The sequence below is a fragment of the Prosthecochloris sp. genome (assembly GCA_015482705.2).
Classification (GTDB): Bacteria; Bacteroidota; Chlorobiia; order Chlorobiales; family Chlorobiaceae; genus Prosthecochloris.
Map to the genome: position 1 here is coordinate 1 of JADMLA020000020.1, position 54221 is coordinate 54221.

The 54221-nt window shown below is 47.1% G+C and carries 51 protein-coding genes and 1 tRNA gene; 18 read left to right on the top strand and 34 right to left on the bottom strand.

Annotated elements, in window-relative coordinates:
* Positions 1 to 2 precede the first annotated feature (2 nt).
* The 3 genes from QZ209_RS04005 to QZ209_RS04015 all read right to left on the bottom strand — a co-directional run bounded on the left by QZ209_RS04005 (position 3) and on the right by QZ209_RS04015 (position 2648).
* A complete protein-coding gene (locus QZ209_RS04005; RefSeq protein ID WP_294344899.1) occupies positions 3 to 512 on the bottom strand; it encodes a GNAT family N-acetyltransferase in 510 nt (169 codons plus the stop codon).
* Positions 513 to 551: 39 nt separating this feature from the next.
* Complete coding sequence (locus tag QZ209_RS04010) at positions 552 to 1328, bottom strand: class I SAM-dependent methyltransferase (RefSeq protein ID WP_294344901.1); 777 nt, start codon at positions 1326 to 1328, stop codon at positions 552 to 554.
* A 594-nt stretch (positions 1329 to 1922) separates the two neighbouring features.
* Positions 1923 to 2648 carry a segregation/condensation protein A gene (locus tag QZ209_RS04015; protein WP_294344902.1) on the bottom strand — a complete coding sequence of 242 codons (726 nt, stop codon included), beginning with the start codon at positions 2646 to 2648 and terminating at the stop codon, positions 1923 to 1925.
* 78 nt (positions 2649 to 2726) lie between these two features.
* Between QZ209_RS04015 and QZ209_RS04020 the strand changes: the two genes are divergently transcribed.
* Positions 2727 to 3272 carry a tetratricopeptide repeat protein gene (locus QZ209_RS04020; protein WP_294344903.1) on the top strand — a complete coding sequence of 182 codons (546 nt, stop codon included), beginning with the start codon at positions 2727 to 2729 and terminating at the stop codon, positions 3270 to 3272.
* Between the two features lie 133 nt (positions 3273 to 3405).
* Here QZ209_RS04020 and QZ209_RS04025 read toward each other — a convergent pair whose 3' ends face one another.
* From QZ209_RS04025 to QZ209_RS04035, 3 genes are all read right to left on the bottom strand, one after another.
* The gene (locus tag QZ209_RS04025) at positions 3406 to 4329 is read right to left on the bottom strand and encodes a C1 family peptidase (RefSeq protein WP_294344905.1); all 924 of its coding nucleotides are present in this window, start codon (positions 4327 to 4329) and stop codon (positions 3406 to 3408) included.
* Between the two features lie 326 nt (positions 4330 to 4655).
* On the bottom strand, positions 4656 to 4997 hold the full coding sequence (locus tag QZ209_RS04030; protein ID WP_294344907.1) for a P-II family nitrogen regulator: 342 nt from the start codon (positions 4995 to 4997) through the stop codon (positions 4656 to 4658).
* A gap of 12 nt (positions 4998 to 5009) precedes the next feature.
* Positions 5010 to 6338, bottom strand: a complete 1329-nt coding sequence (locus QZ209_RS04035; RefSeq protein ID WP_294344909.1) for an ammonium transporter — start codon at positions 6336 to 6338, stop codon at positions 5010 to 5012.
* A gap of 362 nt (positions 6339 to 6700) precedes the next feature.
* Here QZ209_RS04035 and QZ209_RS04040 point away from each other — a divergent pair, with 362 nt between their 5' ends.
* Complete coding sequence (locus tag QZ209_RS04040) at positions 6701 to 6973, top strand: RNA-binding protein (protein WP_294344911.1); 273 nt, start codon at positions 6701 to 6703, stop codon at positions 6971 to 6973.
* A 121-nt stretch (positions 6974 to 7094) separates the two neighbouring features.
* Here QZ209_RS04040 and QZ209_RS04045 read toward each other — a convergent pair whose 3' ends face one another.
* From QZ209_RS04045 to pyrF, 5 genes are all read right to left on the bottom strand, one after another.
* Positions 7095 to 7607, bottom strand: coding sequence for a mechanosensitive ion channel domain-containing protein (locus tag QZ209_RS04045; protein WP_294344913.1), 513 nt, complete (start codon positions 7605 to 7607; stop codon positions 7095 to 7097).
* Positions 7608 to 7700: 93 nt separating this feature from the next.
* Positions 7701 to 8195 (bottom strand): ferritin-like domain-containing protein, encoded by a 495-nt coding sequence (locus QZ209_RS04050; protein ID WP_294344915.1) that lies wholly within the window; start codon positions 8193 to 8195, stop codon positions 7701 to 7703.
* A 97-nt stretch (positions 8196 to 8292) separates the two neighbouring features.
* Positions 8293 to 9231 (bottom strand): TIGR01777 family oxidoreductase, encoded by a 939-nt coding sequence (locus QZ209_RS04055; RefSeq protein WP_294344916.1) that lies wholly within the window; start codon positions 9229 to 9231, stop codon positions 8293 to 8295.
* A gap of 200 nt (positions 9232 to 9431) precedes the next feature.
* A complete protein-coding gene (gene glmS / locus QZ209_RS04060) occupies positions 9432 to 11276 on the bottom strand; it encodes a glutamine--fructose-6-phosphate transaminase (isomerizing) (RefSeq protein ID WP_294344918.1) in 1845 nt (614 codons plus the stop codon).
* Between the two features lie 79 nt (positions 11277 to 11355).
* Positions 11356 to 12180, bottom strand: a complete 825-nt coding sequence (pyrF, locus tag QZ209_RS04065; protein ID WP_294344980.1) for an orotidine-5'-phosphate decarboxylase — start codon at positions 12178 to 12180, stop codon at positions 11356 to 11358.
* A gap of 247 nt (positions 12181 to 12427) precedes the next feature.
* Between pyrF and ftsH the strand changes: the two genes are divergently transcribed.
* Together ftsH and QZ209_RS04075 are read left to right on the top strand one after the other, a co-directional pair.
* Positions 12428 to 14515: an ATP-dependent zinc metalloprotease FtsH gene (gene ftsH / locus QZ209_RS04070; RefSeq protein WP_294344920.1), complete on the top strand. Its 2088-nt coding sequence runs from the start codon at positions 12428 to 12430 to the stop codon at positions 14513 to 14515.
* Positions 14516 to 14618: 103 nt separating this feature from the next.
* Entirely contained in the window at positions 14619 to 14894 is a 276-nt protein-coding gene (locus tag QZ209_RS04075; protein WP_294344922.1) for an acylphosphatase, read from the top strand.
* A 295-nt stretch (positions 14895 to 15189) separates the two neighbouring features.
* Here QZ209_RS04075 and QZ209_RS04080 read toward each other — a convergent pair.
* Positions 15190 to 15263 (bottom strand) — tRNA-Val (locus QZ209_RS04080).
* Positions 15264 to 15418: 155 nt separating this feature from the next.
* Between QZ209_RS04080 and QZ209_RS04085 the strand changes: the two genes are divergently transcribed.
* The 11 genes from QZ209_RS04085 to QZ209_RS04135 all read left to right on the top strand — a co-directional run bounded on the left by QZ209_RS04085 (position 15419) and on the right by QZ209_RS04135 (position 27175).
* Positions 15419 to 16567: a 1-deoxy-D-xylulose-5-phosphate reductoisomerase gene (locus tag QZ209_RS04085; protein WP_294344924.1), complete on the top strand. Its 1149-nt coding sequence runs from the start codon at positions 15419 to 15421 to the stop codon at positions 16565 to 16567.
* A gap of 100 nt (positions 16568 to 16667) precedes the next feature.
* The gene (rseP, locus tag QZ209_RS04090; protein ID WP_294344925.1) at positions 16668 to 18032 is read left to right on the top strand and encodes an RIP metalloprotease RseP; all 1365 of its coding nucleotides are present in this window, start codon (positions 16668 to 16670) and stop codon (positions 18030 to 18032) included.
* A gap of 30 nt (positions 18033 to 18062) precedes the next feature.
* The gene (gene prfA, locus QZ209_RS04095; protein ID WP_294344927.1) at positions 18063 to 19136 is read left to right on the top strand and encodes a peptide chain release factor 1; all 1074 of its coding nucleotides are present in this window, start codon (positions 18063 to 18065) and stop codon (positions 19134 to 19136) included.
* Positions 19137 to 19181: 45 nt separating this feature from the next.
* Entirely contained in the window at positions 19182 to 19784 is a 603-nt protein-coding gene (locus QZ209_RS04100) for a DUF1997 domain-containing protein (protein ID WP_294344929.1), read from the top strand.
* Between the two features lie 28 nt (positions 19785 to 19812).
* Positions 19813 to 20841, top strand: a complete 1029-nt coding sequence (locus QZ209_RS04105; protein ID WP_294344930.1) for a TrkA family potassium uptake protein — start codon at positions 19813 to 19815, stop codon at positions 20839 to 20841.
* The gene (locus QZ209_RS04110) at positions 20838 to 21356 is read left to right on the top strand and encodes a nitroreductase family protein (RefSeq protein ID WP_366515742.1); all 519 of its coding nucleotides are present in this window, start codon (positions 20838 to 20840) and stop codon (positions 21354 to 21356) included. Before QZ209_RS04105 ends, QZ209_RS04110 begins: the two co-directional genes overlap by 4 nt.
* A 164-nt stretch (positions 21357 to 21520) precedes the next feature.
* The gene (locus QZ209_RS04115; RefSeq protein ID WP_294344932.1) at positions 21521 to 22714 is read left to right on the top strand and encodes an ArsA family ATPase; all 1194 of its coding nucleotides are present in this window, start codon (positions 21521 to 21523) and stop codon (positions 22712 to 22714) included.
* Between the two features lie 204 nt (positions 22715 to 22918).
* Positions 22919 to 23053: an entericidin A/B family lipoprotein gene (locus QZ209_RS04120; RefSeq protein ID WP_294344934.1), complete on the top strand. Its 135-nt coding sequence runs from the start codon at positions 22919 to 22921 to the stop codon at positions 23051 to 23053.
* A 330-nt stretch (positions 23054 to 23383) separates the two neighbouring features.
* Positions 23384 to 24154: a hypothetical protein gene (locus QZ209_RS04125; protein ID WP_294344936.1), complete on the top strand. Its 771-nt coding sequence runs from the start codon at positions 23384 to 23386 to the stop codon at positions 24152 to 24154.
* A 147-nt stretch (positions 24155 to 24301) separates the two neighbouring features.
* Positions 24302 to 25690: a Trk system potassium transporter TrkA gene (gene trkA, locus QZ209_RS04130; protein WP_294344937.1), complete on the top strand. Its 1389-nt coding sequence runs from the start codon at positions 24302 to 24304 to the stop codon at positions 25688 to 25690.
* A 27-nt stretch (positions 25691 to 25717) separates the two neighbouring features.
* Positions 25718 to 27175, top strand: coding sequence for a TrkH family potassium uptake protein (locus QZ209_RS04135; protein WP_294344939.1), 1458 nt, complete (start codon positions 25718 to 25720; stop codon positions 27173 to 27175).
* A 130-nt stretch (positions 27176 to 27305) separates the two neighbouring features.
* Here the strand turns inward: QZ209_RS04135 and QZ209_RS04140 are convergent, their stop codons facing one another.
* Positions 27306 to 29213, bottom strand: coding sequence for a monovalent cation:proton antiporter-2 (CPA2) family protein (locus QZ209_RS04140; RefSeq protein WP_294344941.1), 1908 nt, complete (start codon positions 29211 to 29213; stop codon positions 27306 to 27308).
* 15 nt (positions 29214 to 29228) lie between these two features.
* Positions 29229 to 29822 carry an NAD(P)H-dependent oxidoreductase gene (locus QZ209_RS04145; RefSeq protein WP_294344943.1) on the bottom strand — a complete coding sequence of 198 codons (594 nt, stop codon included), beginning with the start codon at positions 29820 to 29822 and terminating at the stop codon, positions 29229 to 29231.
* Between the two features lie 189 nt (positions 29823 to 30011).
* Here QZ209_RS04145 and QZ209_RS04150 point away from each other — a divergent pair, with 189 nt between their 5' ends.
* A complete protein-coding gene (locus tag QZ209_RS04150) occupies positions 30012 to 30365 on the top strand; it encodes a hypothetical protein (RefSeq protein ID WP_294344945.1) in 354 nt (117 codons plus the stop codon).
* 6 nt (positions 30366 to 30371) lie between these two features.
* The gene (locus QZ209_RS04155) at positions 30372 to 30593 is read left to right on the top strand and encodes a Nif11-like leader peptide family natural product precursor (RefSeq protein WP_294344947.1); all 222 of its coding nucleotides are present in this window, start codon (positions 30372 to 30374) and stop codon (positions 30591 to 30593) included.
* On the opposite strand, the gene QZ209_RS04160 is transcribed toward QZ209_RS04155, so the two are convergent.
* The 11 genes from QZ209_RS04160 to QZ209_RS04210 form a co-directional block, all read right to left on the bottom strand.
* Positions 30547 to 32301: a TRAP transporter fused permease subunit gene (locus QZ209_RS04160; protein ID WP_294344948.1), complete on the bottom strand. Its 1755-nt coding sequence runs from the start codon at positions 32299 to 32301 to the stop codon at positions 30547 to 30549. The two genes, QZ209_RS04155 and QZ209_RS04160, sit on opposite strands and share 47 nt — an antisense overlap.
* 1 nt (position 32302) lies before the next feature.
* A complete protein-coding gene (locus tag QZ209_RS04165; protein ID WP_294344949.1) occupies positions 32303 to 33277 on the bottom strand; it encodes a TAXI family TRAP transporter solute-binding subunit in 975 nt (324 codons plus the stop codon).
* Positions 33278 to 33401: 124 nt separating this feature from the next.
* Complete coding sequence (locus QZ209_RS04170; protein WP_294344950.1) at positions 33402 to 33875, bottom strand: hypothetical protein; 474 nt, start codon at positions 33873 to 33875, stop codon at positions 33402 to 33404.
* Positions 33876 to 33959: 84 nt separating this feature from the next.
* Positions 33960 to 34298 carry a monovalent cation/H(+) antiporter subunit G gene (mnhG, locus tag QZ209_RS04175; protein WP_294344952.1) on the bottom strand — a complete coding sequence of 113 codons (339 nt, stop codon included), beginning with the start codon at positions 34296 to 34298 and terminating at the stop codon, positions 33960 to 33962.
* Positions 34295 to 34567 (bottom strand): monovalent cation/H+ antiporter complex subunit F, encoded by a 273-nt coding sequence (locus QZ209_RS04180; RefSeq protein WP_110024252.1) that lies wholly within the window; start codon positions 34565 to 34567, stop codon positions 34295 to 34297. Before QZ209_RS04180 ends, mnhG begins: the two co-directional genes overlap by 4 nt.
* Complete coding sequence (locus QZ209_RS04185) at positions 34564 to 35037, bottom strand: Na+/H+ antiporter subunit E (RefSeq protein ID WP_294344956.1); 474 nt, start codon at positions 35035 to 35037, stop codon at positions 34564 to 34566. Before QZ209_RS04185 ends, QZ209_RS04180 begins: the two co-directional genes overlap by 4 nt.
* Positions 35034 to 36551, bottom strand: coding sequence for a Na+/H+ antiporter subunit D (locus QZ209_RS04190; RefSeq protein WP_294344958.1), 1518 nt, complete (start codon positions 36549 to 36551; stop codon positions 35034 to 35036). The genes QZ209_RS04185 and QZ209_RS04190 overlap by 4 nt, the downstream gene beginning before the upstream one ends.
* On the bottom strand, positions 36548 to 36913 hold the full coding sequence (locus tag QZ209_RS04195) for a Na+/H+ antiporter subunit C (protein ID WP_294344960.1): 366 nt from the start codon (positions 36911 to 36913) through the stop codon (positions 36548 to 36550). The genes QZ209_RS04190 and QZ209_RS04195 overlap by 4 nt, the downstream gene beginning before the upstream one ends.
* Positions 36910 to 37326 carry a Na+/H+ antiporter subunit B gene (locus QZ209_RS04200; RefSeq protein ID WP_294344962.1) on the bottom strand — a complete coding sequence of 139 codons (417 nt, stop codon included), beginning with the start codon at positions 37324 to 37326 and terminating at the stop codon, positions 36910 to 36912. Before QZ209_RS04200 ends, QZ209_RS04195 begins: the two co-directional genes overlap by 4 nt.
* Position 37327: 1 nt before the next feature.
* A complete protein-coding gene (locus QZ209_RS04205; protein WP_294344963.1) occupies positions 37328 to 39625 on the bottom strand; it encodes a putative monovalent cation/H+ antiporter subunit A in 2298 nt (765 codons plus the stop codon).
* 155 nt (positions 39626 to 39780) lie between these two features.
* The gene (locus tag QZ209_RS04210; RefSeq protein WP_294344984.1) at positions 39781 to 41088 is read right to left on the bottom strand and encodes an MFS transporter; all 1308 of its coding nucleotides are present in this window, start codon (positions 41086 to 41088) and stop codon (positions 39781 to 39783) included.
* A 171-nt stretch (positions 41089 to 41259) separates the two neighbouring features.
* Between QZ209_RS04210 and recQ the strand changes: the two genes are divergently transcribed.
* Positions 41260 to 43128, top strand: a complete 1869-nt coding sequence (gene recQ, locus QZ209_RS04215; RefSeq protein WP_294344965.1) for a DNA helicase RecQ — start codon at positions 41260 to 41262, stop codon at positions 43126 to 43128.
* Between the two features lie 33 nt (positions 43129 to 43161).
* On the opposite strand, the gene QZ209_RS04220 is transcribed toward recQ, so the two are convergent.
* The 9 genes from QZ209_RS04220 to QZ209_RS04260 all read right to left on the bottom strand — a co-directional run.
* Positions 43162 to 44385, bottom strand: coding sequence for an OmpA family protein (locus QZ209_RS04220; RefSeq protein ID WP_294344968.1), 1224 nt, complete (start codon positions 44383 to 44385; stop codon positions 43162 to 43164).
* Positions 44386 to 44814: 429 nt separating this feature from the next.
* Positions 44815 to 45549: a methyltransferase domain-containing protein gene (locus tag QZ209_RS04225; RefSeq protein ID WP_294344970.1), complete on the bottom strand. Its 735-nt coding sequence runs from the start codon at positions 45547 to 45549 to the stop codon at positions 44815 to 44817.
* A 59-nt stretch (positions 45550 to 45608) separates the two neighbouring features.
* Positions 45609 to 47033 carry a hypothetical protein gene (locus QZ209_RS04230; RefSeq protein ID WP_294344972.1) on the bottom strand — a complete coding sequence of 475 codons (1425 nt, stop codon included), beginning with the start codon at positions 47031 to 47033 and terminating at the stop codon, positions 45609 to 45611.
* A 2-nt stretch (positions 47034 to 47035) separates the two neighbouring features.
* The gene (locus tag QZ209_RS04235; RefSeq protein ID WP_294344974.1) at positions 47036 to 47512 is read right to left on the bottom strand and encodes a YbaK/EbsC family protein; all 477 of its coding nucleotides are present in this window, start codon (positions 47510 to 47512) and stop codon (positions 47036 to 47038) included.
* Between the two features lie 5 nt (positions 47513 to 47517).
* A complete protein-coding gene (locus tag QZ209_RS04240) occupies positions 47518 to 49065 on the bottom strand; it encodes a cobalamin-dependent protein (RefSeq protein WP_294344975.1) in 1548 nt (515 codons plus the stop codon).
* 520 nt (positions 49066 to 49585) lie between these two features.
* Positions 49586 to 50647 (bottom strand): radical SAM protein, encoded by a 1062-nt coding sequence (locus QZ209_RS04245; protein WP_294344976.1) that lies wholly within the window; start codon positions 50645 to 50647, stop codon positions 49586 to 49588.
* Positions 50648 to 51273: 626 nt separating this feature from the next.
* Positions 51274 to 52797, bottom strand: a complete 1524-nt coding sequence (locus tag QZ209_RS04250; protein ID WP_294344978.1) for a sodium-dependent transporter — start codon at positions 52795 to 52797, stop codon at positions 51274 to 51276.
* 117 nt (positions 52798 to 52914) lie between these two features.
* On the bottom strand, positions 52915 to 53532 hold the full coding sequence (locus QZ209_RS04255; protein WP_294344979.1) for a class I SAM-dependent methyltransferase: 618 nt from the start codon (positions 53530 to 53532) through the stop codon (positions 52915 to 52917).
* 527 nt (positions 53533 to 54059) lie between these two features.
* Positions 54060 to 54221 (bottom strand): DsrE/DsrF/DrsH-like family protein (locus tag QZ209_RS04260; protein ID WP_294344987.1); only part of this gene is annotated, 162 nt, incomplete at its 5' end.

Consider the following 54221-nt stretch of genomic DNA (forward strand, 5'->3'; position numbering starts at 1 on the left):
CTTCATCTCAACCACTCCTCATCCAAAAGCCCAAAGAGAATAACGTCATCATACGTACCATCAAGTTTCCTGGCCTTTCGTTTTCGTCCCTCTTCCAAAAAACCGAAATAACGGTAAAGCCTGACAGCCACGATATTCGAAGCGAAAACTTCGAGCTCGATACGTTCAAGTCCGTTTCTGAAGGCCAGCGGCAATGCTTCGGCAAGGAGCTTTTTTCCTATACCCCGTCCTCGATACTCAGACAATAATCCCATGCCCAGACGTCCGCAGTGAGTAAGTCCTTCAAAGGAATACGGCGTTATATCACACCAGCCGACAACCGAATCCCTGTTTACAGCCACAAGGTGCGCGCCACCTGCATTCCTGACGAACCGAATGAACTCGAGGGTCTCTTCTACGGAAAAACCTTTGGTATCTGCGAGAAACAGTCGTTCACGTGCGACGCTATCGACGCAGACAGAAACCTGCGAGGCATCGTTTTCATCAGTGAGACGGATTACAATGTCAGTCATTCCCGACATAACGTTGCGGTTTTCTCGAGCAGTAAGATTTCACTTTTCAGCCACCAGATTGATCCGCCTGAACGTCTCGAAACACGTTCCATCACCCTGCAGGGTTTCTTCTACCATACGCCCCACGACATAATCACGGAACGAAGCCCGCTCTTCTTCCGCAAGATAAGGCAGGAAAGGTACGAGGCTTGGCTGGTCAACCCATTTGATCATGATCTCCTTATCGGGAAAGTAACGGTCTGCATTCTCTCCCCATACATTCACCTTGAGTAATCCGCTGGATTCACAAAGAGTGATGTACTCGTCAACCGAAGGCATGTACCACGGCCACTCGAAATCAGTGAAATATACCATGTAGCGTTCATGTGCAATCGCTTCCTGAACGACCTTGAAGAAGTTTCGGCAGTTACCTTCACCTGCGAAGTTGAAGCGGATCCTGCCGCCGGGGCGAAGTGCACGGAACACGTTCTGCAACAGTTTTTCGTGATCTTTTATCCAATGAAGTGCCGCATTTGAAAAAACAACGTCAAACTCCTCGCAGTAGTCAAGATAGTTGATATCCTTCAATAGGAACTGAAGGTTTTTCTTCGCTTTAGGAATTGCAGCATCGATCATTCCCTTCGACGCATCGATACCGATAACGTTTCCCCTTGGCAGAAGCCCGGCAATCTGTAAAGAGAGAACACCATCGCCGCACCCCAGATCGAGAACACGCTCATCACCCTTTACATGAAGCTCCTCGATCAATCCAGCCACCCATTCCTTCTGATGAGAAGACGCTTGCTCATACTTCTTCCCGTCGAACTCATATACCATTGCCGCACCCAGCCTATTGAACGATAATTACATGGTTAGATATATCATTAATAGTAATCATAATAACACCACTATCCACGTTTTCCCTATCATCCATCCATCCTGTTTGCGCCTTGAGAAATTCATAGAGAATCCTTCGAAGAGGGAACATTGAAAAGCCTGTTGCAATTGGATCGAGAGCAATAGAAAAGGCACTGTCATCCGTCCCCTGCAACTGCCCGGTTGTTCTTGACAAGGGGTGGATGACGGATGCGTCGTTTGTTCCGGCTTCACCTGTTTTTTTCAGAAAATGGACAACGTGGATACCGACAGTGCTATGCTAGGGGGATCCGCCATCAACTCTTTCCCTCTTCGCAAACAGTCGCGACGAGAAGAATCAACCGGTGGAATGGCATCGACATTATCTCGATGTCTCCGTGACTCTTTCACAAAAACACGGTATACCCCTGTTGCGCACCGATGTCATGGACACCGAATCCTGTACCGAGAAGCTTGTAATATGGGCTGGAACTGTCCTTGAAAGACCCTCCGTCACACTACGCTGAACGCATCCTCTGCATAAGGAGTGTCTTCATGGCCCAACCCGGGGAATACTTACAAGCACTGCTTTCTCGACATCCAGAAATCGTCACACCCCTCCTTGACGATTACAGCAATTTTCTGGCCGCGGCAGAGTTCGAGCACGGCAAGAAAGGTGACAACAAGCACGAGAGGCTCCTTGACTCCTTCGAGCACCGTTCTGAAAGAGATTTGTATTGTTTCCTGCAACTTCGTGAGAATCATCCCGCACTGCTCGTCGACGGTTACCGGAGCTTCATCGACATTCTGTACACGAACCCGCGGCATTTTCTCGAGCACCGATTTGTAAGTCATAATCAAATGATAGAGCGTCGGCCGGTTAACCGGCTCATCGAGTTCATCGATAACTTCAGGCTCGAACAATTCATAATACCCCCGGGAAAACATGGTGCTCCTTGTCTCTTCGAGTGAGCGCATTTTTTCTGCGCCTTCCTTGATTCTTTTATATTCTATCAATCGTTCTACCAGTTCTGTTCTGGGATCGAACTCGGAAGCGTCACCTTCTTGCGGAATTTCATTTGGCAGAAGCATCCTGGCCTTTATACTCATCAAGAGCGAAGCCATGTAAATGAATTCAGCAGCCACTTCGAGATTGAGACTCTGCATGGCATCGAGGTAATCGATAAAATCTTTGGTTATTTTAGAAATAGGAATATTATAAATATCAAGCTCGTCCCGCTTGATAAAGAAAAGCAGCAGGTCAAGCGGTCCCTCAAATTCTTCAAGGCTTATTCGAAACATGCAGGCTTATGCTTTGGACAGGTTTGGTGTAGAAATAAAATAGGAAATACCGTCGAAATAGTTTTAGCTCCTATGTATATGATGCGTAGTCTTACTCCATATATTCTAGCCACGCTTTTAAGCGGCTTTATTGCATGGACACCGCTCCTTGCCGACTCTCCGAAACAGTCTTTCGACAAGGGATACCGGCAACATCTCAAAGGAAACCATGCTGATGCCGTAAAATATTATACAAAAGCGATAAAGCGTAAACCCTCATACGCCCAGGCCTACCTCATGCGAGCCGCTGCCCATCATTCCATGAAAGAATACGAATCGGCGATGAAGGACTATACCAGGGTCGTCGAATCGGGCGATAACTATTTCAAGGCTGTCGGTCACTTCAACCGTGGCGTGGTCCAGTACGATATCGGAAATTTCAATGCCGCCATTACGGATTTCACCTGGGCGCTATCCTATGATCACAAGATGGCTGCAGCCTACCTGCACCGCGGCATTGCCAAGAGACGAACCGGCGACACAAAAGGACAGGTTCAGGACTTTGTCTACGCTGCCCGTTCTGGAGATTCCGAAGTAAGAGGGTGGCTCGAAAAGCATGCTCCTCATGTTCTCGGAAGAAAATAAACCCTGTTATTGTTGAATTGTTGATCTGTTTAACTGTTGAGTTGTTGCAACAGTTAAAAAACTGTCTTTTCGTCTTTATTAAATAACAACTCAACAATCCCGACTTGTCGGGCAAAACAAATCAACAACTCTTTTACAGTCCGAACTGCTTTGTATCGACCATCTCCATGCTCAAAATCGACCAGAAATCAACGGCCAGTCCTTGTAAGACATACTCGTAAGGCAACCAGCCATACCCCTTATCACCCCAGCTCGTTCCCCAGGAGTTCCTTATGAGCAGCGCACCTTTTGTTTTCTTGTTGCAACGAGGATTCTTTATTTCTTTTTTATCATCGAAGCCAACGGCCACGATTGCATGCCCCCATTCCGCCTTTTCATTAACACAGGGAAAGGGGATACACCCATCTTCATCAGTTTCATCAAACGATGGAAACCCATAGAATCCAAACATCGAGGGAATACCCGCAGCCAAATACTTTTTTATGCTTTCGAGTACATCCTTAAAATCGATATTTGAACCGAGAGGATCGTGACAAAAATATTTCAGCGCCTCAAAATTATCTGCGACAGCATAGACAAACCCGGTAGGCTCCTTGTCAAAGTCCGGATCGATATCGGTATACTCCCAGTAGCTTTCATGGGGAACACCGCACAGGACAAGAGCTCCCATGGTATTTCTCAACCATGCACCTGTATCACCGTCAGCTTTCATCAGGTTTCGGGTTGTTTTATACACAAAGAGCCTTGAACCGTCAATATGATCGTCAAAAGCTCTGCGCTGCAGGTATTCGATCACTCCCATAGCTGCATGTGCCGTACATGACCCAATGCTGCCCTGATTTTCGACTTTCGAGCACCACTCCCTCAGATCAATCACATCAGGGACGGCTGTTTTCATCGCCTTGGCACTCTGTTTCAGTTTCAGCTTTTTTGACATTTCGGCAATTTCAGGAGTTTCTACCGTATAATCCCTCAAATCAGGCATGGGGGGAAGCCATCCTGTCCCCAATGTTACCGGGGAACCACCGATATGCAGATTCACCTGTTTGGATACCACAACAACCTCCTTTATTTCGAATGTTGATGAACTAATCCCGCACAAAAAGCCGCGGTGTCGAAAACAGCTTCTTTGAAAGCAGGGGACAGCAAGCGTATTGTAAATAATACGAAAAATTTTCAACCGGCTGAACCATCATGCAGCTGTTACAAAGAAAAGAGGTTACCTCAAAAACGTCTCATCGATGATAACGACATGAGAAAAAAGAATGGCAGAAAAAGAGGCGGCTTACACGAGGCGGCCACTACCGGAGACGTATGCATGGAGACCGATCGTCATGAAGCAGTCCTTTTGAGACTGCCTCTTGACAATTTACTGTGGAAACTCTATATGGCTGTTCCACCGCGTTCTCCGGTCCTTATCCGTACGCACTCTTCGAGAGGGCTGACGAATATTTTTCCGTCACCTACCTTTCCACTTCCATGCCTGGCCGACTCTACGATAGTATCGATCGTTGCATCGACAAACGCTTCATTGACGGCAATTTCGATACGAATCTTGGGAATCAGATTGGGAACAATTTTCCTGCCACGATAAATATCGATATCCTCCTGTCGTCCGTGACCGGAAATTCTGCTGACTGATATTCTCGTAATATCCGCCTGTATCAGGGCCTCCCGAACAGAATCCAGCTTGTCTTCCTGAATTATGGCTGTTATCAGCTTCATAGTGATTGAGACTTAGTTAAGATTGATAAGACCATAACCGTGCTCCCCATGAAGACTCTGATCGAGACCAGTCATTTCGCCGGTCTCATTCAAACGGAATCCAACGGTTTTTTCTATTGCAAACACCAGTATAATCGTTACGACTGCGGCGTACACGATGGTTATGCCAACGGCAGCTGCCTGGACTCCCAGTTGATCCCAGATACTCCAAGCACCACCTGCAGCGATTGCGGCTTCGGTCATCCAGCTGTCTCGAATAAAAAAGGTCAAAGTAAGCGCTCCGACAATTCCACCGATACCATGAATACCGAAAGCATCGAGACTGTCGTCATAACCAGCTCGGTTTTTCACCTGAATGGCAAGGAAACAGAAAAGCGAGGCTGCCGCACCGATCACTATTGCTCCACCAGGCTGCACGACGCCGGCTGCAGGAGTTATGGCAACCAGACCGGCGAGAATCCCGGAAACCAAACCAAGGCTAGTCGCTTTTTTGTAGAGAACGGCTTCGATAATGATCCAGGCAAACGCTCCGGCTGCCGCTGCGACCTGGGTTACGGTAAGCGCTCTGCCTGTATCGAGATCGCTAGCAACAGCACTGCCGGCATTGAACCCGAACCACCCGACCCAAAGGAGACCAGCTCCAATCAGAGTCATAACAAGATTGTTGGGATGCATGACGTTTTTCGGATATCCCCGCCTTGCCCCCAAAAACAAAGCGGCAACAAGAGCACTGACTCCCGAAGAGATATGGACGACAGTACCTCCAGCAAAATCAATCGCCCCTGCTGGCCCCATATTGAAAAGGAAACCGTCTTCAGCCCAAACCCAATGACAGATTGGACTATAGACCATGATACTCCACAATGCGATAAAAAGTACATAACCTCTGAAACTTACCCTTTCTGCAAAAGCACCGGCAATCAGAGCAGGCGCGATAATTGCAAATTTTCCCTGAAACATCGCAAAAACGTATTCAGGAATTCCCGAATCGAGGATAGACTCGTCGATACCTCTCAAGAGAACATAATCAGGGTTCCACCCCACAAGCCCACCCAGGACACCCTGACCGAAACTGAGAGCATAACCTATCGTCGGCCATAGTACACCGATAATCACCATAGCGGCAAAACTATGCATCATGGTACCCAAGACGTTTTTTGTTCTCACCAACCCGCCGTAAAACATCGCAAGCCCCGGAACCATCAACAACACAAGCGTCGTTGCCGTAAGCATCCATGCCGTTGTCCCCGAGTCAGTAACTTCTCCCGATGCCCAAACCGTATCGGCAGAAGAAATAACCAGAAGCAGCAGAAATCCTGCCGCCGTCAGCTTTTTAACCATAACTGAAATATTTAGAAAAAATAAATTGCCTTATTTTTTAAACCCGAAGCGATAAATTTAAAAAAATATTAAAGCAAGGCAAATACAAAACAAAAATTAGTTACCACTATGTCGATAAAAACACAAAAACGTAACCATCATACATCCGATCATGAAAAAAATCACAACCGAACCGGTCACCAAAAAGACGCAACGCTGTTTTTTACAAAAGCGAAACTTTTTCTTTTTGAAATCCGCAAATCTGAAGAGTAAATTAAGGTATCAGCCAATGGTTGGCTGATCGCTGCCGGATAACTTGTGCTTTGGCTATTCGAGAGTGGCTCTCATTCTATCAAAGCACGTGTTACTTCGATATCAAAAAAATGAATATTTACATTGGCAATCTGCCTTACAGCATAACTGAAGATGAGCTTCGTGATAAGTTCACTGAATTCGGTCAAGTAGACAGAGCGAATATTATCAAAGACAAGTTTTCAGGCCGCTCGAAGGGCTTTGGATTCGTTGAAATGCCAAACGATGGAGAGGCACAAAGTGCTATCGATTCACTCAATGATACTGACTTTAACGGCCGTTCGATCAAGGTGAACCAAGCAAGACCTCGTGAAGAACGCCCCCCTCGCAGGGATAATTACTGATCTCGATTATCAAGCCACAATACTGGTATAGTTGCCGGTGAAGCGCCGGCAGCTTATATACGGCGAGCTTTTTCCCTCGGTCAAATAGCCTGCAAATGGTCTATGCCTCTAAATCTTGTTTTTACTCCGAGGCGACGATGATGGTAGGTTTTTGCATGACCAGATTATTTGGGTAAGAAATAATCTGTCCATTTGAATTCCTGATTTTGAGGTAAAACATCTTTATATCCTCAATACGACCTTCGGTACCATTTTCGCCCTCGACGATTCTGATCGTATCTCCGATCTTGTAAGGGGCTGTGAAAAATATGATAAATGATGCCGTTATGTTACTGAGGATAGACCAGTTCGCAAACAGCCCGACACCAACAACTGCAAATAGCGATGATAAAATCACAAGAGCCGCCTGCAGATCGATTCCCCATATTAGTACGATAGAGGTCAGTAATGTTGTTACATAAAAAACTTTGAAAAACTTTTTGATGTACAGCAGCCGCTGATCGGGAAATCGCAGCTCTTGACCATAACGTTTAAGGCTCTTCGCCGTTGCAATCTGTAAAACCGCATAAATGATGAAGGCAATGACGGTAGCGACGATATTGATAGATATCTCGGTATCAAATATAGTTTTCATAGCAGCATAAAAAAGCAACTGAGAACACCTTCATCAACAGGCCCTCAGTTGCTGCAAGTTTCGTAATCAAGGCATGGGAAATCTTCCTGCCTTTCACTTTTTCAGTATTACCCCTAGATCCACCAGAAGGGCCTGCAAATCTTCTTCATGCTCGACCTCATCTTCAAGAATCTGTACCGCGATATTGTATGTCACAGGATCTTTCATTCCAATTTCCGCTATAATACTGTTGTAGATTGAAATGGCACATTGTTCACCGGATATGTTCTGCTCGAGAACCATCTCTACAAAAGGATTTTCCGGCGCTTCGTACCCGCAATTTGTCCACTCAAACCATTGTTTTGGAGATATCAGCGGCGTACCACCAAGCTGTATGATACGATTACTGACCATATCGGCATGGCGCAGTTCATCGGCCGCATGCTGCATGAGCTCGGCAATGACAGCATCCTTCATCGGGCCTTCGACAACCTTGGCTCCTATCCAATACTGATAGTAGGCTAGCCATTCATCGGCAAACGCCTTGTTGAGAAGCTCAAGCACACGGTCAAGATGTTCACCGACAATTTCACGGCCTTTGGTTCCCATGTAATCCTCCTTTTATTTGTTTACACAGTTAAGAAAAAACATTTAATCCACCGTCATTTTTCACCGGGCACAAACCAGAATACATTGCATTGAAACATCACTTGTTATGCTCTATTAAATCCGCCAACGCCTCTTGGAGTGAAGGGTGCGCAAAACGGTAACCATGATCATGAAGAAACGAGGGGCTCACCTTCTGCCCCTTGGTTGCATATTCGGCCCCCTCACCCATAAGAATCTGCAATGCAAATTTTGGAACCTGAAGCAGTGAAGGCCTGGATAAAACAGTCCCCAACGTCTCCGCAAAAGTCCTCATCGAAACAGACCGAGGACCCACGAGGTTTACCGGTCCGTTATATGAAGCATCCTCCATGGCTTTGCGTATGATTGCAACTTCATCATCGACATGAATCCAGGCAATACACTGATCACCTGAACCGACCGGACCACCAAGAAAGAGGTTGAAAGGCAGAAGCATCTGCTGGAGCATCCCCCCTCTGGTCGAGAGCACAATTCCTGTTCTCAGCAACACCAATCGCACGGTATCGGAAATGTTACTGGCCGCTTTTTCCCAGTCAATACAGATTTTTGCCAGAAAATCATCACCTGCTGCTGCACTTTCATCCAGATCATCCGTATCATTGCAGCTTTCGAATGCTCCGTAGTATCCTACTGCAGAAGCAGAGAGAAAAACACCTGGTTTTATTTCGGCAGCCTTGATAGCCGTGACGAGGTTCTTTGTACCAACGACCCTCGAGTTATAGCATTCAACCTTGTGCTCTTCTGTCCATCGACCCTCGAGGAGCGGCTTACCCGCCAGATGCACAATAGCCTTGGCACCACTGATGTACTCTGTCCACGCCCCTTGTGTTGTATTATAATTCCATGCGGCATAGGCCGCAGCACCCGGGACTTTTGAAGAAGCGGTTTCAGAAGAGCGCGAAAAAACAACGACCTTTTCACCTTCGGCAATCAACTGATGAGCAAGCTCTGAGCCGATTACTCCTGTTGCACCGGTGATGACAACATGACCTTCCATGGTGAACCTCGTTTTTTGAGTGGTTTGAATGCTTAAGGCGTGTATCTATCTGTACTTGTTCACCAACCGCCGTGCCAGGATAATAATTCCCCGAGAGCACAAACGACCGATTGCCAGCAGCCATCAACCGGATCCATCGGGCTCAACGAAGCAGTATAAGGTTTGCGACAACCGGTCTTACCACTCGTTTCTCGCGATAGCTATTCCACCGTTACCGATTTGGCAAGATTTCTCGGCCGATCGACGTTACAGCCTCTCAAGGTTGCAATATGGTAGGCCAGAAGCTGCAATGGAATAACGGAAAGCAGTGGAGTCACGGGTCCTGATGCAGCCGGAATATAAATAACGTGATCCGCGAGCCTTGTTATCTCGTGATCTCCTTCGTTGGCGATAGCGATGACCTTCCCTTTACGGCTCCTGACTTCTTCGATGTTGCTCAGCACTTTGGCATAGGAGTTATCACGGGTTGCGATAAAAATAACCGGCATATCCTCGTCAATGAGAGCTATGGGACCATGTTTCATTTCCGCAGCTGGATACCCCTCGGCATGAATGTAGGAGATTTCCTTTAGCTTTAGCGCTCCTTCGAGCGCGACAGGGAAATTGTAGCCCCGTCCAAGGTAGAGGAAGTTCCGTGCCTCCTTGTAGCTGTTTGCAATCTCGAGAATAAGATCATTGTGCTCGAGAATTCTCGCCACTTTTTGAGGTACTTTTCCAAGATCTTTCAGATACAACTTGATCTCGTCACGGGACATGGTACGCCCCTTGCTCAGTGTCAATGCAAGAAGATAAAGCACGGTGACCTGGGCGGTAAACGCTTTGGTCGAGGCCACACCGACCTCGGGACCAGCATGAGTGTAAATGCCGCAAAGCGTTTCACGAGCGATTGTCGAGCCGACAACATTGCAGATCCCCATGACCAGAGCACCTTTTTCTCTTGCAAGACGTAAAGCTGCAAGGGTATCTGCCGTTTCACCGGACTGTGAAATGACAATCACGACATCGTCCTTGGTTATCACCGGATTACGGTAACGAAACTCTGAAGCGTAATCAACCTCGACAGGAATCCTTGCAAATTCCTCGATAAGGTATTCCCCGATCAAACCGGCATGCCAACTTGTTCCGCATGCACAGATAATAACCCTGCTCGAAAGCTTGAGGCGATCGAGATAATCCTCGATGCCGCCAAGGTGGACTTGGCCCTCTTCAATCCTGACACGTCCCCGCATAACATCCTGAAGAACCGTAGGCTGCTCGAAAATTTCTTTGAGCATGAAGTGTTCGAACCCCCCTTTTTCTATCTCGGCAAGTTCGAAATCAAGCTCACTGACATGCTTTTCCCGAGCAATATTCTCGATGGTTTTGATGATGTAGCCGTCTTTTGAAACAACCGCCATTTCACCATCTGAAAGATAGATCACCTTTTTGGTATGCTCCACGATCGGAGCGGCATCGGATGCAATAAAATATTCTCCATCGCCTATACCGATCACCAGCGGGCTTCCTTTGCGGGCAACAACAATTTTATCGGGCTCTCTCTCTGAAATAATGCATAAACCGTAAGCGCCCTCTACATGATAGAGCGCTGAACGAACAGCTGCTTCCAGCCCCATGTCCGGATTTCCAGTCCATATGTTATCGATAAGATGAACAAGCACTTCGGAATCGGTATCACTGCCAAACTGATACCCTTTAGAAATCAATTCTTTTTTGATAGAAGAATAGTTTTCGATAATGCCGTTATGAATCAACGCCATACTGCCATCGGAGCTCAAATGGGGATGAGCATTGCGATCACTCGGATCACCGTGGGTTGCCCAGCGTGTATGACCTATACCGAGGGTCGCCCCCTGCAGGGAATGATTCGAATCGGAGAGCGCCTCTTTGAGCTTACTGACGCTCCCTTTTTGTTTATGAACCCAAAGGCCGCCGTTAAGAACAGCAACCCCCGCAGAATCGTATCCGCGGTACTCGAGACGCTGCAGACCGTTCACCAGAAGTTCCGCAGCATCTTTTGAACCAATGTAACCAACTATTCCACACATAAATCCAGGGTTTGTAGAGACCTCGAGTCTCGGTTGGGGGAGGATTATATCCGATACCGGTTAGTATACAAAAACCTGCTCAAAAAATACTCTGCATTTCATTATGCAATCGTGCGGCTTTCATGCTCACCGCATTTTCAAACGATTCGATTGAATCAAAGTTACCTTCAGGGTAAATAACCCCCCTGCTGACGTTAATAAGCGCTGCCTGGCTGTTTTCATCCACCCCGAATGCAGCAGACTCCTGTAACGACCCGCCCTGGGCACCAACACCGGGAATCAGGAAAAACAGCCCCGGCGCAGTTTTACGAATCTCTCTGAGCTGACTGCTTTTCGTAGCACCCACCACGACACCCGCATTACCGTTCCGTTCCCATCCCTGGACTTTCGAAAGAACAGCCTGGTAGAGTGAGGCTCCCGACTGCAACTGCTGCTCTTCAAAATCAGCAGAACCGGGATTCGAGGTCAGGCAAAGCACGAAAATCAGTTTCTGGTCATATTCAAAAAAAGGGTCGAGTGAATCCTCCCCCATATAGGGAGCGACCGTTAACGAATCGAAACCCCAGTGGTCGAAAAAAGCTTCGGCATATTTCCTGCTGGTATTGCCGATATCAGCGCGTTTTGCATCGGCAATGGAAAGGCTCTCGGGAGGTAGATTTTCCAATGTACTCTGCATATCGAGAATACCGTCGATTCCTCTCGACTCATAAAAAGCCATATTGACTTTATACGCTACAGCGTGCTCCCTGGTAGCCCTTATGACAGCGCGGTTGAACTCGAGGACAGGCCGTTGCATTCTATGGAATAATTCCGGAATTTTGCCGGGATCGCTGTCAAGGCCGACACACAGCAAAGATTTCTTCGACGAAATCTGTTCATTAACCTTGCTTCTCGCTGCATTCATGGATATATTCATAGCTTTTACTTATTGGACATGATGTATTGGAAACCTTTCCCGTTTCGCTGATCTATCTAAGCAATAGAGAGCAAAAATACAAACAGGCAAAACCCTCGCCAAAGGAGGGGATGTTTCAGGGCTCAGAAACTTATTAAGCTTCTGAAGCATTGAAGCTATGTTTGATAATCCGGGTTCAATACTGTTTTTCTTACTGTTAGCAATTGAACATACTTGTAACTTCTTTAAAGAATAGATGCCAAACAATCTTTTTAAACCGCAGAATCCTTATAAAAACGATCCTGAGAACAACGAAAAAAAACCGAAATTCTCGCTGGTTTACTATATCGTTATCGTACTTATCCTTATCGGACTGCAACTTGCGTTCTTCTGGTCCGGCACCAGTGAGGAAATCACTTACAGTACGTTCCGCAAGTATATAGAAGAAAATAAGATAGAATCGGTTAAAATTGCTCCTGAACGCATTTATGTAAATCTGAAACCGGGAGTAACCTCAACAACCGGTACGAATGGGAACAATAATGATCCAGGCTCCATTTTTCCCGGCACATCGTCCGAATCCAGAGAGGTATATGTTGTTCCTGTAAGAGACGAAGAACTCATCCAGCTCCTCGAGACGAAAGGAATCCGCTACCAGGGTATACCGGGCAACACATGGATCGGGGAATTGCTGCAATGGGTTCTGCCATTTGCATTGCTCATCGGAATCTACTTTTTCGTTTTTCGCCGTCTTGGCGGACCGGGATCGCAGTTCATGAATATCAGCAAAAACAAGGCGGCTCTCTACGAAAACCTTGATGAACATACACGAATCACCTTCAAAGACGTTGCAGGGCTTGACGAAGCAAAAGCCGAAGTTATGGAGGTGGTGGATTTTCTCAAAGACCCAAAAAAATATACCAAACTTGGAGGCAAACTACCCAAAGGGGTTCTGCTCGTAGGCCCTCCAGGTACAGGTAAAACGCTTCTCGCAAAAGCCGTTGCCGGTGAAGCTGACGTTCCGTTTTTCAGCATCAGCGGTTCGGATTTTGTGGAAATGTTTGTCGGCGTTGGCGCTGCTCGTGTCCGCGATCTTTTCCGCCAGGCAAAGGAAAAAGCGCCCTGTATCATCTTTATCGATGAAATTGATGCCGTAGGACGAAGCCGGGGTAAAGGCATGATGATGGGGGCCAACGATGAACGAGAGAATACCCTGAACCAGTTACTGGTTGAAATGGATGGTTTCGCAACCGACAAGGGCGTCATCCTCATGGCAGCGACCAACCGGCCGGATGTATTGGATAACGCTCTACTCCGTCCGGGAAGATTCGATCGCCAGATCATGGTAGACAAACCGGATCAGAAAGGCCGTATCGACACGTTCAGGGTCCACACAAAACAACTCTCTCTTTCGCCTGACGTCAATCTCAAGGTGCTGGCCTCGCAGACTCCGGGATTTGCGGGAGCAGAAATAGCCAATGCTGCCAACGAAGCTGCCCTGCTTGCATCGAGGAGAGGAAAACAAAGCATCGAGATGAAAGATTTCGAAGATGCTATCGAACGTGTCGTTGCCGGACTGGAAAAAAAGAACAAGGTTATCAACCCGCAAGAAAAGAAGGTCGTGGCCTATCACGAGTCTGGTCATGCGATCATCAGCTGGATGATGGCGGAAAACGATGCAGTCCAGAAAATATCCATCGTCCCCCGAGGTATGAGTGCTCTGGGGTATACGATGAATCTGCCTCTTGAAGACCGCTACCTCATGACAAAGAACGAGCTTTTTTCGCGAATCTGTGGCCTGCTCGGTGGAAGAATCGCAGAAGAAATCATCTTTGAAGAAATTTCAACCGGCGCTCAGAACGATTTGGAAAAAGTCACCGAAATAGCCTATAACATGGTTGTCGTTTACGGCATGAGTGAAAAGCTGGGCAACATATCCTATTTCGAAAGCAACAATCCCTATTACGGTGGGCCTGGTGTTGACAAGAAATATAGTGAACACACCGCTCGCCTTATCGACGAAGAGGTTCACTCGATCATCGATAATGCACAGCAGCGGGTTCGTGAGATACTGACCGAAAACCGCGATAAGCTTGAACTTCTTGCAAAGGAACTGCTTGACAAGGAAGTGCTCCATTACTGCAAAATCGAAGAGATTCTTGGCAAGAGACCGGCAGGTAACTCGTTCCACGACTTGACCCATGAGTGTGGAGACAAGGCCGTGCAGGAGAAAGAGGAAAAGAACACCAACAACGGCAAACAAGTTGTCGACGCAGACGAGCTCCGCACCCTTGAAGAAGCTGTTGAAAAAATAAGGCAAAACAAAAGCTCAGGGGAAAACTGATCGATATCTTTTCTGTCATTTACCGTGCCTCCCGTGAGAAGCCTCGATTTCTCAGGGCAGCATGGGCTCAATACCGCATGACAGACACGGAGTAACAGTAACAATGGAAAAACGCGTTCTCATAAGGGTATATGGTCTGGTGCAGGGAGTAGGTTTCAGAATGTTTGTAGAGCGTTCAGCCTCTCGCCTGGGATTGAGCGGATGGGTAAGGAATATGCCAGACGGAACTGTTCAAATTGACGTACAAGGCCCTGTTGGGCTGGTCGAAGAACTCCTCGATGATGCGAAGATCGGACCACCAGCATCAAAAGTATCCTCGCTGGATGTGGTTGAAAAGCAACCAGATTGTACTCGGAACAGTTTCGATGTTTTGATATAAATGGGCCTGTTTATCGACAATCTCCTTTGTTGCAAAACCCGATCACCTCGTCAGACAGATAGCCAATGCCTATCCACCACACACTCAGCTTGCCGATAGCGTCTATGACTGTTTCTTGCTGAACCGCCGTAACAAAAAAGACAAACCGCGCAGAAAACCCTATGCCACCGAAAAAGGCAATGTTAACCGATAGGAATAGTTAGAGAACAACCCGGGGCATGAAAGAGACACAGTGTAGTCCTCAGATATTCGGATACTGTTGGAATATATACTGGCCCGAGCTGGGGAAGAAGAGTGGGTCCCGAGGGAGTCGAACCCCCGACCTACTGGGTGTAAACCAGTCGCTCTAACCAACTGAGCTAGAGACCCATACCAAAGGGACGATAGTATACGACTTTTTTATTCAAGGTCAAAACATTTTTATAAAACAAAGGCTTCGCGCAAACCTGAAAATTTGTAACCCGTCTTGAAAAAGTATAAATTCAGGCCGGAATACCCGTGATTTAAAGCAATTTTCCAACACCATGAAATCATTATCCATCCTCGGCAGTACAGGCTCTATCGGCTTGAGCACACTTGATGTCGTCCGGCAGCATCCTGAAAAATTCAACGTGGCAGGCCTTGCCGAAGGCCACGACGTTACCCTGCTTGCAGAGCAGATCAAGGAGTTCAAACCAGGCATTGTTTCTGTCAGGGATGAAGAATCGGCAGGGCAACTGCAAAAACTGCTTGGTTCCGACAAGCCAGAAATACACTGGGGAATAGAAGGTGCTGCAGCGGTAGGTGCGGCAGAAGGTTCAGAGATGGTCGTATCGGCAATCGTCGGTGCTGCCGGCCTAGTTCCAACCGTCAGCGCAATACAAGCCGGCAAAGATATCGCATTGGCCAACAAGGAAACGTTGGTTGTCGCCGGACAGCTTGTTTCTGATCTGGTAAAACAACACAATGTCACTCTTCTCCCGGTAGATAGTGAACATTCCGCAATCTTCCAATCGCTTGCCGGACACAGGACAGAAGATATTGAACGTATTATTCTGACCGCATCGGGAGGACCGTTCAGACAAACCTCCGCAAAGGAACTGCAAGATGTAGGTCCTGAAAAAGCTCTGAAGCATCCACAGTGGTCCATGGGAGCAAAAATAACCATCGATTCCGCCACGTTGATGAACAAAGGGCTCGAAGTTATCGAGGCTCACTGGCTATTCGACATGCCTGTAGAAAAAATAGGTGTGGTGGTTCATCCGCAGAGCATCATTCACTCGATGGTGGAATACATAGACGGTTGTGTCATGGCACAGCTTGGAGCACCGGATATGCGGGCACCCATAGCCTATGCAATTTCCTGGCCCGAACGGTGTGAAAGCGGTATCAAAAAGCTCGATTTGACTCAGGTGGGGACGCTCACGTTCGAACAACCGGACATGGAACGTTTTCCCGCACTTCGTCTTGCATTCGAAGCGTTGAAAGCCGGTCAGACATTTCCGGCTGTACTCAATGCGGCAAATGAAGTTGCTGTAGCCGCATTTCTCGGCAAGAAAATAGGATTTTCCGACATACCTGCAATTGTCGACAAAACAATGCAGGAACATGATGCCTATACTCCATCCTCTCTCGATGAGTATCTGGCTGCCGACAAATGGGCTCGCGACAAGGCGGTAGCGATGACAGCATAGCTTTTTTGTAATTATATAACGATAATATGAATCGGCATTCCAAAACCACCGTTATGAACGGCTTGTGGAATAGCCAGTCTTGAAGGAAACAAATCAGATCATGGACTTTTTAAGCACGACGTTTTATTTTATCATCGCGATTTTCATTCTTGTTACCGCTCACGAGCTCGGGCACTTTCTTGCTGCCAAGCTTTTCGGCATGCGGGTTGACAAGTTCTACATCGGGTTTGATTTTTATAACCTTCGTCTCTGGAAAAAGAAAATCGGAGACACGGAATATGGCATTGGCGCATTCCCTCTGGGCGGATATGTAAAAATCGCCGGTATGGTGGACGAAAGCCTCGACACCGATTACCAGAAATCCGAACCTGAACCATGGGAGTTCCGGGCGAAGCCTGTCTGGCAAAGACTCATTGTTCTTGCCGGCGGTGTTGCAATGAATATGGTTCTTGCCGCTGCTATATTTATCGCCATGGCTTCGGTTTTCGGAGAAAGCAGAACCTCCGTCATCAATCCCGCCTATGTTGAAAAAGGTTCGGTTTATGCGTCGATGGGTATGCAAACCGGCGACCGTTTTGTCGCGGTGAACGGTAAACCCGTACAGTACTGGGAAGAAGTGCTCTCTCCGAAAAATTTCGCAGGCCAGACCCTGACCTATACGATACAGCACGATGAGGGCCGCAAAACACTGCAGGCACCTGCCGACATTCTTACCCGTATCAACGAAAATCAGGCTCTTGGCATACGCCCGCTGATGGCCCCGGTAATCGATCAGGTACTTGGCAACCAGCCTGCGGAAAAAGCAGGATTGAAACCCGGAGCACTCATTACCGCAATCAATGACAAATCCGTTGATGACTGGACAGAAGTTGTCGATATCATCTCCGCAAACCCCGGACAAACAATATCGGTAGCATGGAAGTACCTTGCACCTCCAGCCGTTGACGGTACGGTCGATGTATCGAAAATCCGGGAATTCGGTACACAAAGCGTTTCGGATATTGTCCCGACGTCCACAGGAAAAATCGGTATAGCCCTGAAACAAACGCTCGTTATAGATCATCGGCATCTTAATCCGGCCGATGCAACCGTTTACGGTCTGGAACAAACATGGAATCTAACCGTTACAACCGTTCAGGGATTTGGCAAAATCCTCACCGGCAAGGAAGATTTCCGCAAATCCCTCGGCGGGCCAATCAAGATCGCAAGGATAGCCAACCAGAGTGCCGAACAGGGATTGAGCAGTTTTCTTTACTTTTTGGCTCTCTTGTCGATATCTCTTGCGTTCATCAACATTCTTCCCATTCCAGCCCTGGATGGAGGACAATTTGTCCTTAATGCCATTGAAGGCATCATAGGCAGAGAGATTCCTTTCCAGTTAAAAATGAGAATTCAGCAGATCGGCATGGCATTGCTCCTGACGCTCTTTTTATTTTTCATCATCAATGATATCATCAATCCTTGAGAACAGGGTATAGGGAGCAGGAACTCGATTATGCTTGATAAACTTGAGTCCATAAAGGACAAATATCTCCGTGTTGAAGAACAGCTTTCCGACCCGGAAGTCATCGCTGATCAGCAAAGATTCAGAAAGCTCAACAAGGAGTATAGTGACCTCAAAGAGATCGTCCAGGCATTCGATAGCTATAAATCCAACAAGCTGCAGCTCGAAGAGGTACGCCAGATGGTAAGGCAGGAAACCGATCCTGAAATCAAAGCACTTGCGCAGGCTGAGCTTGAAGCGCTTCAGGAGCGCGAACCGGAGCTCGAGCAACAATTGAAAATGCTCTTACTGCCGAAAGATGAAGCCGACTCGAGGAATGTCATCATTGAGATACGTGCAGGAACAGGAGGAGATGAAGCCGCGCTGTTTGCCACCGATCTTTTACGAATGTATCAAAAGTTCGCGGAGCGCAACGGCTGGAAATACGAGGTAATGGAATTCAGCGAAGCAAGCATACCTGGTGCCTGCAAGGAAGCCATGCTCAGCATAAGCGGTCATGACGTCTATGGCACCATGAAGTTTGAAAGCGGAGTACACCGCGTCCAGAGAGTCCCGGAAACAGAGACCCAGGGAAGAATTCACACTTCTGCTGCCAGTGTCGCGGTTCTCCCTGAAGCTGAAGAGGTCGATATCGAGATCCGCAAAGAGGATCTGCATATGGACACTTTCCGAAGTGGAGGAAAAGGCGGACAAAATGTCAACAAGGTCGAAACAGCAGTCCGCATTACCCACATTCCGACAGGGATTGTCGTAGCCTGCCAGGAAGAACGCTCCCAGCTTCAAAATCGCGAGCGGTCGATGAAAATGCTTCGGGCAAAACTCTATGATATGCAGCTTGCAGAAAAAGACAAGGAGCGGGCCGATTTGCGGAGATCGATGGTCACAACCGGTGACCGCAGCGCCAAAATCCGTACGTACAACTTCCCGCAATCACGGGTAACCGACCATCGTATCGGCTTCACGAGCCATGCTCTGCCCCAGATACTCGAAGGAAACCTCGATGAAGTCATAGAGGCCCTCAAACTTCATGAACAAACTGCGCGCCTGCAGGAGGATGTCACCTGACACAGGCCTGAATCATACACATAGATAACAACATCGTCATAGAACATGGAAGCACATGGGCACACCAAAGGAGAATATCTGTTTCACGCCGATCTCGAGAAAACTTCCTCCTATCTTGCCGATCAGGAAAAAGTCATGGCCTTCAATCCTTTCTGCGAGCAGATAGAAACAACCGAAATCGATAATATTTTCCGTTGGCATTTTCAGGTTACCGATCCGCGTAACAACCCTTTTCAGGTCATCTTTTTTGTCGAACAGCATGACGAGCTGCTAGTTTCACTGCCCGATGACTATCCTTATGAAGACGGTATGACTCTTCCCGATGATATTATCCGGGAATATACGATTGGGAAAAAAATCCGCTGGACACCCTATCGGGCAGAACAGGAGATCCGCGATCCCGACAACTATGTTTTTGAGGGAAAAGTCAATGCTGAGATGTCACTTCATGAACACCGTGAAAACCAGACTCAGGTCAGTTTTACCATGGACGTTGACATAACCTTCGAACTGTACCCGATTTTCAGAATATTTCCAGAAAAGATCATAACAAGCATGACCAACGCAGGAATGTCGCTAATCATGCAAATGTCAACGAATCAGATGTTCCAAAGCATCCTCAGCGACTTCAAAACCGTCCATCGCTGATGTAGTTGGGTCTTCAGCAGGAGAAATCGTGGCCAGAGATACACAGCAATTCACGACACTTCGCCGTTTCTCAGGTTTGATCATCACTCTTTTCTTTCTTATCTGGATCGGCGTCGCCGGTTACATTTACATCGAAGGGATGACACCTGTCGATGCGTTATACATGACGGTCATTACGCTCAGCACCGTCGGCTTCAGCGAGGTTCATACTCTCTCTGAAGCAGGGCGCCTGTTCACCTTGGCACTGATCATCGGAGGAACAAGTTTATTTTTCTTTACATTGAGCAGTGTCGCCACCTTTTTCCTTTCCGGAGAATGGCGCACACATTGGGAACAACAACGAAACCTTCGTATGCTCCTTAACCTCGACAACCATTACATTATCTGTGGTTACGGCCGGCTCGGTTCAAATGTCGCCAACGAACTGCAGGCGAAAAATATCCCTTTTGTCGTGATCGATACCCTGAACGAGCAGGTCGAACTTGCCCGTAAGCTCGACTATATCGCTCTTAAAGGCAATGCTGCCGACGAAAAAGTGTTACATGATGCCAGGATTGAAAACGCAAAGGGTTTGATTGCCGCGGCAAACACCGATGCAGAAAATGTCTTTATCGTGCTGACCGCGAGGAACCTCAAACCTTCACTACACATCATAGCCAGAGCCGATTGTGAAAAATCGGAACACAAGATGCATCGTGCCGGGGCAGAGCATGTAGTGCTGCTTTATCAGTCAGCCGGTAGAAAAATGGCAAACATGCTGATTGAACCCGACCTTGCCCAGTATCTCGATGAACTCATCGACACGAAAAAACTTGACCTTCAGATAGCTCAGTTCATAATCACTGAAACATCACCACTCTCAGGCAAAACATTCCGCGAAGCCGACCTCTACAACAATTACCAGATCAATGTGGTTGGCTACAAACTTCCTGCAGGAGAGATACATACAACGCCGAAACCGTCGGAAGTTATTCAGAAAAACGCTACAATCATTGCAATAGGATCCCCGAAAGAACTCAAAAACTTCAAAGAACTGGTTAAAGGAGAGCAAGCATGATGGACTTTTACGAATTGGTACAGAACCGCAGCAGCCTCAGAAGCTATAGTAAGGACAAGCCGGTACCGAACGAAATCCTTCAGCGAATTCTTTCCGCAGGGCAAATGGCCCCTTCAGCAAAAAACCTTCAACCCTGGACATTCAAGGTGGTCAGTTCACCGGAAAAACTTGCCGCAATCTACCCCTGCTATCCTGCCGACTGGATTCAGACCGCTCCTCACCTGCTTTTCGTTACCGGGCGACGAAATGAAGCCTGGGTGAGACGTCACGACGGCTATAATTCAATCGAAACCGATCTTGCAATCGCGATGGACCATATCATCCTTGCAGCAACCTGGGAAGGTGTTGCCACCTGCTGGATTGCCGCCTTCAAGCCTGATCTTCTACACAAAGCACTTGACCTGAAGGATAACGAAGAGATATTCACCTTTACCCCACTAGGATTCGCCACTCCCGATGCACAACCATTCCCCAAAAAAAGAAAAGCCTTGGAAGACATTGTCGAGTTCTTGTAAGCCTTCTATCCGCTTGCAAACGCTTTCAATGTCATCTTTTGTTTTTTTCCCGGTCTTATGGCCCTGTCTTTACCCATAAGGCTTAGAGCTCCCCGTGAGAATTTTCTGCAGTGCAAAACGGTTGTTCTTGTATCTATCGTAGGCGCAACGCAAAGGGAGCCACCATGAGAAATATCGTTTTCACCGGAAAAGGCGGTGTCGGAAAAACAACCATCGCCGCCGCGACAGCGCTCAAAGCTTCTAAAGCTGGACATAAAACCCTCGTCATTTCAACCGATCCCGCGCACAGCCTTGGAGACTCTTTCGATATCGAACTTGGAGCCGCTCCTGTTAAAATTGCCGACAATCTTTTCGGTCAGGAAGTCAGCGTTTATGGTGACCTGACCCTCAATTGGGAAATCGTCCGTGAGCATTTCGCTCACCTCATGGAGGTACAGGGAATAAAAGACATCTATGTCGAGGAGATGGGTGTCCTCCCCGGTATGGAAGAGCTTTTTTCCCTCTCCTATATAAAAAAGTACAACGAGTCGAACGACTATGACCTCCTCGTTGTCGACTGCGCTCCTACAGGAGAGACACTCCGCCTACTCTCTATTCCTGAAACATTTGGCTGGATGCTCAAGCTCATCCGTAATCTGGAAAAATATGTCGTTAAACCGGTTATCCGCCCCATCTCGAAACGAGTCGGGAAGCTGAAGGATATCGTTCCTGAAGAGGAGGTCTATAGCCAGGTCGACAATCTCTTCTCTTCGGTAGACGGCATAATAGACCTTCTGTCGGACAGCAATAAAACGACTGTTCGCCTGGTCATGAATCCGGAAAAAATGGTCATAAAGGAGTCCATGCGCGCCCTTACGTATCTCAACCTTTACGGAATAACGGTCGATCAGATTATCATCAACCGTGTTTTTTTCGAAGAGGTTGACGGACAGTATCTCAGCGAATGGAAAGAGATCCAAAAAAAATATATCGATCAGATCGAAAAAACCTTTTCACCGATCCCCATCGCGGAAGTCCCTTTGTTCAGAAAAGAGGTTGTAGGCCTCGAAATGTTGGAAAACGTGGGAAATATCGTCTACAGTGCAACAAATCCAATGGATATATTGTACCAGGAAGAACATGTAGATATCCAGAAAAAAAGCGACGGACAGTATACCATGAAACTCCGTGTACCTTTCGTTTTCGACAACAACATGGAAGTAAACATCGTTCAAGTTGGTGAACTCATGACCGTCCGTATCGGTAATTACCAGAAAGGAGTCATATTGCCTGCTTTTCTTGCGGGACTCCGTGTCACGAGTGCCAATTACGAAGAAAAATGGCTTGCCGTCAAGTTTGCAACCAAAGAAAACACATAAGCAACAGCCAGGGCTAAACGCTGTATACGATATAAACGCCATCACAAGCCAGAACCAGCCATTACCCCCCTTTCAACACGTCAGAAAAGAATGACAAACCGGTTGCCAGAATTCCGATCGTTTCCTAAATTTTCACCTGAAGCCCTAAGTGACCGTTATGTTGCACACGCAAGCAATTTCACGAAAGTAATCAGAGTAGGTTTTATGAAACAGATCGTCTTTATACTGAACATCGCACTCCTTCTCATCATTTCATCATGCAATACTATTGAAGGTGTCGGAAAGGATGTTGAATCAGCCGGTTCGGCCATAAAAGAGTCGGCCCAGAATAACAAGTAACATCTTTGACGAACAACTATGGCCTGCTCTCTCCGATAAAGCACTGTTTTTGTATCCTCATCGATAGCTCATTGATAACTCTCTCCACCCGAGGCTTGCTACAGCGTAACCGTTTCGATGCCCAAAACAATGCCTTGGCAGAAAATCTGAATAGTGAGAACATACGATAAGATCCTCGAAAAGAGAGCGGCAGCTTTTGTCGCTCGATGATAACTGCCATAACAACCGTTTCATTGTTCTTCGAAGATCCTTTACGAACCCATTGATGAATCTTATGATTCATAAAAAAATGTAGCTTTCATTGATTAACCGCAACACGGTATCGTTCGTATGACAAAACGGAATAAAGTATTTGTTGCAGCCTCCATTGTATTGGCATTTTTCCTTTATCCCGTCGAACGTGAGGCAACGGCAAAAACCTATTATCACGTTACCCTGAAAGCCTTTCTTGATCCTCATGATCTCTCGGCGGTGGAGTGGGCCTGGGTGACACTGGTCGAAATCCAGAAAAGAGATGCGTATCCTGAACAGGCGGCTTTGGCCGAACGTTACGGTGGAGAACTCAGGGGAAGCGTTCTCGCCTTTGTCCGTGCAGCTGCCTGGAGATCCGAACACCGCTACACCATTGACAAACGCTGCAAGGACAGACCTGCCGAAATGGAGATTTCATGGAGTGAAAGCTGGAACGATAAAGTGTATGCAATGGGTGGGCTCGATAATCCGAACAATCCGGACGAGCTGAATTTCGGATTTACCACCCGTCCAATCCTGCTGCAAAACAAACGCTGGTTCGATCCCGAAAGCAGAAGCTACGTTGCACTCGGCCCAATTCGTATGGAAGGAGAACCTGCCGAAGAAATCAGAGGAGAGTTCATTCTTCGTCCCGTCAACTATCGTGACCCATTGAAGCATTACAGTTTCTGCCGAAAACAGTGGGTAGAGCAATACCTCTCCGTGTTCAATCATTTCCATCTGCATGAAGAATTTTATGACGGTGACAATGAAATTTTCAACCAGACCACCGGAAAAAAACATATCGTCTATCAGATTCTCCGCACCTCTTCAAGGGTCCACCCGAACTGGAAACAACAGCAAATGTAGCAGTGCCGTTTCTGATTTTTCTGCAATGCTCAAGCACGGAATCCAGACATTGTTGAAGAAGAAACCGTTAAAGTTATCTGCAGATTTTATTTTTTGTAGATTATTTTTCTATCATTTTGTTGGGAATTGTTATCCGAGCAATAAAGAATGAGTGTTAAAAACATATTGGTAATCGGTCTGGGAGGAGTAGGACTTCATCTGACACAACGCCTTGTTCATGATGGATACGGCGTTACGGTAATCGAATCGAGCCCTCAGCTGATAAGCAGCGTCAACGACAAGATCGACGCGAAGATTATAGAAGGTAATGCCATGGAACTGGCCTGCTGGCAGCGGGCAAAAGCGGAAACCATGGACTTGCTGATAGCGGTTACAAATGAAGATTCGGTCAATATGATAGCATCTATCATAGCCGACCGTTTAGGTATACCCCGCAAAGTTGCCCGTGTTCGTTCTCCTGAATATGGCTACGAGAACTCGTTTCTCAATAAAAACGATTTCAAGATAGATCTGGTCATTCACCCCGAAGAACTGGTTGCCCAGGAAATGGCACGCCTTGTCATGAGAGCCTCGGCAAATGACGTCGTCGATATCGGCGAAGGGCAAATGAAAGTTGTCGCTATGCGCGTCAACCCGGATAGTCCGATAGTCAACAAAACGCTTAAAGAGATCGACCTTCTGCACAATGATTTCCGATTCAAGATCGTAGCCGTCGCAAGAGGTATCGCCACCATCATTCCCGGAGAGGACGACACGGTTCTTCCCAACGATCAGGTATTCATCATGCTGCATGAAAAAAGCCTCCCACAGCTGATGAACCTCATGGATATGCGTGAGCAGAGCATTCACAAGGTCATGATCGTTGGCGGCGGCATGGTTGGGGCGAGAGTAGCCGAGCTACTTGGAAAAACCGTTAAAATAACGCTCATAGAAAACGACAAGGAACACGCCGAGGAACTTGCCTCCACACTGAAAAACACCGATGTCCTGCTTGGTGACGGCACCGATGTGAATGTCATGGTACTTGGCGGTTTGATGGAGATGGACAGCTTCATCGCAACAACCGGCAACAATGAAACAAACATTATCAGCTGCCTGCTTGCCAAACACATCATGAACAGGTCCAATGTCGATGCAAATGCAAAAGTCGGGAAAACCATAGCTTTGGTAAAAAAAGAAGACTATCTCGTCCTGGCATCGACGATCGGTCTCGATGTCGCTCTCAACAAAAAGATTTCCGCTGCAGATGAAATCATGAAGTTCATCCGGATGGGAGAACTGTTCTCGCTCGCTCACCTGCATGGCGTCGACGCGGAAGTCATCGAACTTGCTGCTGCACCGAAGTCTCAAATCACAAAAAAGCCGTTGAAAAAAATGCGCTCCATGCTGCAGGAAAAACAGATACTCATTGCCGGCGTTGTACGAAACGGGGGCTGTGAACTGACCGATGAGCACACCATTATTGAACCTAACGATCTGGCTGTTGTGGTTTCGGCAACAAAAAGTCTTAAAGATGCAAGAGAGCTTTTCAAATAACACATCAAAGAAACCTGCTTTCGCTTAATGAACTTTCCCGCTATATTCAATGTTCTTGGAGCTCTTCTTATCTTCATAGGCAGTACCATGCTCCTTCCTCTTGCATGCGCCTTGATCTACAATGATGGCGATGCTCTCTCGCTGGCAATGGCAATGGTCATAACGATCGGCATAGGACTGCCACTCTGGTGGAGTTACCGGAAATACCGCGATCTGACATTGAAGGACGGCCTTTTCATCGTCACCTTCGGCTGGATTCTTGTATCCTCCGTTTCGGCTATTCCGTTCATGATTCATGGAACCATACCATCGTTCACCGACGCATTTTTCGAAATGATGTCGGGTTATACCACCACGGGAGCCACTATACTCGACAACATCGAAACCGTCCCTCACGGGCTGCTTTTCTGGCGAAGCACCACCCATCTCATCGGAGGAATGGGGTTCATCATGGTTACTATAATCATTTTGCCTCTTCTCGGTATAGGAGGTATGCAGCTCTACAAAGCTGAAGCCGATCCAGGCCAGGTCATAACGGGTGAAAAATTTCTTCCCCGTGTCAAGCAGACCGCTGTATGGCTCTGGGGAATCTATCTTGCGCTTATTCTCATTCAGTCACTCCTTCTACTTTTGGCAGGTATGCCGCTTTTCGACTCCCTCTGCCATGCTTTTGGAACTGTTTCAACCTCCGGCTACTCAACGAAGAACAGCAGCATCGGCTATTATAACAGCGCCTGGATAGATTGGATCACCATCATCTTCATGTTTCTGGGTGGTATGACTTTCATGATGCACTATCACATTCTTAAAAAGGATTGGGAACCCGTCAGAGAAAATACCGAGATACGATGGTATATCGGATTCGTCTTGTTCCTCAGTCTGCTCACTGCACTGGTTCTTTGGGTGAGCGGGAGCTACAGTGGTATTTTCGATTCAATCCGGTATGCGACGTTTCAGGTTGTCTCGATCCTGACAACAACGGGTTTCACCACGGCCGATTACGAACTTTGGCCCCAGTCGGCTCAGATGCTCATCATGATCGCCTGTATGATCGGTGCTAGTGCAGGCTCGACCACCAGCGGAATCAAGGTGGTGCATTACGAAATCATTTGTAAATACCTCTACGCCACAGGCAGGAAGTTCCTGCAGCCCTTGGCTGTAGTTCCGATTAAAATCAATCAGAAAAATGCCGACCCTTCAGTCGTCACATTGGCAATCAGTTATTTCATTCTGAACATCTTCATGATATTTGTCGGCAGCGCAATCTTGACGCTGATCGACGGCATGGATTTCTACAGCGCCATAAGCGCGGTTATCGCCGCACTCTTCAACATCGGACCCGGCTTCGGAGAGATTGGCCCTGCACATACATTTTCGCATATCTCAGCAGCCGGAAAATGGTTTCTCTCGTTCAACATGCTGACAGGACGTCTTGAAATGTTTACGGTCATGGTGATGTTCTACCCCTCGTTCTGGAAGAAGTAACGTTGAAAGGTCAAAAGGTAAAAGTCAAAAACAGGAAAGTGCTGTTGATTTATTGAATCGGTGAGTTGCTGAACTGTTTCCCTCTCCCAAACAACAAATAAACAGATCAACAATTCAACAAGCCTGTCACTCAGCTTCGCATATGCCCGTCATCAGCTATATGGCCCGACGCGTCCCACCCCAGATCTTTATCCTTGTGAAGTCCTTCCTTCTCTTTGAGCATCAATTGTTCGAGATCTTCTATCCGCAGCTTCGTTGCACGCATGAGCTCTTTTTTATCGTGCCTTATCTCGGCAAGCTCGTGCAGATGCCGTTCTTCGTAACGACGGAACGTCTTCATCGCCCTCGAGACATGATACCTCCTGTGCCCCAACCTGCCCAAAGCATCACCGCCCATACGCAATGCGACATCAAGGGTATCGAGGTAGACGTTTTTTACCCCCATGCCGATCATTTCGTATGACTCTTCCCAATCACTTGTCCGCGCTATGATCTCGAGATGGGGAAAATATTTACGGGCTGTACCTGCAATCTCCAGGGCTTTTGCTGCGTTACCTACAGCGATAACAAGCAATTCCGCTTCAGCCGCTCCCGCAGCTTGCAGCAGATCAGTACGCGAAGCATCTCCGTAAAAAACCTGGAACCCCATCTTGCGCAGCAGGTCAACGTTATCCGGATCGGTATCCAGATAGGTAGCTTCCTCGTCATTTGCCTGCATGAACCGTCCGACAGTACTGCCAACCATACCGAATCCTGCTATGATTACACTGCTTTTCCGATCCAGGTCTATCGTGTCGGGGCTCTTTTTTTCTTTCTCCATTGTACCGAACCTCGGTTGAACGAGTTTTTCGTTAAGCAGCACCAAAAGAGGAGTCATAGCCATGCTGAGCGCAACAACCGCGATCAGCGGGTTGACCAAAGATGCTTCAAAAACCCCGTTGTTCAGCCCGAATGAAAAAAGAACGAACGCAAACTCTCCTCCTTCGGCAAGAGCAAGAGCAAAAAGCAGGATGTTATCGAAGCTCATCCCGAAAATCCGTCCTATCCCGGCCAGCACAAAGAACTTCAGCAACAGCAATGCCGCAACCATTTGCAGAATCAAAGCCGGGTTGGCGGCAATAACATCGAAATCAATCGACGCACCCACAGAGATGAAAAACAGCCCCAAAAGTAACCCTTTGAAAGGCTCGATATTGGTTTCAAGCTCATGACGATATTCACTTTGTGCCAATACTACACCGGCGATGAATGTACCTAATGCCGGACTCAGGCCGACTTTACCCATGAGAATGGTAATCGAGATAACCAGCAGCAGGGCTGCTGCAGTAAATAGCTCTCGAAGACGAGTCTTCGCGATAAGACGAAATGACGGGTTGATCAGGTATTTTCCGGCAAGAATGATACCGGCCACAACGCCGAGAACAGCCGTTGTTTGCCCCCAGAGCGGCAGCTCTTCTATCCATGTCGACCCTCCGGCATGACCATCGTCTCCATGGATACTCGAAGACGATGCCTGAGCGGTTGCGAGTAATGGAAGAATCGCGAGAATCGGTATGATTGCGATATCCTGAAAGAGCAGTACCGAAAAAGAGTTCTGCCCTCCATCCGTTTGCATCAACCCTTTCTCATGCAGGGTTTGCAGAACAATTGCGGTTGAGGAAAGAGCCAGGACAAGCCCAAGCGCAAGGGCAGTCTGCCACTGCAGACCAAAAAACAAGGCAATGGCCATCAGCAGCAATGCAGTTGCCGTTACCTGAGCCCCTCCCATACCAAGAATGGACCCCTTGAGTTTCCAGATCATCGACGGTTGGAGCTCGAGCCCGATCAGAAAAAGCATCATGATAATGCCGAACTCGGCGAACTGCATGACACTCTGCCCCTCACTGCCGACCAATCCCAGAACGAAGGGGCCGATAGTTATCCCTGCAATCAGGTAACCCAGTACAGAACCGAGACCAAGCTTCTTGGCTACCGGAACAGAGACAACGGCTGCGGTCAGATAAACAAACGCTTGAAAAAAAAATCCTCCACTATCCATATAATTAGTGCCCCTTTATCTTCTCCTGAATTGATCATTGAGATTTTCCTGACTACAGAGACCTACGGGATCGAATGTCTGATCGGCAAGCAATTTCAACATCTTCCGGTACTGTCCAACATGCTCTTTTATGACATCCGGTCTCATGACGTTGGTACCATGAATCACGAAAGGGGGAAGATAACGCATACCGCAAAGATGGGCGGCCTGTTCGAGAGGAGCAAGCAACTCCTTCATGGTAAACCGGTTGTAACCACCTTTTGAATACGAAGCTTTGCTGCCTCCGGTTGTGACAACATGGCAAATCCATTTTCCTTTCAGAGCATTGCCGTTTCGGCCAAACGCCCATCCATGAACCAGAACGAGGTCCATCCATTCTTTCAGCAACGCTGGAATGCCGAAGAGAAAAAAAGGATACTGGAAAACAACGATATCGTGTTCTTTCAGCAAATTCTGTTCAGCTTTGACATCGATATCCATCTCAGGATACCGTTCATACAAATCATGAAAAGTTATTCCTGTAATCGCTTCGACCCCCTCAATCAACCTGACATTAACCCGTGATTTCTCCAATGCAGGGTGTGCAAACAGTATCAGAATTTTTCTCAAAACAACTTCTTTTAAAAATTGCCGCAACTGATTGCTCCCGTTGCAGAAATTCGAAACCGTGATACAGGAAAAGAATGCTTTACCACCGCCTTTTCCTCATGCAATGTTAGACTTTTACTGTAACTTTCAAAAAAAGTTGCCGCAGCTGTCATGCGGTAAAAGTATCGATCATCATCAATAGCAACGATCATGGCGAACAAAGAAAAAAAGGGGGGCTTTTTTTCACGGTTAAGAAAACAAAGTACTGAAGAATCTCAGTCGAAAATCCCGCAAGCAAAACCTGCCGAAGAGACAAAACCAGTATCAAGCAAACCACCGGTAAGCAAGCCTTCCCCGGTTAAAGCCACCCCTGTAGACGAAACCACCGAACAAACACGAAGCGATGCCCTCGAACCCGTCGATACTGCCGCCTCGATAGACAACTTTTTCAAAACAATGCTGCACCTGAGTGTCGAACATCTGAAAATGGCAGACAACACCATCAAAGCAGCCACTGAAAATCTGGACAAGTTGACCCAAAGCCTGAAAGGAAAACACGAATAAGATCTTATGTCTCTCGACTATGCACGACATTTCATAGACCGGGTAAGATCCGATGACGCGTTTTCAACCCGTCTTTCAAAAGCCCGAACTGTCGAAACCCGGCTTCTGATTGCAGAAGAAGAAGGATATGAGTTCACCATCGAAGAGTTCGACAACGCTCTGCTCTACTTCGGAGGTGAGCTCATGAATCCCCGCCTTGCCCGGCTGATCCATCCCGAACAGGATTGATCGAAGCCGCTTTTCTTTTCCATATACCACTCAGCGCCCAGGAGTATAACCATGTTCCCACTGCACAAAGCGTAAATGTGATGACAATGTCAAATAGTGAGCCATTGAGCGAAAATCCCGGGACATAACCGAAAAGAAACGGAGCAAGGTATAGAAACTTGGCGAATCTGAAAGCCGAGAAAGCTGTCTTCCACATATCTGCCTCGGCTATTGCAGCACCGGTAAATGCAGCGATACAAACAGGAGGGGTGACATTTGAATCCTGTGAAAGCCAGTAGACAATCATATGGGCGGCGATCAGGTTTACACCGAGATGGGTCAAGGCAGGAACGGCAACGACAGCGGTTATGAGATACGCTGCGGTCACAGGAACTCCCATACCGAGCACCAGCGAAGCCAGAGCAATGAGCGCTATCGTAAAAAACAGTTGCCCTCGAGCCAGTTCAATGATGACATCGGCAAAAGTGAGCACCACACCGCTGTAGTTGAGTACACCGATAATGATCCCGATCACACCGACGGTCGAGCCTATGAGCAGGCTGTTTTCGGTGCCTTTTCGCGCAGCTTCTCTGAATGCCATAGCATCGATCCTGGTTTCCTTACGCAACCAGCTTACCACGATACAGCTCGCAATACCGAGAACAGCAGCGTATCCTGGTGAAAATCCCTGAAACATGAACACCGTTACCATGACGATCGGCAAAGTATAATACCATCCATTTTTCAGGATATCGAGTGCATTTCCACCAAACTGCTCGCCTGTAAGACCTTGCTTTTTGGCTTCATAGTGCACCATCATAAAAACGCTGAAAAAGTAAAGCAAAGCCGGAACAAGTGCCACCTGCATGATTCGAGCGTAAGACACTCCCGTCAATTCAGCCATGATAAACCCGCCGGCACCCATAATAGGAGGCATGAACATGCCGCCTATGGATGCTGCGGGTTCTATTCCTCCTGCCACATGCGGCCGGAATCCTGACTTTTTCATCATTGGTATCGTGAACGTCCCGGTCGAAGCCGTATTGGCAATTGCACTCCCGGAAATGGATCCGAACAAGCCGCTTGCAATAACTGCCACCTTGGCAGATCCTCCCGTTCTGTGACCAAACACTGCCAATGGAAAATCGATAAAAAACTGTTTCGCTCCAGATTTTTCAAGAAAAGCCCCAAAAATCACGAACAATACAATGTAGGTGGCCAGAACATTCGCCATAATCCCGAACACACCATCGCTTTTGAAGAAAATACTGGTGCACAGACCGGAAAAACTCTCTCCGGCATGCGCGAACATGTCGGGAGCGTAATCACCGTAAACACCATAGAACAGCATAAACGCTCCGACAAAAACAAACACGTTACCCACAACCCTTCTTGCAAGCTCAACCCCGAGCAGTACTCCGATAACCGCCACTGCGGTATCGAGAGGGGTTTCCATACCGACCCGATAGTTGATTGCCTCGAAATTCAGAATCCAGTATCCGACCGAAAACACTGAAAGAGCAATCAGCAGATAATCGATAACTCTCATCAGATGAGATTCCGAACGGTAGAGCAGGAAAACGAGGACATAGGTGATCAAGATATACACACCTCGATGGTATTCGGTCGGTGCGGGCTGGATGAATGCAGAATACCCATAGAAGAGAACCAGCACAACTGCCAACAGATCGAATATGACTTGCTCAATCCTGTACAGCCGATCGTACACCTTACAGCACCCCCTTCTCTCTCCAGAACTGCAATGCGCCGGGATGCATCGGCGTTACAATACCGTTCACTCCGTTTTCGATGCTCATCCCTGTGAAGTTTTTTTTCTGGCTCACCATATACGCAATCCCTTCATCGCTGTAGACAAGCGATAACATTCGGTAAACAACCTCATCGGGTACATCCGCATTGGCTACCCAGAGAGCTGAATCCTGAAAAGACTGCCGGTCTTCATCGACTCCACGGTAGGTACCGGCGGGAATGGTGACTTTAGTGAAGTACGGATACTTTTTATAAAATCCGCTGTGTGATGCCGGAATTTCCAAACTGAGAAGATCGATACTGTTCGTCTGGGAAGCCATGATAACCGCCCCGCTGGGAAAAGCAGTAAAGAGCCAGAAAGCATCGAGTTGCCGATTACCGAACGCCGCGGCCGCATCGTTGTACCCCATGGCATTTCTCTCTATTTCCCCCCACAACCCAAGATGAGTAAAAAACAGTTCGCAATTGGCAAAAGCACCTGACCCTGCATTACCAACCCCAACTTTTTTGCCTTGAAGATCTTCAACGGAACTGACCCCAGCCCCTTTTCGCACCACCAACTGGGCAGGAGCACCGTACAGATAACCTACAGCCAGCACCTTGTTGTAGGTTCTCGGATCGTGCCTGAGCATTCCTTTTCTGCCTTGGTAGAGGTGGCCGGAATAAACCACGGCAAAATCCGATTTCCCTGCATTCACCCTGCGTAGATTTTCGATCGAACCTGCCGAAGACTGGGCTTTGACGGAAAACTCTTTTATGTCCTTGACGGGCTTGTAGGTCTGAATTGCACTTGCAACAACCTGGAAAGTCCCCCCTGCCGGACCGCCGCCGAAAACATAACGAGTCTTGGCAGCAGAAGCATCCTGCAGAGAAACAAGTGACATCATCACAAGCGAAACAATAGCGAAAGCCGAAAAAAGATGTCTTCTACTCATAGCATATCGACCCTTGTATTAAATATACCCTTGCTGAAAAAGCACGGTGAAGCTTGATAAAAAAAACTGAATGGGGAATTCAGTTACGTTATGAAACAATCTGAACGACGGTTGCAAAACAGGCCTACTGTTTTCGCCGGGCAGCAGCCAACTTTGCAGCACCGGCGAGCTTGCCTCCATAATGGCCGAGAAAGGTTACAACCGGCATCATCGTCAAAAGCAGTCCGGCATAGACCCAGTGCAACCAGTCATTACGATACATGACATCAGGAACAGTCAAACGGACTGCCACCGCAGCGATAACAAGCCCGAAGAGCACTATCGACAACCGAATCTTGTTCATGAAAATAGGAGTTTTCACCCGTTTGTAATTCATTGTCCAGTCGCGAATTCCTGAATAAAAAGATATTGGAATAGCAAATAGCACGATAATGATAAGATGTTCGACGGTATGCTCGAAAAACGGATCACTTGTAGGCAGGGTAAGCAGCAGATAAAGTACAGCAACCGGTATAAGACCATTGCTGAAATGTGCGGCAACAGGATGCAGAAAAAAAGTCTCTTTCATCTCTTTCAGCAAGCTTTTCTTTCCTGCCATGACCCTCTCCTTTGCTTGGGGGTTGGAACTGCAATAAGATTTTGTAGATACAGAAGATAATGTAACACCTTTACCGCAAAAAACTCATCTATCGGCATCATCCACCCGCTCTTTGAATTGATCAATTTTTGTTTTTTCCCACAGAGGCACCTTACCGAAATATGCGGCTCTGCCGATAATGTGAGCAGCTACGGGTGCAGTGAGAAACAAGAAGATAATGATTGCTACAGCTCGGAAACCGATACCAATATCCTGCCAGTAAACTGTTGTACCGATAAGTACCAGACCTATACCGAGCGTTGAAGCTTTGGTCGTTGCCGACATACGGGTATAGAGATCGGGCATCTTCAGGATACCGATTGCCGAAACAAGAATAAAAAGGGTTCCCAGAAGCAAAAAAGCGCCACTTAGAATTTCTATCATTCTCTACCCCTCCTTCCAAGGTAGTATGCAAAAGCCACTGTACCGAGAAACGCCAACAATGCCACGATGATACCGACATCGAGGAATGTTGTCGTTTTCTTTTGAATAGAATAGACCGCAATGAAGGCTATCGCGTTTGCCGAAAGGAGGTCCAGAGAAACAATACGGTCCTCGATGCTCGGCCCGATAACCAAGCGTAGAAAAATCACCAGAATCGAAAGACCGATGATGATCACCGAAATATCTACTGACCATTCTATAAACGTCATCGCATCACCTCGATCAATCGTTTTTCGAGGCCTTCTTTAAGTTCATCGCAAAACCCGACGGCATCTTTGACATAGAGCGCATGCACGTAAAGTGTCTTTCTGTCAGGGGATACATCGAGACTCAACGTTCCAGGGGTCAGGGTAACGAGATTCGCGAAGAGAGTGATCTCGATATCTGTCTTGACATCGAGCGGAAAAGCAATCACTCCGGGCTCCATGTAATCCTTCGGTGTAATGATATCGAACGCAACCCTGAGATTCGCAACGAGCAGTTCCTTCAGAAAGTACAATACGAATTTGATCACAAGCGGTATTTTCGAAAAATACTTTGTTTCTCTCCACGCAGAACGAGAAAACCATAGAATAAGATAACCGACAACCATGCCAAGGGTAAACGTTCCGGCAGTGAAATCACCGACAAGCAGCATCCAGGCTATCGCCAGAAGAATATTGAAAAGAAACGGATTCACGACCGACCTCCTATCACCGCATCGATGTAATTATATACATCCAGGAGTTCATAAGCCGCTCTGTCCGCAAACTCGAAAAAAGGTTCGAACCATAGCCCGAACATCACCGTCAGGAACCCGAGCATGATAATCGGCACCAAGGTAACCGCTTTTTTCATTGTCGGAGTTCGCAGATACCCCTCGTCTTCAACGCTACCCTCTCCCCGTGGATCATTTTTCCAGAACCCTTCGTTCCAGATCTTCATCATGGAAAACAATGTCAACATGCTTACGCCAAGAGCGACTCCGACCAGCAGATAGTGCTCCGAATCGATTCCGGCCTTTATCACAACATACTTCGCCCAGAACCCGGATAGCGGAGGAATACCGGCCAGACCCAGAGCCGGAACCAGAAACAGCAGTCCGAGCATTGGATAGAACCGGTAGATTCCACCGATCTCCCTGAGGTCCCAGGATCCCTTCAAACGATGGACAAGACCACTTAAGTAGAACAGATTTGTCTTTGCCACAATATTGTGAACGATATAAAACAACGCTCCTGCAATAGCCAGAGGCGACTGTACCGCCAGCGCAAAAATCATATATCCTATCTGGCTGATGATATGAAAAGAAAGCAGCTTGCGCATGTCATACTGAACCACGGCACCAAGCACTCCGACAACCATCGTGAAAGCAGAAAGAACAAGCAGCACCTGATGGATAAACGATACACCGTCATGCGTAAAGATAGTGGTAAAAAAACGCATGATCGCATACACCCCCACTTTTGTCAACAGTCCGGCAAAGATAGCGGAAACTGCAACCGGAGGGGTATGATATGAAGCGGGCAGCCAGAAAAATAGTGGAAAGATCGCCGCTTTCACACCGAAAGTGATCAAGAAAAGCACCGCCACTACCGACAGCAGCTCCCGATGGTCAAGCAGGGGAATCCTCATGGCAAGATCGGCCATGTTGAGCGTACCGGCGGTCCCGTAGAGAATCCCCGCTGCTGCAAGAAAAACCGACGAGGAAAGAAGATTCAGCGTCACATACTTGATTGCCCCTTCGAGCTGTTGCGGTCTCCCGCCGAGTACAAGCAGAACAAAAGAAGAGATGAGCATCACTTCAAACCAGACGTAGAGATTGAAAATATCTCCTGTCAGAAAAGCTCCGTTGATCCCCATGAGCAACAGCTGCAGAAGGGGATAGTAGAAAAAATGCTCACGTTCCTCATCGATGGTACCGAGAGAATACAGTGCCGTGGTAAATCCGATGAGAGCCGCAGAAACCACCATGATAGAAGAAAGCATATCGGCTACGAGAGTGATCCCGAACGGAGCTTCCCAGCCTCCAACCTGCAATGAAAGAATTCCTTCGGACCGGACACTACCGAGAATAACCAGTGATACGACGAGCATCGAGGCTGTTGCCGCAACGTTAAGAATACGATGCATGGCCACCGACCGCCGGAAGAAAATCATGATCAGCGCAGCGCATACCGGAAACAATATGGGCAACATGATAATCTTGCTCATAACCGCTCCTCCGGAAGCTGATCGGTGCTTCGCATCTTATCCAGGTCTTCGGTTCCAAGCGTCAGGTAGGCTCGCTTGAAAAGCACAAGAGCAAACGCCTGCACGCCGAAACCAATAACGATAGATGTAAGTATGAGGGCTTGCGGTAGAGGATCGGCAAATGGTTCAGTGAGTATTTCCGCCCCTTCCGGCACAAACGCAGGAACCCCTTTGGTAAGCCTTCCCACGGTAAAGATCATAAGGTTGGCAGCGTGACCCAGAAAAATCAACCCGAAAATAACCTTGACGATGCTTCTCCTCAGTACAAGATAGGTCCCGGCAGCATAGAGTGCCCCAACAATCACAGCAAGCAGAAACGTCATAACCGATCCTCCTCAGCAAGCGAAAAGATGATACAGAGTGTTATACCGAGCACAAGAAAGTACACCCCGAGATCGAACAACAGGGGAGTCCCCACCTTCCCGACAAAAGGAATCCCCGTATCGACCCAGACTGCCGTCATGAACGACTTTCCGACAACAAGCGATGGCAACGTGCTTGCAACGGCAGTACATAAACCGGCGGCAATAATCATAATGGGTTCAAAACGGACAATGGTCCGTGCTGCCTCGATGCCGTTGGCGATGAAGTACAGCGCATAGGCTGCTGCTGCAACTAGACCGCCGACAAATCCGCCGCCCGGTTCGTTATGCCCCCGAAACAGCAGAAACACCGAAAACATCAGCAACAGCAGCAGCAGATAACGCGACGCGGTAGCGAGAATAATGGAATACATATCATTTCCTCCTACCAGGTCTGAGATTCAACAAAGCAAATACCCCTAACGCAGCTACCGTCAGCACCGTGATTTCTCCCAGTGTATCAATAGCCCTGAAATCCACGAGAATAACATTCACCACATTGCGGCCTTTCCCATCGGGAAAACTCGTTTCGGCAAAGAATTGCTTTAGAGCTGACGAGAGTTCAAACGAAGAAGCAAAAAGCACGGTAAGCGTCATCATACAGCCGACGCACAGAGCGATAACCGCATCTCTGGCTCTGTTCAGTGATCCGGACAGTTTCAGAAAACCAGGAAGCTTGTAAAGCACCAACACGAAGAGAACAACGTTGAGCGTTTCGATTGCAAAGGTTGTCAGGCCAAGATCGGGAGCGCCATAGATCACGAAAATGATACCTATTGAAAAACCAAGCACGCCAAGGGCCACGATCGACTTGAGTCTCGATTTGGACGTAACAAGAAGCAGCGTTGAAACGAGTATGATGCATGCCAGAGCCCCCTCGTAGAAAGTAATTGAAAAGTCCGGTACCATGGTAACCTGCTCCGCCGATCGATAAAGGGGAAAAGAGACCAGAGAAACCGTCGTGACGACAAAGAAAATGATGTAGTTGCGCAGATAACCGTTCTGTACAAGCCGGGTCTGCAACCGAGCGAACGACAACACCCCATTGATTGCCGTTTCATACCAGACCGAAGGCCTGACGATTCCAGGTAACGATACCCGTAATACCCCGCCAGGAACCTTTTCCCGTATCAGATAGAAAACTGCGCCGAGCATGAGGGTCAGGAAACTTAAAAACAGGACCAGATTGAATCCACCCCATAGAGAAATCTTGAGACTGATCGTTTCAGACAGAATGCTCTGTGCGGATTGTTCGAGCATCGCGGCAATGAAAAAGTTGGGAAAGAGCCCGAAGAGAAGCCCCATAATCGCGAGCACACCGGGACCGACCAGCATTTTCACTGGAGCCTCATGCGGCTGCCGTGGCGTAGGAAGCATGCTCCCCCAAAACGGTTTGAATCCGACATACACAGTGACCATCACCACTAAAGCATAAGCCAGCACTGCACCCGCAATGAGAAAGGCCCCCCAGTATTCCAGCTCAAGAATAGATTTATAGACCGTTTCCTTGCCAATGAACCCGATAAGAGGAATCACTCCCATCATCGAGAACGATGCGAGTGCCGCGGTAAGCGCGGTCACGGGCATCAATTTGTACAACCCGCCCAGCTTTCTCACATCTCGCGTCCCCGTTTCATGATCGAGTGTTCCTGCAACGAGAAACAGAGCCCCCTTGTATAGAGAATGCGCAATAAGGTAGATAAAAAAAGCCTTGATCGCCAGCTTGGAGCCAATACCGAGGAGCATCACAAGCGTTCCCAGCACCGACAGGGTTGAGTAAGCGAGCAGTCTTTTCAAATCGGTCTGCTTAAAAGCGAGTATGGCCGAAAAAAGCATGGTCACCGCACCTGTTATCAGTATTGTGTCCTGCCAGAGCGGTGTACCACCTATCTCATGGTTCATCCTCGCTATAAGGTAAATCCCTGCCTTGACCATCGTAGCGGAATGCAGGTAGGCACTGACCGGAGTAGGGGCCTCCATGGCGTTTGGAAGCCAGAAATGAAACGGAAACTGCGCCGATTTGGTAAACGCACCGATCAGCACGAGCACCACAACCGCAGGATACAATGCATGAGCGGTGATCATTTCGCTTTTGTCGTAAAACGACGAAATCTCGTAACTCCCGGTCACCGTATAGAGCAGAATGATACCGGAGAGAAGAGCAAGCCCCCCTCCGACCGTGACAAGTAGCGCCTGTAATGCGGATTTTCTTGACGACTCTTTATGATAATTGAAGCCGATCAGGAGAAACGAACTGATACTGGTCAGTTCCCAGAACACAAACATCAAAAGCATATTGTCGGAGAGCACCAGCCCCAGCATGGACGTCATGAATATGCCGATATACAGATAAAATCTGCCGGTCTGGGCATAGGATTTCATGTAAGCGCCGGCAAAAAGAAAAACAGCGGCACCGATAAGTGTGATAATCAACGAGAAGGTCAGGCTCAAGCCGTCGAGAAAAAAGGAAAAGTTAACGCCAAGAGACGTCACCCATGGCACCGACTCCCGGATAACCTGCCCGGCGGCAATCTGTGGATAACGGGTAAGTAAACCGAAAAACATGAAAAGGGGGAAAATAACGGCAATCCAGCCGAAGTTCTCCCTGAACCGTTTATAGAGCAACGGGGCAAGTGCCGATGCACAATATCCTATGGCTAACAGAACCAGCAATCTATACAGGCTTAAGTGAATGGTATTGCAGAACTAACCGCTGGAAACGTTCGGTTGTTCCCGGAAAGATTGCAAAGAAAAGATTACCAGCAAAAACGTTACTGTAGTCGAAACGATCGATTCACTCGCTGTCGGATAACCTGAGAATCTTGAACTCAGGATTCAGACGGTTCACTATAGGCTTGCCATGCCCTGGCAACCTCTTTCAGAGAGTAGGAAAGCAGAAGCGCAGCGGCAAGGACAACAGCGCTCCCCACTCTGATCGCAACAGCCGTTCCGAAAAGCTCCGAAAGTATGCCAACCTCCAAATTACCGATCGGCAGGAGCCCCACCAGAACCATCAGATAGATACTCATGACCCTACCCCGATAGCGGTCATCGACAAGATACTGCACTGTAGCGGTCATGGTTGCAAAAGCCGAAAGGATGCCCATGCCCGCAATAAAAAGAAAGATCATTCCGAGCCGCTCATCCTGCGCAAAAGAAAATGCGATAAGCCCGAGAGAAAAGGTAACGCTTCCGCCAACGACCATACTGCTGTTACGAACCCGCCCCGAGTTTATTGAAACCAGAACGGTACCGGAAAGAGATCCTAACCCCAATGCAGAAAAAAGATACCCCATACCTTCCGAACCAAGACCGTAGGTCTGTTTGGCGACCACCGGCAACATCGACATGAACGACCAGCCGAAGACAGACATCACCGAAGCAAAAAGCACGATGGTCCTGATAATGGGATGCTGCCACGTATAAACCACCCCATCACGAATGGATTGCAGGGGTGAACCAGAATCTGTCACTTTTTCCCGAGGAACAGTTGTATGAATGGCAAAGAGAGCGAGAATTACTGCAATGTAGCTCACTCCGTTTGCCAGAAACGCACCTCCCGTGCCGGTATAGGAAATCATAAAACCGGCGATGACGGGACCGATCACCCGCGATGTGTTCAAGATAGCGGAATTGAGCGCTACTGCCGAACGAAGCTGATCGTGTTCCACCATTTCACTTAAAAAAGCCTGTAGCGCAGGAGTTGCGACCGCCGTTACACAGCCGAGCAGAAACGCAAGTTCCATGATGATCACAAGGGTGATCGCCCCTGTGAGAGTAAACACACCGAGCACCAAAGCCAACACCATAGAGAGTATCTGAGTCCAGAGAAGTATTGTTTTCCGGTCATACCGGTCAACAATCACTCCACCGAACAGAGAAAACAGCAATGCAGGCAGTGTAGACGCTGCCGCAGTAACCCCAACCCAGAACGCCGAACCGGTCATTTCCAGCACCAGCCATCCAAGAGCCACCATCTGTAGCCAGGTGCCGATCATTGAAACGATCTGACCGACAAAATACAGCCGGAAATTCCTGCTGCAAAAAGCGGGAAAAGCCGAAAGCATCCATGATTTCAAACCGGAACATTCACCGTCTGCGGAATCATCCTCACTGGAATCATCATTCATCGACATCTCTTCAGTACAAGAACACTCTTTATTCATCATCATTGTCATCATATCATAAACTGGGAGCAAGATAGGAAAAGAAAACGAGAACTTTACAGGCCACCTCATATTGCCCCTTAGCGGCAGAGCCTCTATATTCAATAGCGAGTCTTACCAGTACAATAACTATACACCGGCATGACAATGGACACCGTGCACCCTACTCGATCCCAAGGAGAGCAGCCCCCTCTACCCGACGAGACAAAACTGCTCGACACGCTGCAAAAAGTATTCGGGTTCCATACGTTTCGTAAGAACCAGGAATCGATTATCCAGGCCATACTCGATCGAAAAGACACGTTCGCCGTCATGCCGACCGGCGGCGGCAAATCGCTCTGCTATCAGCTTCCTGCCCTCCTGCTTCCAGGAACCTGCATCGTGATCAGCCCGTTGATTGCACTGATGAAGGATCAGGTTGACGGCGCCAAGGCAAACGGTATTCGCGCTGCGTATTTGAACAGCAGCCTCTCTGTAGAGGAGCAATCACGTGTTCTCAAAGGCCTGCTTTCAAAGTCACTCGATCTGTTGTATATGGCGCCTGAGCGGTTTGCACTCAATCATTTTCAGGAAATGCTCAAAGAGGTGGACATCAGCATGGCGGTAATTGACGAAGCTCACTGCATTTCCGAATGGGGCCATGATTTTCGACCTGACTATCTTTCGCTCGCTGCTTTGGCCAGGCTTTTCCCCGATATACCAATAGCAGCATTTACCGCAACAGCCACCCATAAGGTACAGCAGGATATTCTCGATAAACTCAGCCTGCGCAAACCATTTATCATCAGGGCCTCGTTTGATCGCCCGAATCTCTTTTACGATATCCGTTTCAAGGAAAATCCCAACGCCCAACTTGCCTCGATCCTGAAAACCAACTCCGGCAAAGCCGGCATCATCTACCGCACCAGTCGCAAAAGCGTCAACGAAACAACAGCGATGCTCCAGGCAAAAGGCTTTCGTGCACTCCCTTACCATGCCGGCCTGGGCGATGAAGAACGGAAAAGAAACCAGGAAGCGTTCATTCGAGACGAGGTCGAAGTTATTGTTGCAACGATAGCGTTCGGCATGGGTATCGATAAATCGAACATACGTTTTGTCATTCATGCCGACCTGCCGAAAAGTATTGAAAATTATTACCAGGAAACCGGCAGGGCCGGCCGTGACGGGGAACCCGCTCAATGCATACTGCTCTTTTCACACTCGGACATCCCCAAAGTCCGTTTTTTCATCGACACGATCGTCGATGAAACCGAGCGGGTAAAAGCACAGGGAGCATTACAGCGCGTGATATCATTTGCGTCGACATCTGTTTGCAGGCGGAAAACCCTGCTCGAATATTTTGGTGAAACGTACCCGCACGACAACTGCAATTCCTGTGATATCTGTCTTGGCTCACGCAAAGTTGTCGATTGTACCGAAGAGGCTCAGATGCTGCTCTCGGCGATCGCCCGAACCGAGGAACGCTTCGGTGCGACACATATAATCGATATCGTCACAGGCAGCAAGAACAAAAAAATCCGTGACTTCGGTCACGACCGGCTCAAAACATACGGAGTAGGGAAAACGCACGCCAAAAAATTCTGGCGGCAGCTTATCGATGAATTGATGGCTCAGAAAATAATCGCAAAATCCGAAGGCCTTTACCCGGCCCTTTACATACAGGAAAAAGCTATTCCGATACTCAAAAATAAGGAAAGGGTGGAAATGATACGGATAAACGAATCCCGAACTCCTGCAGGAAGAATCGAAAAATCAGGAGCCTACGATCACGACCTGTTCGACCAGCTTAGAGCACTTCGTAAACAACTCGCTGACGAACAGAATATTCCGCCCTACATTGTCTTTTCCGACCGGTCCCTTCGAGATATGGCCACCCTACATCCCACGAACGAGGAAACCATGCTTTCAGTATCAGGAGTGGGAGAAATAAAGCTGCAGCGATATGGAAGTCAGTTTCTCGCCCTCATCGGAAGGTACCGTGAGGAATACCTGAAGAAAGACGAAAAATAATCAGCCATTGCCATTGTGCCGGCTCCTCTGAGCCTATTTTTCAAGAGCGATTTCAACACGCCAGTTCAACGCCCTGCCATCAGGCTTGGTATTGTCAGCAACCGGCATGGATTCACCAAATCCTTTTGCCGACAGCTGCTTCTCGGCAATACCATGGGCAACCAGCCAGTTCACCACGGATTTGGCGCGCTTTTCGGATAAAGTACGATTGTATGTATCGCTTCCACGGGAATCAGTGTGGCCCTCGATGATCAGTTTTACATCCGGCCGAGCTTTGATGGTCCTGAGAACCCGCGTCAAGGTCTCCTCTGAGTCCGGTTTGATTGTAGCTGCATCATAATCGAAGTAAATACCGTAAATGATGGCACGGCCAATCTCGTCAAGAGAACGTCCGATCGCGTCTTTTTTCATGCCTGACACGAATGCCTGCAGGCATTTTGGTTGTCGGCCGTCCGTCACTCGCCTCCCATGCCAGAGCCCCTGATAACGGCTGTTCTCGTACCACAACCCGTTTAAAAATCTTCTGTCCGACGTCAGTACCATAATGGCGGTTCCGGTCTGCGGGCCGCTTTCCACCCATTGAAAACGAATAACACGACCGTCCGTGGTTCCCGCAAGACGTCCGTCATCCCAATCGTAACACCCTTCGACCTCAGTACCTTTCTGCCGCAGCCACATGACACCGTAGTTGGTATCATACACTCCCCCGACAGGATTGGAAGCAATCATCGCGCTGACCGGTTCACCATACGCTTCCAATTCCATGATTTCCGTATAATCGGGATTGCCCCAGTTCGATAATACTTCGAGTTTCAACCATTGACCGGGAATCATGCGCTCCATGATAAACCCTTTTCTTTCTCCCTGTGAAGCCTCTCCCTCATAGACCAGCTCGTAGCCATCGTTCGCAGACTGGTTCGACACATACAGCTTGAAACGCCTTGCTGAAATGCCGGGATATCCGCTCTCCTGAGCGTCGGTGTTGTCTATATAAAACGACTCGATGGCAGCACTGTTCGGCAACTCGATGATAAACGTATTCGGGTATGGCAGCTTTCTCGTACTGCACCACCCCATTTCAGTTGTGCCGTCCAGAAGCATCATTCCGGCCCATTTCTGGTTGTATTCCGTCGTCGCAGAAATCAGGACGGCGCCACTGGCGATATCGAGCCGATCGTTTTTTTCCGTGGCAGTCACGGGTTTCGCCACAAATAATGAAACAATAAGAATTAAGAAGAGGAAGGGAAGTTGCCTCATGTTGCTCTCCTGTTCAGACGAACTGATGGTTGAAACGAGCTTGTTCAGTCTCTGTTGCCACAAAAAACCCCAAACTGCTGCATTTATGACTGTGAGGAGCCGCGACCGCAGCGCTCTCTTTTAGACCTTTTGAACGTGCCCGTAAGCGTGAATGAGCACTACCGTTTGCACAAATGAGCCACAATAAAAAATATAGTTAAAATATATATAACCTTACCGCTATTGAGCGGTTAACCGTTTATGTTCGGAACATCTCAAAAAAGAGAACTCTTATGAAAAGTACTCGACAACCGGGAATGGAAGCCCATAGCATTGAATGGCTGAATGATAAACGGATTCGAAACACGGAGTATGCTCGGGAGATCATAGAAGACTAGTAGATGAACATGAGTGACCGTCGATAGATCAGCAGACATGACGGAAAGCCACCTATTTCATTGCCTGCGCCTTGAAAAAGGTATAACACAACGTTCCATCTACTTCCGTTGAACGGTATAAAGCATCGATCCCTTTCCTCCATTGATCACTATCGATCAAATTACAAGCCAAAGCCTGATCCTTGATTTCTTCAAGAACCCCGATAAGAGTGCTTTTGGAAAAGTTCTCAATAAGATCCGGCCTGCTGGAATCGACATACATTGATTTGGGCTTGACAGAAACCTTGCAAAAATCAGTTGCCGTCAACAAAGGATAGAGTTCACGTCCAATTAACGCATTACCGCCACACATCGCTTGCAATTTGGTCAAACAGTCAACGACTTTCCGGGCATCGTTGTTGTTTGGATGGCAAAAAAAAGAATCGTGGTCACCTTCGACAACCGTAATGGTCCCACCTGTCTTTAAAACATCGTTTAGATTGAAAAGAGCATCAACGGGACATGCCAAATGTTCAAGCACAAAACACACATAGATATGATCGAAGCTTTCCTTATCAAATGGCAATGACATGATATCCGCATGTTGCAACCCGACATTATCGACATGCGCTTTTTCAAGATGCTCTGATGCCTGGCGAATGAAGGCAACCTCCTTGTCTATTGAAACAAACTCGGTATCAGGCCATTTTTTTGCCAGCAAAACAGTTTGTCCACCAACACCGCACCCCACTTCCAATACTTTCTGCCCTGGTGAAAAGCCGAGATCATCGTGAAATAAATCTCCCAACGGCTTTGCCTGTTTAACTAAACGAACCGATTCTTCAGCAGTATAACCATGCACATACTTCACTGTTCACTAATTTTTATTCTACAAGACTGTCCAGCGTATCTTCTTTCGAGCACTTTGCAATACACAACAGAAACAGCACATAACACCGTTGAAACAAATACAGGCACAATATTCATTATCAAAGACTCGAAAGCACCATTCACGAACATTATGATGTATACAGTAGCACCGCAAGAAACACTTATAGCGATCGAGCGGTCGAGACATTTGGATTTCTCGATAATGCCCGTAACAACCCCTAGAAAAACAGGAGCCATGACAAATAATAAGCTAGCCGAGTCAAATAAAAACTTTATAACATCAGTTATTGAAAGAGATAAAAGTGCCATTACAATCAACAAAAAAGTAACGATAAATCTCGATAGTCTAACATATTCCATTTTTGAGGTCACAATTTTCTTTGGCAAAACATTCTCAATCACTGTAGAAGAAAAAACATATGCGAATGTATCCAACGTAGACATACTGACAGCAACCACAATCACTGCCAAATATGCAAGCAACCATGGCGATAGATCCGAAACCTCAAATACTTTGAATAAAACATCATCTGCAGCAATACCGGCGCCAATCAAATTCTTCACCCCATATCCTATAAAAATCAAAACAAGTGTCATAACGAGCAAAAAAACACCGGCTATCGGAAAGGAGTATGTAACAACGTGATCATTTTTTGCGGAAAAAACCCGTTGCCAAACTTCAGCGCCAGAAAGTATATACAGCGAACCTATCAGAAATAACGCAACTTGATCTACAACATCCAGAGAAAACAGGCTTTTGAACCTAAACACGTCATCAAGTGAAGGACGCAATAATAATGGAAAAAAAACAAGTGATATAATCAGAAAAAACTGAAGCACGTCCGTTCTCACAACCGCCCCGTATCCGCCTTGGTATAAATATAAACCAACGACCAATACCGTCAACAATGCACTAATTTCCGGATTCAAAGAAAACAAACCTTCAAACAGATTCGATATCACGTATATCTGGATAGCCACATATAAAGCGGAAAAGGCAACGATAATCAGAGACAGAACAACTTCGGTTTTCGCTCCTAATTCATGTGACAGTAAATCTCCTATTGTCACATAACCGTTAGCCTTTGACTCCCTCCTCACTCTGGGGCCAAGCAACGCCACCACCACCAGAGAGAAAATAATCCCGAATATCAACCACAGGCCCCCATAACCGATTGTGAAAGCCATCCCAATCCACAATACCAAACCCATACCATCCCGAAATCCGGAAGCAAGAGAACCAATGGTAGCAATGTGCCCAACGCTTCTCGAAGCCAGAATATAATCATCATAATTCTTCCCGCTATCCGCTCTAGAGGCAATCCAAACCAGAACACAGAAGTATCCTGCCATCAGCAGAATAACAAGGCTTTCCAAGTGACCAAACAGTGATAAATCCATATTCACTTACATGCGAAAACGTGATACTCATTACCCGTCCAATCCAAATACCTCATAAAATCCTGAGCACCTATAATCAAACCGGAGGTGCTTTCATCTCCATGAAAAGCCAATTCCGAATAGTTCAACATTTCAGAATCAATGCAAACAACCACTTTATTTTGCTTATCATGCCTCAGACCAAAAGGAGTGACAACACCAGGCTCTCCCCCCAAATAGTCAGCTAATTGCTCCGGAGCAGCAAAAGACAAGCGCTTTTCATGGACCATTCTGCTTATAGCCTTCAAATCTGCTAACTTGCAGGATTCTAACAGCACAAGATAGAACCGATTTTTTTTGTGGTTCTGAAGAAAAAGATTCTTGATCTTTCCTCCGGTAAAACCCTTGTAATATTTTTCACCACTAACGCTATCGGTAACAGGAGGATGAAAAAGCGACCTATATCTTATTTGTAAACCATCAAGTATATCAAATATCATACCGCTCAGCCCTTATATGGCCAAACCGAATTTGGAAAAGCTGTCTGCCAGTTATAGGTATCTTGTATACTGTTCAGCTCTTTCGTTCTTTTCACTACCAGCTCTTCGATCTTTGAAGGATCAGGAATATTTTTTGTCCTGTGGTGTGTTGCAAACAATGAATATCCAGAATAATCATGGACATTGACAACATTATGTTTGTTCGCATTGAACCATGACGTTCCGGGAAGCATCGTTGCACTTAATGTCAAAGCGGCATCGAGATAACCATCCTTGATCATTTGCTTGTGAATTTCCATATCATTTTCGACAATCTCTGCAGTATGTTCCGGTGTTCCGAGAATATCACTTGTAAAGACATAAACGTCAGCCTCTTCTCTCAACCGCTTCATACATTCAAAATTATTTTCATACCTGTTAACCATTGTCCCCGTAGCACTTTTTCCTTTGTTCCAGGAACGTGGATTGAACGGCATATACAGCCCGGTAAGCTTTCCTGAACTTGTCTTGTTAAAATCAACAAGCAAATCTGTCACAGATGTGTTCAAAGTCTCGAAATCAAAGCCACCTGTTATCTGCCAATAAAAGCCGTATTTATTCAACAAGCCAAGTTTCTTCAAAAGATTATCCTTCTTATAAATAAATGCATCATCCTGAACAATAATTTCTTCTATACCACTTTCCTTGAAAACCTTAAATTGCTCGTCGATTAAATCCCAATCCAAATAAGAGGTGTAATTTCCTTTTTGACTCCCTGCAACACAAAAATCACATTTTCGAAAACATCCTTTGGAAAACATAAAATCGGTAGATTTTCTCCCAAAAGAAGGATAAGAATAGGCTTGATCGATAGGATAGTGGGTATCTGCTATAATAGAGTAGTCGAGCAATGGAAATTGTTTCATGCTTTGAAACTCACCGTGAATAACTCTATCGCTAATTTCTCCTTTTACAAGAGAATCAATAACCGCAATAGCATCGCCTGTTATGAGGTGATCCACCCAATCATTCTCTTTAAGGAAATCTTCCCAGCAAGCAGAAATATGTTGGCCTCCATATATCATCTTAACGCCAGGGAAAGATTTTTTAATAGATTTTCCCAGCATAACTGCAGTGCGATAATTTGTGCTTGCAATGAGGGGAACACCCACATAATCGGGAGAAAATGCCTCTACTTTTCGTAATGTATCTTCGAGTGAATTTCCAGTTCTCGCAATGGTTCGGACAATTTCATCTCCTTTGAACGCTGTGTATTTCTTCGTGAACTCTCCTGGTGTATTCTGCTCAAAAAACCTGTTTTTCTCTTTTCTATAATCCTCCAACGAAATATCAATTTGATAGCGTGAAAGTTCACTTCCTTTCAACTTTGTTTGAAACAGAACAGAACGGCCCAAACCACCATTTCTGACAACCTCATCCAGATACATGACATTGTGTCCTTTTTCCTTCAAAAGTGAAGCCAGATACCAAATTCCAAGGTATGAGCTGGTTCTTACCATTTCCCAAGTAGCATCCGTTTCTAATGCAGGCTTTATGAACATGACATTCGACATATCAACCTCCCTTCATTAATGTTTGAACTGCAAAACAATCCTTTTACAGAAGACATGAAGGAACAAGACAAAATTATCCTTCCATAGTCCGGTCAGCATACGGACACACTCCACCCATGAGTTTTTTTTCACATGCCACACAACGACGAAAAGCGTGCATGAACGATCAAAAAAAGAACAAGTGTACGCGTCTATGTAAAACTATAGGAAACTGGCACTGGTAAAGATGGAGGAAGTACCATACGAGAACAAGAACAGCAGTGTATTTTCACCAACAAAAAACCGCAAAACAATCGAAATAATTTCCAGCCAGCAATAAAAAGCGAGAGAAAGCATGCAAGTCATCACTTTATAAGAGATAACCCTTCACAAGCGGTGACAGCTTACAACGGTTGTAGTGAGAGAGTATCGATACAAATCGCTCTATTCATGAAATACCGCTAAGATCAAGACCCTCCTGAGATGTTATCCTGTAGCCAGCTCCTGGGAAAAGTTTCATTTGACACAGCTGCCCCGAAAATCATAGTAGACCTTTTTTATACATACAGCTGCCGTCAAAATTATCTCGAACGTCACTCATAAATCTGCTCGAATCCCATATATCCGAAATATTGCCACCATCCCGTATATTCCCGAAAGGAGCCTTTATCCATCGGGAACCATTTTTCCACATCTTTGCTACGCAAGGCCATATATCTCCCTGTATATCCACATAAACACCTAAGGTTTGCGTACAGGCTCCGCCACCATAATAGGCGAACCCTTCTGAGCGTTCGATTTCCATTGACTTATCAATCTCATATATGGTGCTCAGCAGCATACTTCTCTCACGGCTGGATATCGGCATCAATAAAGACGAAATCTCCTGACCCTCCTCACATCCGAAATCCTTCAGCGACTCATAACCCATAAAATCTCCCCCGGCTGTTCGTCCGGACGGAATGTATTCACCGGCCATAGGATACACATTGTTATCACGGCACCACTTATGCATAGCCGGGATCTCCTCGATATTACCTTTAAAAACCATGGTGTTCAGCCCAAGTCGTGTCGGCACGATATCATTAAAGCCGGCATCCATAAGATGTAACAGCGCCTTATCCCTTTTTTCAGAGTATCCCTTCCTGCCACAAACCAAATCCTGTACCAAGGGGGACCGAGAATTGCACTTTAAAACAACACTGACATCCCTCATATAACAAAAGTCGATCAATTCATCATTACTTTCAAAAGCGATACCATTGGTAAACAATACCGAGGTCATGTCATTTTCATATATACAGTTGATAACATCTCTAAAATATGGATCAATTGTCGGCTCTCCAGCCCCAACAATATTGACAGTCTTCGCACCCAGCTTTTTAAAGTCTTTGATAACCCTGCATGTTTCTTCTATGGAAAGCTCATTCGCTCTCCTATTTTTACGCTTTGAATCCTTTTCTTCCTTATAACAATACGGACAATTAAGATTACAAGCATTCGTTAAGTCCAGAGAAGGATTGATCATTTTTTTATCCTTCACAGCTCTCGTTGTCTCCTCCTCATAAAAATCCCAGCCCTTGATTGTGTTTCTTTCATCCATTGTCGTTTCGGTATGAAGTTCAAGTAGCATTCTACAGTTATTCGAAAAATCGCACGCGTTGTATAGAACAGTTGAAGCAAAGTCTCGACACGGCATTATCGGCCACTCGTAAGAGATAACACTACCCCATGTTCTTCAGCTGAATACAGATAGGAATGCATTAAGGAAAATCTGGAATGCCGTTCAACACGGTCAAAAGAGCACATACATGGGAGAAACTATCATGCATTTCAATACTTGATGACGACACCTATCCCTTGAGGCTGTTTGGGCGAAAAACAAGCAACAATATATTCCATCAATGATTATGGAGGAATGTGTACTGACTGTAAGAAGCGATCATAGATTTTTGAACACAGCGAACCAGTAACGGGCTCACGCAGCTATTAGCGTATACAGTCAGTATTTTATATGAAAAATATAGCAACTTTTCGATAGAGCATAAAATACCGAACATCTTTCGTTGTTTTTTTCCATTGATGTTTCATTTCGAACAACAATGCAGCAACAAGCAATCTACCCGGCTTGTTCCTAACAGCAGTTCATTCAATGCAAAAACAAATCATAAAGTACAAATTATTTACAACGTCCCCCTTTTCCTAAAGCAAAAAGTAGAGGAGTACTCGCTATAGTAGCTCCTCGCCTCGTCCTTTCGCCAAGTGATTGTCTGTTTTCCAGGGTTGTACCGCGAAAATGAAGGAGATGAGAAAAGTGATGCCGATCCAGCTCCAGCCTATACCGATCAAGCTTGTCCAGGAATATCCTCCGTATGCGACTGAAAGTTCTCTGACAAGCTGGTTCAAAAGAATCACCGTGAGGAAAAGAGGCAGGCAGAGCTTGATGACCCAGTTCCACCAGACGCCGAGCTGCATCTTCGAAACCTTGTTGAGATGCTTTCTGATGATATCGAGCCTGAAAAACCAGCCGACAACGATACACTCGAGCAGTCCGGCCATTACCAAGCCGTAATTGTTGATGAAGTGATCGACAATGTCGAGCCAGAATAGCCCTCCATTGGTCGTAAAAATTATACTGCCGGCAAAACCAAGGACACACAGCACAGTCGCAAGCTTTTTTCGGTTTATGCCGAACTTGTCTTCGGCCCCGGAAACAAAAGCTTCAACGATGGATATCGCCGACGATACACCTGCAACGGTGAGGCTCAAAAAAAAGAGCACACCAAACAGGGGACCCGCATCACCGATCAGTGAAATGGCTTTCGGATAAGCCACGAAAGCGAGACCGATGCTTTGCGTTATGACCTCTTCGAGCGGCTTGCTCTGAGTCACCGACATGAAACCGAGAATGGCGAACACCCCGAATCCGGACAGTAGCGAAAACCCGCAGTTCGCCAGCGCGGTGATCACCGCACTACCGGTCATGTTCGAGTTATAGGGCATATAGCTGGCATAAGCGATCATGATACCGAAACCGAGACTCAATGTAAAGAATATCTGGCCGTAGGCACTGATCCATACGTTGGGATCGCCGAGTTTAGTAAAATCCGGTTTGAGATAGGCCGAGATACCGACCATCGCACCCTCGAGGTTGACCGACCAGAACACAAGAACCAGTGTCAGCAGAAGGAGCAGCGGCATGAACACCCTGTTTGCAAGTTCGACTCCCCGGCTCACTCCTCGCACAATGATACCCCAGCTCACAAGCCAGACTGTAAGAAGACTGAAAAGTATTGGTGCCTGGACAACGCCAATATCAGCAGGAGAGGAACTGAGGTTCAGGAATGATTCGAAAAAGAACTTGTCGGGATCGTCTCCCCATGAAAGATTGAATGAATACAAAACAAAATTCACGCACCAGGCAATCACCACAGAGTAGTAAAGCACAATACCGAACATGGTAAACAAGAGAGGCCACCATCCAAGCCATTCCCACTGCCTGCCTATCTTCCTGAACGCAAGGGGTGCACTGCCTATCCGTTCGTGACCGATCCCGAATTCGAGGATCAGCAAAGGAATACCGGCAGTGAGAAGGGCAACAATGTAAGGAATCAGAAATGCCCCCCCTCCGTTTTCATAAGCCAGGTAGGAAAATCTCCAGATATTACCGAGCCCGACTGCAGACCCTATCGCTGCAAGAATAAAACCGGTCCTTGATTTCCACGTACTTCTTCCGGTACTTTCTGATGACATTTCTTCCTGATTTAATGATCGGATAAAGATCGTTAAATTTACAAAACGATAAGGATATATCTGTAGGATTATAGAGGAAGAACATCACCTAACGTATTGCTTTAAGAACAACTAGAATCACTCACGCCGCCTGAAATGACAGAAAAGATACATCTGTCCTCTTCCGCCGGGAGTTACGTGTTGTTGTTTGCGGTGTTGGCGGAGAACAAACTCACTTCCCAGAAAACCTTCCAGTTCCTCAACGGTATACCGTCGTACCGGTAGTCCGCAGCACTTTGGCGGGGCCTCGTGTGCAAAAGTTCCGAGAATGAGGTGCCCACCTGGTTTGAGTGCGTTTAAGAGTTGCGTGCGGTACTGCTGCTGCCATTGTTTTTCGGTGAAGAAATGAAAAACCGCCCGGTCATGCCACAACTCGTAATAATGGGCAGGAAGCTTCACCGACATGATATCCCCTTCCAGACAGGTAACCATGTTTTTTTTTCTACCCAGCGTTTTTTTAACCGTGGAGAGAGCCTTACCTGAAATATCGAGAACTGTTATAGAGCGGTATTCTGCATCAAGCAGGTCCTCGGAAAATGTCGATATACCGCATCCTACATCGATTATCGGTGCGTAGAGAGGAATCTCGAGCTGGTTGATCCAGCAGAGCGACGCCTGGAGATGTGGAGTATACCACCCGGGTTCATTCGACATCGTTCCTGAATACACCTTTTCCCAATGATCCTTCGAAGCCATGACTCTTTGCATCGGCGCTCTCCTGCATAGTGTTTTGATTCTTTGAACGATTCAAACAAGTACTCTCACAGCGTACAAAACTCCGTCGCATGTTTTATCGGTATGGCCGGACCGTTCATTCCTGCTCCAGGCACACATGCATGGCTGGTTCACGGCAGAATCCATCCGCTCGCGGAAAACGGTGCAGTTCTCTCGAACATTACGAGTATGGTTCCATCCCTGAAGCACAAAAAGGGCGCCAAGCCACCGAAAGATCAAAGGCAACTATGGCAAGCATACCATTTCGCTTTACCGAGGAATAAGAGCATCATGCTGTGGTGCCATCAAGCAGGAAAAAACTCAACAAAAATGTAACGATCGTTAAAGATATTCACAAGTCGACGTGACCAGCCTGGAGCATTCATGTATCGATCTTGAAAGCATCGATCCGCCTGAATTACCCTCTCGCTCCTCATGATTGACAATTGCCACTCGCGTTGCCGTTCAGGTGACAACTGAAGGCAATCGAAGTAAAGCGCAGGAAAACCTCATATGAACAGCTGAATATCCGCGTCGGCTGCGTACTCGAGAAACATGGCCGCTCCTGCAAGCTCCACGCCGTCGATGAAGTCTTCCTTGGAAAACCCGAACACATCCATCGTCATCTGGCACGCGATAAACTTCACTCCGCATTCGAGACACAGCTCGCG

Excerpts from the sequence above, each read along its gene's own strand:
- trkA (WP_294344937.1), top strand. The coding sequence starts at position 24,302 with ATGAGTGTTAAAAACATATTGGTAATCGGTCTGGGAGGAGTAGGACTT.
- QZ209_RS04020 (WP_294344903.1), top strand. The coding sequence starts at position 2,727 with ATGATGCGTAGTCTTACTCCATATATTCTAGCCACGCTTTTAAGCGGC.
- QZ209_RS04075 (WP_294344922.1), top strand. The coding sequence starts at position 14,619 with ATGGAAAAACGCGTTCTCATAAGGGTATATGGTCTGGTGCAGGGAGTA.
- QZ209_RS04045 (WP_294344913.1), bottom strand. The coding sequence starts at position 7,607 with ATGAAAACTATATTTGATACCGAGATATCTATCAATATCGTCGCTACC.
- recQ (WP_294344965.1), top strand. The coding sequence starts at position 41,260 with ATGACAATGGACACCGTGCACCCTACTCGATCCCAAGGAGAGCAGCCC.
- QZ209_RS04015 (WP_294344902.1), bottom strand. The coding sequence starts at position 2,648 with ATGTTTCGAATAAGCCTTGAAGAATTTGAGGGACCGCTTGACCTGCTG.
- mnhG (WP_294344952.1), bottom strand. The coding sequence starts at position 34,298 with ATGATAGAAATTCTAAGTGGCGCTTTTTTGCTTCTGGGAACCCTTTTT.
- QZ209_RS04030 (WP_294344907.1), bottom strand. The coding sequence starts at position 4,997 with ATGAAGCTGATAACAGCCATAATTCAGGAAGACAAGCTGGATTCTGTT.
- QZ209_RS04150 (WP_294344945.1), top strand. The coding sequence starts at position 30,012 with ATGGCGAACAAAGAAAAAAAGGGGGGCTTTTTTTCACGGTTAAGAAAA.
- QZ209_RS04235 (WP_294344974.1), bottom strand. The coding sequence starts at position 47,512 with ATGATATTTGATATACTTGATGGTTTACAAATAAGATATAGGTCGCTT.
- QZ209_RS04190 (WP_294344958.1), bottom strand. The coding sequence starts at position 36,551 with ATGAGCAAGATTATCATGTTGCCCATATTGTTTCCGGTATGCGCTGCG.
- QZ209_RS04170 (WP_294344950.1), bottom strand. The coding sequence starts at position 33,875 with ATGGCAGGAAAGAAAAGCTTGCTGAAAGAGATGAAAGAGACTTTTTTT.
- QZ209_RS04005 (WP_294344899.1), bottom strand. The coding sequence starts at position 512 with ATGACTGACATTGTAATCCGTCTCACTGATGAAAACGATGCCTCGCAG.
- QZ209_RS04210 (WP_294344984.1), bottom strand. The coding sequence starts at position 41,088 with ATGTCGATGAATGATGATTCCAGTGAGGATGATTCCGCAGACGGTGAA.
- QZ209_RS04110 (WP_366515742.1), top strand. The coding sequence starts at position 20,838 with ATGATGGACTTTTACGAATTGGTACAGAACCGCAGCAGCCTCAGAAGC.
- glmS (WP_294344918.1), bottom strand. The coding sequence starts at position 11,276 with ATGTGTGGAATAGTTGGTTACATTGGTTCAAAAGATGCTGCGGAACTT.
- QZ209_RS04255 (WP_294344979.1), bottom strand. The coding sequence starts at position 53,532 with ATGGCTTCGAAGGATCATTGGGAAAAGGTGTATTCAGGAACGATGTCG.
- QZ209_RS04050 (WP_294344915.1), bottom strand. The coding sequence starts at position 8,195 with ATGGGAACCAAAGGCCGTGAAATTGTCGGTGAACATCTTGACCGTGTG.
- pyrF (WP_294344980.1), bottom strand. The coding sequence starts at position 12,180 with ATGAATGCAGCGAGAAGCAAGGTTAATGAACAGATTTCGTCGAAGAAA.
- QZ209_RS04035 (WP_294344909.1), bottom strand. The coding sequence starts at position 6,338 with ATGGTTAAAAAGCTGACGGCGGCAGGATTTCTGCTGCTTCTGGTTATT.
- QZ209_RS04010 (WP_294344901.1), bottom strand. The coding sequence starts at position 1,328 with ATGGTATATGAGTTCGACGGGAAGAAGTATGAGCAAGCGTCTTCTCAT.
- QZ209_RS04155 (WP_294344947.1), top strand. The coding sequence starts at position 30,372 with ATGTCTCTCGACTATGCACGACATTTCATAGACCGGGTAAGATCCGAT.
- rseP (WP_294344925.1), top strand. The coding sequence starts at position 16,668 with ATGGACTTTTTAAGCACGACGTTTTATTTTATCATCGCGATTTTCATT.
- QZ209_RS04200 (WP_294344962.1), bottom strand. The coding sequence starts at position 37,326 with ATGTATTCCATTATTCTCGCTACCGCGTCGCGTTATCTGCTGCTGCTG.
- QZ209_RS04135 (WP_294344939.1), top strand. The coding sequence starts at position 25,718 with ATGAACTTTCCCGCTATATTCAATGTTCTTGGAGCTCTTCTTATCTTC.
- prfA (WP_294344927.1), top strand. The coding sequence starts at position 18,063 with ATGCTTGATAAACTTGAGTCCATAAAGGACAAATATCTCCGTGTTGAA.
- QZ209_RS04165 (WP_294344949.1), bottom strand. The coding sequence starts at position 33,277 with ATGAGTAGAAGACATCTTTTTTCGGCTTTCGCTATTGTTTCGCTTGTG.
- QZ209_RS04100 (WP_294344929.1), top strand. The coding sequence starts at position 19,182 with ATGGAAGCACATGGGCACACCAAAGGAGAATATCTGTTTCACGCCGAT.
- QZ209_RS04120 (WP_294344934.1), top strand. The coding sequence starts at position 22,919 with ATGAAACAGATCGTCTTTATACTGAACATCGCACTCCTTCTCATCATT.
- QZ209_RS04085 (WP_294344924.1), top strand. The coding sequence starts at position 15,419 with ATGAAATCATTATCCATCCTCGGCAGTACAGGCTCTATCGGCTTGAGC.
- QZ209_RS04140 (WP_294344941.1), bottom strand. The coding sequence starts at position 29,213 with ATGGATAGTGGAGGATTTTTTTTTCAAGCGTTTGTTTATCTGACCGCA.
- QZ209_RS04220 (WP_294344968.1), bottom strand. The coding sequence starts at position 44,385 with ATGAGGCAACTTCCCTTCCTCTTCTTAATTCTTATTGTTTCATTATTT.
- QZ209_RS04055 (WP_294344916.1), bottom strand. The coding sequence starts at position 9,231 with ATGGAAGGTCATGTTGTCATCACCGGTGCAACAGGAGTAATCGGCTCA.
- QZ209_RS04195 (WP_294344960.1), bottom strand. The coding sequence starts at position 36,913 with ATGACGTTTCTGCTTGCTGTGATTGTTGGGGCACTCTATGCTGCCGGG.
- QZ209_RS04230 (WP_294344972.1), bottom strand. The coding sequence starts at position 47,033 with ATGGATTTATCACTGTTTGGTCACTTGGAAAGCCTTGTTATTCTGCTG.
- QZ209_RS04245 (WP_294344976.1), bottom strand. The coding sequence starts at position 50,647 with ATGGATGAAAGAAACACAATCAAGGGCTGGGATTTTTATGAGGAGGAG.
- QZ209_RS04250 (WP_294344978.1), bottom strand. The coding sequence starts at position 52,797 with ATGTCATCAGAAAGTACCGGAAGAAGTACGTGGAAATCAAGGACCGGT.
- ftsH (WP_294344920.1), top strand. The coding sequence starts at position 12,428 with ATGCCAAACAATCTTTTTAAACCGCAGAATCCTTATAAAAACGATCCT.
- QZ209_RS04115 (WP_294344932.1), top strand. The coding sequence starts at position 21,521 with ATGAGAAATATCGTTTTCACCGGAAAAGGCGGTGTCGGAAAAACAACC.
- QZ209_RS04180 (WP_110024252.1), bottom strand. The coding sequence starts at position 34,567 with ATGACGTTTATAGAATGGTCAGTAGATATTTCGGTGATCATCATCGGT.
- QZ209_RS04125 (WP_294344936.1), top strand. The coding sequence starts at position 23,384 with ATGACAAAACGGAATAAAGTATTTGTTGCAGCCTCCATTGTATTGGCA.
- QZ209_RS04040 (WP_294344911.1), top strand. The coding sequence starts at position 6,701 with ATGAATATTTACATTGGCAATCTGCCTTACAGCATAACTGAAGATGAG.
- QZ209_RS04240 (WP_294344975.1), bottom strand. The coding sequence starts at position 49,065 with ATGTCGAATGTCATGTTCATAAAGCCTGCATTAGAAACGGATGCTACT.